The 57,671-nt window shown below is 44.9% G+C and carries 59 protein-coding genes, 1 tRNA gene, 1 pseudogene and 1 riboswitch (1 of these 62 running past the window's edge); of the genes and pseudogenes, 33 read left to right on the forward strand and 28 right to left on the reverse strand.

The annotated features are described in order from the left end of the window. Window positions 1-20: 20 nt before the first annotated feature. From AB4249_RS03160 to AB4249_RS03170, 3 genes and pseudogenes are all read right to left on the reverse strand, one after another. A pseudogene (locus AB4249_RS03160) lies at window positions 21-176 on the reverse strand (DUF3391 domain-containing protein); the annotation flags it as partial. An 83-nt stretch (window positions 177-259) separates the two neighbouring features. Continuing rightward, window positions 260-667, reverse strand: coding sequence for a VOC family protein (locus AB4249_RS03165; protein WP_102320265.1), 408 nt, complete (start codon window positions 665-667; stop codon window positions 260-262). A gap of 454 nt (window positions 668-1,121) precedes the next feature. After that, window positions 1,122-1,206: transfer RNA gene (locus AB4249_RS03170), tRNA-Leu, on the reverse strand. 194 nt (window positions 1,207-1,400) lie between these two features. Here AB4249_RS03170 and AB4249_RS03175 point away from each other — a divergent pair. Next, window positions 1,401-1,877: an RDD family protein gene (locus AB4249_RS03175; RefSeq protein WP_017058939.1), complete on the forward strand. Its 477-nt coding sequence runs from the start codon at window positions 1,401-1,403 to the stop codon at window positions 1,875-1,877. Window positions 1,878-1,941: 64 nt separating this feature from the next. Here the strand turns inward: AB4249_RS03175 and lptG are convergent, their stop codons facing one another. Continuing rightward, window positions 1,942-3,012, reverse strand: coding sequence for an LPS export ABC transporter permease LptG (lptG, locus tag AB4249_RS03180; RefSeq protein ID WP_017058938.1), 1,071 nt, complete (start codon window positions 3,010-3,012; stop codon window positions 1,942-1,944). Window positions 3,013-3,015: 3 nt separating this feature from the next. Then, on the reverse strand, window positions 3,016-4,116 hold the full coding sequence (lptF, locus tag AB4249_RS03185) for an LPS export ABC transporter permease LptF (RefSeq protein WP_017058937.1): 1,101 nt from the start codon (window positions 4,114-4,116) through the stop codon (window positions 3,016-3,018). A 192-nt stretch (window positions 4,117-4,308) separates the two neighbouring features. Here lptF and pepA point away from each other — a divergent pair, with 192 nt between their 5' ends. From pepA to AB4249_RS03210, 5 genes are all read left to right on the forward strand, one after another. Beyond that, on the forward strand, window positions 4,309-5,829 hold the full coding sequence (pepA, locus tag AB4249_RS03190; RefSeq protein ID WP_017058936.1) for a leucyl aminopeptidase: 1,521 nt from the start codon (window positions 4,309-4,311) through the stop codon (window positions 5,827-5,829). Window positions 5,830-5,928: 99 nt separating this feature from the next. Next, complete coding sequence (locus AB4249_RS03195; RefSeq protein ID WP_017066664.1) at window positions 5,929-6,378, forward strand: DNA polymerase III subunit chi; 450 nt, start codon at window positions 5,929-5,931, stop codon at window positions 6,376-6,378. Between the two features lie 102 nt (window positions 6,379-6,480). After that, complete coding sequence (locus AB4249_RS03200; protein ID WP_017063742.1) at window positions 6,481-9,354, forward strand: valine--tRNA ligase; 2,874 nt, start codon at window positions 6,481-6,483, stop codon at window positions 9,352-9,354. 228 nt (window positions 9,355-9,582) lie between these two features. Then, a complete protein-coding gene (locus AB4249_RS03205; protein WP_017058933.1) occupies window positions 9,583-9,987 on the forward strand; it encodes a DUF2061 domain-containing protein in 405 nt (134 codons plus the stop codon). A gap of 47 nt (window positions 9,988-10,034) precedes the next feature. Then, window positions 10,035-10,529 (forward strand): GNAT family N-acetyltransferase, encoded by a 495-nt coding sequence (locus tag AB4249_RS03210; protein WP_017066666.1) that lies wholly within the window; start codon window positions 10,035-10,037, stop codon window positions 10,527-10,529. A 49-nt stretch (window positions 10,530-10,578) separates the two neighbouring features. Here the strand turns inward: AB4249_RS03210 and AB4249_RS03215 are convergent, their stop codons facing one another. Both AB4249_RS03215 and rraB read right to left on the reverse strand, forming a co-directional pair. Further along, window positions 10,579-11,373: a glycosyl hydrolase 2 galactose-binding domain-containing protein gene (locus AB4249_RS03215; protein WP_017058931.1), complete on the reverse strand. Its 795-nt coding sequence runs from the start codon at window positions 11,371-11,373 to the stop codon at window positions 10,579-10,581. 125 nt (window positions 11,374-11,498) lie between these two features. Then, window positions 11,499-11,915 (reverse strand): ribonuclease E inhibitor RraB, encoded by a 417-nt coding sequence (gene rraB, locus AB4249_RS03220; RefSeq protein WP_017058930.1) that lies wholly within the window; start codon window positions 11,913-11,915, stop codon window positions 11,499-11,501. 576 nt (window positions 11,916-12,491) lie between these two features. Here rraB and arcA point away from each other — a divergent pair. The 5 genes from arcA to AB4249_RS03245 all read left to right on the forward strand — a co-directional run bounded on the left by arcA (window position 12,492) and on the right by AB4249_RS03245 (window position 17,091). Then, on the forward strand, window positions 12,492-13,712 hold the full coding sequence (gene arcA, locus AB4249_RS03225; RefSeq protein ID WP_017069412.1) for an arginine deiminase: 1,221 nt from the start codon (window positions 12,492-12,494) through the stop codon (window positions 13,710-13,712). A 157-nt stretch (window positions 13,713-13,869) separates the two neighbouring features. Further along, entirely contained in the window at window positions 13,870-14,874 is a 1,005-nt protein-coding gene (locus AB4249_RS03230) for an ornithine carbamoyltransferase (RefSeq protein WP_017063738.1), read from the forward strand. Between the two features lie 287 nt (window positions 14,875-15,161). Continuing rightward, window positions 15,162-16,091 (forward strand): aspartate carbamoyltransferase, encoded by a 930-nt coding sequence (pyrB, locus tag AB4249_RS03235; protein WP_012604860.1) that lies wholly within the window; start codon window positions 15,162-15,164, stop codon window positions 16,089-16,091. Window positions 16,092-16,103: 12 nt separating this feature from the next. Further along, window positions 16,104-16,565, forward strand: a complete 462-nt coding sequence (gene pyrI / locus AB4249_RS03240) for an aspartate carbamoyltransferase regulatory subunit (RefSeq protein ID WP_017058927.1) — start codon at window positions 16,104-16,106, stop codon at window positions 16,563-16,565. 136 nt (window positions 16,566-16,701) lie between these two features. After that, a complete protein-coding gene (locus AB4249_RS03245; protein WP_004735319.1) occupies window positions 16,702-17,091 on the forward strand; it encodes a RidA family protein in 390 nt (129 codons plus the stop codon). A 124-nt stretch (window positions 17,092-17,215) separates the two neighbouring features. On the opposite strand, the gene AB4249_RS03250 is transcribed toward AB4249_RS03245, so the two are convergent. The 8 genes from AB4249_RS03250 to mlaF form a co-directional block, all read right to left on the reverse strand. After that, window positions 17,216-17,941: a 1-acylglycerol-3-phosphate O-acyltransferase gene (locus AB4249_RS03250; RefSeq protein ID WP_017058926.1), complete on the reverse strand. Its 726-nt coding sequence runs from the start codon at window positions 17,939-17,941 to the stop codon at window positions 17,216-17,218. A 152-nt stretch (window positions 17,942-18,093) separates the two neighbouring features. Further along, window positions 18,094-19,359 (reverse strand): UDP-N-acetylglucosamine 1-carboxyvinyltransferase, encoded by a 1,266-nt coding sequence (murA, locus tag AB4249_RS03255; RefSeq protein WP_017058925.1) that lies wholly within the window; start codon window positions 19,357-19,359, stop codon window positions 18,094-18,096. An 8-nt stretch (window positions 19,360-19,367) separates the two neighbouring features. Continuing rightward, on the reverse strand, window positions 19,368-19,622 hold the full coding sequence (gene ibaG / locus AB4249_RS03260; RefSeq protein WP_017058924.1) for a BolA family iron metabolism protein IbaG: 255 nt from the start codon (window positions 19,620-19,622) through the stop codon (window positions 19,368-19,370). A gap of 13 nt (window positions 19,623-19,635) precedes the next feature. Further along, window positions 19,636-19,944 (reverse strand): lipid asymmetry maintenance protein MlaB, encoded by a 309-nt coding sequence (locus AB4249_RS03265; RefSeq protein WP_017058923.1) that lies wholly within the window; start codon window positions 19,942-19,944, stop codon window positions 19,636-19,638. Next, window positions 19,944-20,573, reverse strand: coding sequence for a phospholipid-binding protein MlaC (locus tag AB4249_RS03270; RefSeq protein WP_120459707.1), 630 nt, complete (start codon window positions 20,571-20,573; stop codon window positions 19,944-19,946). Before AB4249_RS03270 ends, AB4249_RS03265 begins: the two co-directional genes overlap by 1 nt. A 52-nt stretch (window positions 20,574-20,625) precedes the next feature. After that, on the reverse strand, window positions 20,626-21,117 hold the full coding sequence (mlaD, locus tag AB4249_RS03275) for an outer membrane lipid asymmetry maintenance protein MlaD (RefSeq protein ID WP_017058921.1): 492 nt from the start codon (window positions 21,115-21,117) through the stop codon (window positions 20,626-20,628). 2 nt (window positions 21,118-21,119) lie between these two features. Beyond that, entirely contained in the window at window positions 21,120-21,899 is a 780-nt protein-coding gene (mlaE, locus tag AB4249_RS03280) for a lipid asymmetry maintenance ABC transporter permease subunit MlaE (RefSeq protein WP_017058920.1), read from the reverse strand. 1 nt (window position 21,900) lies between these two features. Further along, complete coding sequence (mlaF, locus tag AB4249_RS03285; RefSeq protein ID WP_171733232.1) at window positions 21,901-22,695, reverse strand: phospholipid ABC transporter ATP-binding protein MlaF; 795 nt, start codon at window positions 22,693-22,695, stop codon at window positions 21,901-21,903. Between the two features lie 264 nt (window positions 22,696-22,959). Here mlaF and AB4249_RS03290 point away from each other — a divergent pair, with 264 nt between their 5' ends. The 12 genes from AB4249_RS03290 to mgtE all read left to right on the forward strand — a co-directional run bounded on the left by AB4249_RS03290 (window position 22,960) and on the right by mgtE (window position 32,232). Further along, a complete protein-coding gene (locus tag AB4249_RS03290) occupies window positions 22,960-23,925 on the forward strand; it encodes a calcium/sodium antiporter (RefSeq protein ID WP_017063737.1) in 966 nt (321 codons plus the stop codon). Window positions 23,926-23,959: 34 nt separating this feature from the next. Beyond that, complete coding sequence (kdsD, locus tag AB4249_RS03295; protein WP_017058917.1) at window positions 23,960-24,931, forward strand: arabinose-5-phosphate isomerase KdsD; 972 nt, start codon at window positions 23,960-23,962, stop codon at window positions 24,929-24,931. Further along, window positions 24,931-25,488, forward strand: coding sequence for a 3-deoxy-manno-octulosonate-8-phosphatase KdsC (gene kdsC / locus AB4249_RS03300; protein WP_017058916.1), 558 nt, complete (start codon window positions 24,931-24,933; stop codon window positions 25,486-25,488). Before kdsD ends, kdsC begins: the two co-directional genes overlap by 1 nt. Then, a complete protein-coding gene (gene lptC, locus AB4249_RS03305) occupies window positions 25,485-26,048 on the forward strand; it encodes an LPS export ABC transporter periplasmic protein LptC (protein WP_004735306.1) in 564 nt (187 codons plus the stop codon). The genes kdsC and lptC overlap by 4 nt, the downstream gene beginning before the upstream one ends. Continuing rightward, window positions 26,029-26,523: a lipopolysaccharide transport periplasmic protein LptA gene (gene lptA / locus AB4249_RS03310; RefSeq protein WP_017058914.1), complete on the forward strand. Its 495-nt coding sequence runs from the start codon at window positions 26,029-26,031 to the stop codon at window positions 26,521-26,523. Before lptC ends, lptA begins: the two co-directional genes overlap by 20 nt. A gap of 2 nt (window positions 26,524-26,525) precedes the next feature. Continuing rightward, a complete protein-coding gene (gene lptB, locus AB4249_RS03315) occupies window positions 26,526-27,251 on the forward strand; it encodes an LPS export ABC transporter ATP-binding protein (protein WP_004735304.1) in 726 nt (241 codons plus the stop codon). Window positions 27,252-27,305: 54 nt separating this feature from the next. After that, window positions 27,306-28,766, forward strand: a complete 1,461-nt coding sequence (locus AB4249_RS03320; protein ID WP_017058913.1) for an RNA polymerase factor sigma-54 — start codon at window positions 27,306-27,308, stop codon at window positions 28,764-28,766. A gap of 62 nt (window positions 28,767-28,828) precedes the next feature. Then, entirely contained in the window at window positions 28,829-29,116 is a 288-nt protein-coding gene (gene hpf / locus AB4249_RS03325; RefSeq protein WP_009847742.1) for a ribosome hibernation promoting factor, read from the forward strand. 1 nt (window position 29,117) lies between these two features. Then, the gene (gene ptsN / locus AB4249_RS03330; protein WP_004738707.1) at window positions 29,118-29,579 is read left to right on the forward strand and encodes a PTS IIA-like nitrogen regulatory protein PtsN; all 462 of its coding nucleotides are present in this window, start codon (window positions 29,118-29,120) and stop codon (window positions 29,577-29,579) included. Between the two features lies 1 nt (window position 29,580). Next, window positions 29,581-30,450 carry an RNase adapter RapZ gene (gene rapZ, locus AB4249_RS03335; protein WP_017063735.1) on the forward strand — a complete coding sequence of 290 codons (870 nt, stop codon included), beginning with the start codon at window positions 29,581-29,583 and terminating at the stop codon, window positions 30,448-30,450. 2 nt (window positions 30,451-30,452) lie between these two features. After that, window positions 30,453-30,728 carry an HPr family phosphocarrier protein gene (locus tag AB4249_RS03340; protein ID WP_017066670.1) on the forward strand — a complete coding sequence of 92 codons (276 nt, stop codon included), beginning with the start codon at window positions 30,453-30,455 and terminating at the stop codon, window positions 30,726-30,728. Window positions 30,729-30,876: 148 nt separating this feature from the next. After that, a complete protein-coding gene (mgtE, locus tag AB4249_RS03345; RefSeq protein WP_017058911.1) occupies window positions 30,877-32,232 on the forward strand; it encodes a magnesium transporter in 1,356 nt (451 codons plus the stop codon). Window positions 32,233-32,328: 96 nt separating this feature from the next. On the opposite strand, the gene pmbA is transcribed toward mgtE, so the two are convergent. Then, entirely contained in the window at window positions 32,329-33,672 is a 1,344-nt protein-coding gene (gene pmbA / locus AB4249_RS03350; RefSeq protein WP_017058910.1) for a metalloprotease PmbA, read from the reverse strand. A 118-nt stretch (window positions 33,673-33,790) separates the two neighbouring features. On the opposite strand from pmbA, the gene yjgA reads away from it, so the two are divergent. Then, window positions 33,791-34,315 carry a ribosome biogenesis factor YjgA gene (gene yjgA / locus AB4249_RS03355; protein WP_017058909.1) on the forward strand — a complete coding sequence of 175 codons (525 nt, stop codon included), beginning with the start codon at window positions 33,791-33,793 and terminating at the stop codon, window positions 34,313-34,315. A 108-nt stretch (window positions 34,316-34,423) separates the two neighbouring features. Here yjgA and thiQ read toward each other — a convergent pair whose 3' ends face one another. The 5 genes from thiQ to mpl all read right to left on the reverse strand — a co-directional run bounded on the left by thiQ (window position 34,424) and on the right by mpl (window position 40,063). Further along, entirely contained in the window at window positions 34,424-35,128 is a 705-nt protein-coding gene (gene thiQ / locus AB4249_RS03360; RefSeq protein WP_102333029.1) for a thiamine ABC transporter ATP-binding protein, read from the reverse strand. After that, window positions 35,128-36,741 (reverse strand): thiamine/thiamine pyrophosphate ABC transporter permease ThiP, encoded by a 1,614-nt coding sequence (thiP, locus tag AB4249_RS03365; RefSeq protein WP_372102318.1) that lies wholly within the window; start codon window positions 36,739-36,741, stop codon window positions 35,128-35,130. Before thiP ends, thiQ begins: the two co-directional genes overlap by 1 nt. 92 nt (window positions 36,742-36,833) lie before the next feature. Next, window positions 36,834-37,826, reverse strand: a complete 993-nt coding sequence (thiB, locus tag AB4249_RS03370) for a thiamine ABC transporter substrate binding subunit (RefSeq protein WP_017058906.1) — start codon at window positions 37,824-37,826, stop codon at window positions 36,834-36,836. 53 nt (window positions 37,827-37,879) lie between these two features. After that, window positions 37,880-37,999, reverse strand: a riboswitch (TPP riboswitch). A gap of 43 nt (window positions 38,000-38,042) precedes the next feature. After that, complete coding sequence (locus tag AB4249_RS03375) at window positions 38,043-38,666, reverse strand: flavin prenyltransferase UbiX (protein WP_016787846.1); 624 nt, start codon at window positions 38,664-38,666, stop codon at window positions 38,043-38,045. A 38-nt stretch (window positions 38,667-38,704) separates the two neighbouring features. Beyond that, on the reverse strand, window positions 38,705-40,063 hold the full coding sequence (mpl, locus tag AB4249_RS03380; protein WP_065584318.1) for a UDP-N-acetylmuramate:L-alanyl-gamma-D-glutamyl-meso-diaminopimelate ligase: 1,359 nt from the start codon (window positions 40,061-40,063) through the stop codon (window positions 38,705-38,707). A 270-nt stretch (window positions 40,064-40,333) separates the two neighbouring features. Here mpl and fbp point away from each other — a divergent pair, with 270 nt between their 5' ends. After that, on the forward strand, window positions 40,334-41,344 hold the full coding sequence (fbp, locus tag AB4249_RS03385) for a class 1 fructose-bisphosphatase (RefSeq protein WP_008220458.1): 1,011 nt from the start codon (window positions 40,334-40,336) through the stop codon (window positions 41,342-41,344). Between the two features lie 87 nt (window positions 41,345-41,431). Here fbp and AB4249_RS03390 read toward each other — a convergent pair whose 3' ends face one another. Genes AB4249_RS03390 through AB4249_RS03400 form a run of 3 tightly spaced genes read right to left on the reverse strand, consistent with a single transcriptional unit; the run spans window position 41,432 to window position 47,274 of the window. After that, entirely contained in the window at window positions 41,432-41,788 is a 357-nt protein-coding gene (locus AB4249_RS03390; protein WP_017069403.1) for a gamma-glutamylcyclotransferase, read from the reverse strand. Window positions 41,789-41,806: 18 nt separating this feature from the next. After that, on the reverse strand, window positions 41,807-45,565 hold the full coding sequence (locus tag AB4249_RS03395; RefSeq protein ID WP_102333027.1) for a translocation/assembly module TamB domain-containing protein: 3,759 nt from the start codon (window positions 45,563-45,565) through the stop codon (window positions 41,807-41,809). After that, entirely contained in the window at window positions 45,562-47,274 is a 1,713-nt protein-coding gene (locus tag AB4249_RS03400) for an autotransporter assembly complex family protein (RefSeq protein ID WP_017063725.1), read from the reverse strand. The genes AB4249_RS03395 and AB4249_RS03400 overlap by 4 nt, the downstream gene beginning before the upstream one ends. Window positions 47,275-47,469: 195 nt before the next feature. Here AB4249_RS03400 and msrA point away from each other — a divergent pair, with 195 nt between their 5' ends. Further along, window positions 47,470-48,099, forward strand: coding sequence for a peptide-methionine (S)-S-oxide reductase MsrA (gene msrA / locus AB4249_RS03405; RefSeq protein ID WP_017058899.1), 630 nt, complete (start codon window positions 47,470-47,472; stop codon window positions 48,097-48,099). A 110-nt stretch (window positions 48,100-48,209) separates the two neighbouring features. Here msrA and AB4249_RS03410 read toward each other — a convergent pair whose 3' ends face one another. Then, window positions 48,210-48,410, reverse strand: coding sequence for a DUF1107 family protein (locus AB4249_RS03410; protein WP_017058898.1), 201 nt, complete (start codon window positions 48,408-48,410; stop codon window positions 48,210-48,212). Window positions 48,411-48,663: 253 nt separating this feature from the next. Here AB4249_RS03410 and AB4249_RS03415 point away from each other — a divergent pair, with 253 nt between their 5' ends. From AB4249_RS03415 to AB4249_RS03445, 7 genes are all read left to right on the forward strand, one after another. Beyond that, window positions 48,664-49,215 (forward strand): YtfJ family protein, encoded by a 552-nt coding sequence (locus tag AB4249_RS03415; RefSeq protein ID WP_372102319.1) that lies wholly within the window; start codon window positions 48,664-48,666, stop codon window positions 49,213-49,215. A gap of 91 nt (window positions 49,216-49,306) precedes the next feature. Continuing rightward, window positions 49,307-49,597, forward strand: coding sequence for a DUF2607 family protein (locus AB4249_RS03420; RefSeq protein WP_372102320.1), 291 nt, complete (start codon window positions 49,307-49,309; stop codon window positions 49,595-49,597). Window positions 49,598-49,637: 40 nt separating this feature from the next. After that, a complete protein-coding gene (locus AB4249_RS03425; protein ID WP_136981963.1) occupies window positions 49,638-50,345 on the forward strand; it encodes a DUF2796 domain-containing protein in 708 nt (235 codons plus the stop codon). Window positions 50,346-50,486: 141 nt separating this feature from the next. Continuing rightward, window positions 50,487-51,203 carry an ABC transporter ATP-binding protein gene (locus AB4249_RS03430; RefSeq protein WP_017058894.1) on the forward strand — a complete coding sequence of 239 codons (717 nt, stop codon included), beginning with the start codon at window positions 50,487-50,489 and terminating at the stop codon, window positions 51,201-51,203. Next, the gene (locus AB4249_RS03435) at window positions 51,200-52,459 is read left to right on the forward strand and encodes an FtsX-like permease family protein (RefSeq protein WP_017067558.1); all 1,260 of its coding nucleotides are present in this window, start codon (window positions 51,200-51,202) and stop codon (window positions 52,457-52,459) included. The genes AB4249_RS03430 and AB4249_RS03435 overlap by 4 nt, the downstream gene beginning before the upstream one ends. A gap of 14 nt (window positions 52,460-52,473) precedes the next feature. Continuing rightward, the gene (locus tag AB4249_RS03440) at window positions 52,474-52,989 is read left to right on the forward strand and encodes a DUF3299 domain-containing protein (RefSeq protein WP_017058892.1); all 516 of its coding nucleotides are present in this window, start codon (window positions 52,474-52,476) and stop codon (window positions 52,987-52,989) included. Window positions 52,990-53,503: 514 nt separating this feature from the next. Continuing rightward, window positions 53,504-54,412, forward strand: a complete 909-nt coding sequence (locus AB4249_RS03445) for a TIGR03899 family protein (RefSeq protein WP_372102321.1) — start codon at window positions 53,504-53,506, stop codon at window positions 54,410-54,412. Between the two features lie 163 nt (window positions 54,413-54,575). Here AB4249_RS03445 and cysC read toward each other — a convergent pair whose 3' ends face one another. From cysC to cysN, 3 genes are all read right to left on the reverse strand, one after another. After that, entirely contained in the window at window positions 54,576-55,196 is a 621-nt protein-coding gene (gene cysC, locus AB4249_RS03450; protein WP_017067555.1) for an adenylyl-sulfate kinase, read from the reverse strand. 24 nt (window positions 55,197-55,220) lie between these two features. After that, window positions 55,221-56,945, reverse strand: coding sequence for an SLC13 family permease (locus AB4249_RS03455; protein ID WP_017067554.1), 1,725 nt, complete (start codon window positions 56,943-56,945; stop codon window positions 55,221-55,223). Window positions 56,946-57,010: 65 nt separating this feature from the next. Next, window positions 57,011-57,671 carry the 3' end of a sulfate adenylyltransferase subunit CysN gene (cysN, locus tag AB4249_RS03460; RefSeq protein WP_372102322.1) on the reverse strand. 770 nt of this gene lie beyond the right edge of the window, so 661 of the gene's 1,431 nt are visible here — the last part of the coding sequence; its start codon lies beyond the right edge, outside the window — the gene reads right to left on this strand; its stop codon occupies window positions 57,011-57,013.

Consider the following 57,671-nt stretch of genomic DNA (forward strand, 5'->3'; position numbering starts at 1 on the left):
GCTTAAGGTTCTGTCTATGAGACGTGCTTAATCCCAAGATGTCGAATTACTTTTACTTGAGCGTCATCTTTGATTTTAAAGCTGTTGAATAAAAATGGGTGTTCATTCCATTTTACGGGGAGTCGTATATGCAGACCGGGCTGAATGCGATCTACGGTAATCTTTATGCTGCCCATTTTTATATATAATATTGATGATTAATCTCTATTTATAATTCTAATAAAACCAAGCAGCAATTTCACTATCCAATTTCACAGGCTCAACTTAAAGAGTCGCAGTGCACCATCCAGCGTATACCGAATTTATCTTCTACTTTGCCAAATCGAGCCCCCCAAAAAGTATCTGCGAGTGGAGTCATTATCCGCCCTCCCTTCTTGAGCTTTTCAAAGATTTGCTCTTGAGTCGTCGTATCCTCAGTAACAAGGGAGAGTGCAAGATTGTTTCCTTCTAATTCTTTCGCTTTGACGCCATCTGACATCATAAGCTTCATACCGAATGCTTCAAACTCTGCGTGCATAACCCAATCAGGCTGAGCACCCTCTATTACCTGTGGTGCGTCACTAAATAGTTGTTTTGATAAAACTACACCACCAAAGCACTTGTGATAAAAGTCCAATGCTTCATTACAACGACCATCAAAAAATAAGTAAGGGGTTACTTTCAGCATATCTCTCTCCTTTATGATCTATCTTAAACATAGACAATAGATGTGAGAATTAAAGGTAACATTCTGATTTAAGATAATTAATTCATTGGCACATTAGATTACGAAGAGAAATGATGAAATTTAGGAATGAAACATCAAGATCTGACTGATTGAACAGGCATACCTGCCGCCACCGTGAAGGCAATGCTTCCTATACCCCAGATACAACAAAGCCCCGATTTTCATCTAGGCTTTGTCATTTAAATATGGTGCCGGTAGGTGACTTGACTGGGCTTGCATCCAAGCCGACACGCTGGATTTAAAATTCACAAACGCCCAAAGCGACCTTTTTATGTTTGGTACCGGTAGGCGGACTGATTGGACAGGCATTCCTGCCGCCACCGCGAAGGCAACGCTTCCTATATCCCAGATACAACAAAGCCCCGACTTTCGTCGAGGCTTTGTCATTTAAATATGGTACCGGTAGGCGGACTTGAACCGCCACGCCCGAAGGCAACGGATTTTGAATCCGTCGTGTATACCAATTTCACCATACCGGCATTATCTTGGGGCATTGCCCTTTCGATGTTTGGCATTATACGTATGCGAACTGATGTGGCAAGTATAAAAACTTGAATTCATGTGTGTTTGCCGATAATTTCGCCACTAAGTCATAAGCTGTGCGTCATGTCTCTTTTCAGGCTAAGCCTTAAACTATATTCTGACGCCTCAATTTTTAAAGAAGTAATAACACATGACATCAACAAACACTCTGCCACCAGCAGGAGTCATGCGCCGATTTGGTGCCTTGTTCTACGACGCTCTGATCGTAATCGCTATTGAAATGTTGGCGGCTGGCGTCATTGTCGCTCTACTGCACGCGCTCATGGCTCTCGGCATTTTTAACCACAGCGGTTATGCCGATGTTAGTGACTTCTTAACCAACCATCCGATTTGGAGCCCTGCATATACCTTTTACTTAGTCGCCGTTTGGGTATATTTCTTCGTGTTCTTCTGGACTAGAGCTGGTCAAACTCTCGGCATGAGAGCTTGGAAGCTGCGCGTTCAAAACAAAGATGGCTCAGCGATCACAGTAACTCAGGCGCTGATTCGTTTAGGTACTTCAGGTTTTGGACTGGCAAACCTATGTGTTCCATTCGATCCTGAAAAACGTGGCTTTCACGATATCTGGGCAAAGACCGAAGTCGTTGTGTTACCACAAGCACGATAATGTGATTTAAGTTAGCTCCAATCAAGATCAAAAAAGGAAGGCGTTATGCCTTCCTTTTTACTATTTACAGTTTCCGCCTCAAGAGCATGATGGCAATTCCAAGGAACACCACGCTCGGGGCTATTGCGCCAAAGGCGGGTGGTATTTGATAAACCAAACTCACTGGGCCAAAGAACTCACTGGATATATAGAAGGTAAAGCCAGCAATAACACCTGACAAAATCCTCGCACCCATGGTCACACTACGCAAAGGACCAAAGATAAACGACAGTGCCATCAACATCATAACCGCGATCGAAATTGGCTGGGTTATCTTTCTCCACAGCGCCAATTCATAGCGTGATGCATCTTGCTCTGACGCCTTCAGATAAGAAACATAATCATACAACCCACTTAACGATAGCTCTTCTGGTTTAACCGTTACTATCGCCAACTTATCTGGAGCTAATGACGTTTCCCAAGAGTAAGTCGGTAAACTTTCTTTAGTAATTTGAAGTTCGTTTTCAAAAGACGTGATCTCTACATCCTTCATCGTCCACACGTTGTCTCCAACGTAATCAACTTCGTCAGAATAAATAGCGGTTTTAAGTGCCTTGTTTTCATCAAAGCGCCACATGTTCATTCCATATAGCTTCTGGTCATCGATTTTGACAATGAAGATGAAGTCATTGGCATCACGAGCCCAGACACCACTTTGCGTCGAAATAATATTACCACCAGCAATCGAGATAGTTCTTAAATCACGAGCCATTTTCTGCGCTTGCGGTGCTCCCCATTGACCAAGCAATGTCACCACGATCATCAGTGGAATAGCTGTTTTAAGTACTGATAGGCCGATATCTAACTTAGAGAAACCAGCTGCCTGCATAACGACAAGCTCAGAACTTGCAGCAAGCATACCAAGCCCTATCAATGCGCCAAGCAATGCAGCCATTGGAAAGAACATTTCGATATCACGAGGGATACTCAATAAAACGAAATACAGCGCTTGTAATAGATCGTATGTACCACGGCCAACTTTTCTTAGCTGTTCTACATATTTGATGATCCCAGAGAGACCAACAAACGTCACCAATACCAGTGACGTCGTTGCGATGATGGTTCTGCCTATATATAAATCGAGAATCTTAAACACGGCTTAAGCCAACCTCTTATTCTTGAATTTTTCTTTCAAACGCCTTACTGGCACGCTATCCATAAAGTTGGCACCAATCGCGACAAATAACAATAACGCATTGATTGGCCACATGCCGATTACCGCAGGAATGCTCCCCTCTTCGATTGAAGACTTGGTTGCACTGATTGCTAAGAAATAGGTGAGATAAATCAGTATTGCTGGGCCGATTTTCGCAAAACGACCTTGTCGAGGATTTACCGCAGACAGTGGCACGACAAGCATGGTCAACAATGGAATACAAAGTACCAAAGAAATACGCCACTGCAACTCTGCTTTCGCACTATTATTTGAGTTACCAATCAGTTCAAGCGTAGGGATCGCTTCCCAGTCTCGACCTTTCTTCTCAACTTCACGCTGACCAATCAGGCCTTCGTATTCTTCAAAGTGCGTCACCCTGTAGTCGAGGCGAGTCGGAATGCCTTCATGACGAGTACCATCGTACATTACGATCACTTGGCGACCATCACTGAGCTCTTTTACATCACCTGACTTCGAGAACATCACACTTGGCAGTACAGAATCACGCGGACGCATTTGAGCTACGAACACGTTTTCTAACTTATTACCGTCGATATCATCAATAAACACGACAGAAGAGCCATCCGGCGTACCTTCAAACTTACCTTTTGGTAGCAAATCAACGCTGTTCTCTGCAGCTACTTCTTCATACATTTGTTCAACTTTGTCTTGTGACCAAGGAGATAACCAAAATGAGTTAAAGGCTGCAACAGATGCCGTAATTAAAGCGAGGTAAAGCGCAGATTGGATCAGGAATTTATTACCGATACCGGTGGCGTTCATGACCACTATTTCACTTTCAGCGTAAAGGCGGCCAAAAGTAAGCAAAATACCAATATAGATACTGAGTGGAAGCATCAATAGGCCCATCGCTGGCATATTTAAGCCAACAATCGACAATATAAGACTCGCAGGGATATCACCATCAGAGGCATCCGCTAAAACACTGATGAATTTTTGGCTGAGAAACACGAGAAAGAGAACAAAAAAGATCGCAAATTGGCTCTTGATTGTCTCGCGGATCAAATATCTAACAATAATCACGCTCAAATTACCTATACAAAACTTGTTTTTTTGATTGAATCACTATAATTTCCCGTTGAACCTTTTATTTTTTTAAATTTTTAGCTAAGTGTTAGCGTTCTTCTTTAAGGTTAGTTCCATTATAGGATCCAACAAGTAAGAACCCATTATCTAACATTTAGTTCGATTTGTCTTCAGGATGTAGGAGTACGCATGGAGTTCAGTGTAAAAAGTGGCAGCCCAGAGAAACAGCGCAGCGCATGTATCGTTGTCGGTGTATTCGAACCGCGCCGCCTTTCTCCAGTCGCCGAGCAATTAGATAAGATTAGCGATGGCTACATTAGTTCACTGCTTCGTCGCGGTGATCTAGAGGGTAAACCTGGCCAGATGCTACTACTGCATCAAGTACCTGGTGTACTTTCAGAACGTGTTCTACTGGTAGGCTGTGGTAAAGAACGTGAGCTAGGCGAGCGTCAATACAAAGAAATTATCCAAAAAACCATCAGTACACTAAACGAAACAGGTTCTATGGAAGCTGTATGTTTCCTTACAGAACTTCACGTTAAAGGTCGCGACACTTATTGGAAAGTTCGCCAAGCGGTAGAAGCGACTAAAGATGGTCTTTACACATTTGACCAATTCAAGAGCAACAAGCCAGAGACTCGTCGCCCACTACGTAAATTGGTATTCAATGTACCAACACGTCGCGAATTGAGCCTGGGTGAGAAAGCAATCTCTCACGGCCTTGCTATTGCTTCAGGTGTAAAAGCGTCTAAAGATCTAGGCAACATGCCACCAAACATCGCAAACCCTGCTTACCTTGCTTCTCAAGCTCGTCGTTTAGCCGACGATTACGAGACAGTGAAGACTAAGATCATTGGCGAAGAAGAGATGGAAAAACTGGGTATGACATCATACCTAGCAGTTGGCCGTGGCTCTAAAAATGAATCGATGATGTCTATCATGGAATACAAAGGCGCTCCGGATCCAGATGCGAAGCCGATTGTATTAGTAGGTAAAGGTCTGACTTTCGATTCAGGCGGTATCTCGCTTAAGCCTGGTGAAGGCATGGATGAGATGAAGTACGACATGTGTGGTGCGGCGTCTGTATTCGGTACAATGAAAGCACTGGCTAAGCTGAACCTGCCTATTAACGTGGTTGGTATCCTAGCCGGTTGTGAAAACATGCCGGGCAGCAATGCTTACCGTCCAGGTGATATCCTAACGACAATGTCAGGCCAAACGGTTGAAGTACTCAACACTGATGCTGAAGGTCGCTTGGTTCTATGTGATGCTCTAACTTACGTTGAGCGTTTTGAACCTGACTGTGTTGTCGATGTTGCTACGCTAACTGGCGCATGTGTTATCGCTCTAGGTCACCACATCAGTGGCGTTCTATCGAACCACAACCCACTTTCTCACGAACTTGTTAATGCTTCAGAGCAAGCAAGTGACCGTGCATGGCGTCTACCAATGGCAGACGAGTACCATGAGCAGCTAAACAGCCCATTCGCTGATATGGCGAACATCGGTGGCCGTCCTGGCGGCACAATCACTGCTGGTTGTTTCCTGTCTAAATTCACTAAGAAGTACCACTGGGCACACATCGACAGTGCTGGTACAGCTTGGAAGTCAGGCGCAGCGAAAGGCTCGACAGGTCGTCCTGTCTCAATGCTAGTCCAATTCTTATTGAACCGCAGCGGCCAAGAGACTGAAGAGCAATCTTCAAAATAATAAAAAGGGCCTACGGGCCCTTTTTTAATAAGCGCTATTTGTTAGACCCTGTTAACCAAGTAACATTGATATCCACGATTTTCAGTTCGAGTATTAAGTATGCAGACTGCTACATTTTACATTGTGCCTTCAGACAGCCCGCAAGCCAGCGAAGATGGTTTTGCTCACTATGTGCTGTTTCTTGCTCAGCACTTTGCAAAACAAGGCGCTAAACTTTATCTCAACTGTAATGACAAAGAGCATGCCGAGCGTATTGCTGAAGTTTTCTGGCAAGTCGAACCCTGTGATTTTATTGCGCACAACTTGGTTGGCGAAGGCCCGAAGTATTCAACCAACATCGAAATTGGCTATCAAGGCGTAAAACATAATTGGAATCGTCAGCTAGTAATTAATCTGGCCGATAATCATACAACCTTTGCGAACGCCTTTGCTCAGGTGATAGACTTCGTCCCTTGCGAAGAAAAAGCTAAGCAACTCGCTCGAGAAAGGTATAAAATTTACCGTCAAGCTAGATATCAGCTACAAACTATCGAGATTCAACATCCATAGTCAAACCTCATAGTTAAAGCTATCTTTGGATTTAGATTCAAGAAGCTTCACTTATGAAGTTTGACCACGATTAACCATTCACAGTATCCGTTTAAGAGCACTATGGAAAAGACATACAACCCAACATCAATCGAACAAGCTCTGTATAAGACTTGGGAAGAGAAAGGCTACTTTAAGCCACACGGTGACACATCAAAAGAAGCTTATAGCATCATGATCCCGCCACCGAACGTCACTGGCAGCCTACACATGGGTCACGCGTTCCAAGATACGATCATGGATACGCTTATCCGTGCTCAACGTATGAAAGGCAAAAACACGCTTTGGCAAGTGGGTACTGACCACGCTGGTATCGCAACTCAAATGGTTGTTGAGCGTAAGATTGCTGCCGAAGAAGGCAAAACAAAACACGACTACGGCCGTGAAGCTTTCATCGACAAGATCTGGGAATGGAAAGGCGAATCAGGTGGCACGATCACTCAACAACTTCGTCGTCTTGGTGCATCTGTAGATTGGGATCGTGAACGATTCACTATGGATGACGGCCTATCGGCTGCGACTCAAGAAGTGTTTGTTCGTCTATACGAAGAAGACCTAATCTACCGTGGTAAACGTCTAGTAAACTGGGATCCTAAACTGCACACTGCAATCTCGGATCTTGAAGTTGAAAACAAAGACAAAAAAGGTTTCATGTGGCACTTCCGCTACCCGCTAGCGAACGGTGTTAAAACGGCAGATGGTAAAGACTACATCGTTGTTGCGACTACTCGTCCTGAAACCATGCTTGGCGATACTGGTGTTGCTGTTAACCCAGAAGATCCTCGTTACAAAGATCTTATCGGCAAAGAAATCCTACTTCCTGTTGTAAACCGTCTTATCCCTATCGTAGGCGATGAGCACGCAGACATGGAAAAAGGCACGGGTTGTGTGAAGATCACTCCAGCTCATGACTTTAACGATTACGAAGTGGGTAAGCGCAACAACCTACCAATGATCAACATCCTAACGTTCAATGCTGATATCCGTGATGCTGCTGAAGTCTTCACGACTAACGGCGAAGAAAGCGATGTTTACTCAACAGGTATCCCTGCTAAGTACCAAGGTATGGAGCGTTTTGCTGCACGTAAAGCTATCGTTGCTGAATTCGATGAGCTTGGTCTTCTTGAAGAGATCAAAGATCACGACCTGACTGTCCCTTACGGCGACCGTGGTGGCGTGGTTATCGAACCAATGCTGACTGACCAATGGTACGTGCGCACAGCACCTCTTGCAGAACCTGCAGTTAAAGCGGTTGAAGATGGTCAAATCCAATTCGTACCTAAGCAGTACGAAAACATGTACTTCGCGTGGATGCGTGACGTGCAAGACTGGTGTATCTCTCGTCAACTTTGGTGGGGCCACCGTATCCCAGCATGGTACGACAACGATGGTAAAGTTTACGTAGGTCGCACTGAAGAAGAAGTTCGTGAAAAGAACAACCTAGCGCCTGTTGTTGTGCTTAAGCAAGACGACGACGTACTGGATACTTGGTTCTCTTCTGCACTTTGGACGTTCGGCACACAAGGCTGGCCTGAAGATACTGAAGCACTGAAAACATTCCACCCATCTGAAGTACTAGTATCTGGTTTTGATATTATCTTCTTCTGGGTTGCTCGTATGATCATGATGACCATGCACTTCGTGAAAGACGAAGATGGCAAGGCTCAAGTACCTTTCAAAACTGTTTACATGACAGGTCTTATCCGTGATGAAAACGGCGATAAGATGTCTAAGTCGAAAGGTAACGTACTTGACCCAATCGACATGATTGACGGCATCGGCCTTGAAGAGCTAGTAGAGAAGCGTTGTGGCAACATGATGCAACCTAAACTGGCTGCTAAGATCGAAAAGAACACACGTAAAACATTCGAAAACGGTATCGAACCCTACGGTACTGACGCACTGCGTTTCACTCTTGCTGCTATGGCTTCAACTGGCCGTGACATCAACTGGGACATGAAGCGTCTTGAAGGTTACCGTAACTTCTGTAACAAGCTATGGAACGCAAGCCGTTACGTACTGATGAACACAGAAGAGCACGACTGTGGCATGTCACTGTCTGTAGAAGACCGTGCAAACATGGAATTCTCTCTAGCCGATAAGTGGATTGAGTCTCAGTTTGAAGTTGCAGCGAAAGAGTTTAATGCTCACCTAGACAACTACCGTCTAGACATGGCAGCAAACACGCTTTACGAATTCATCTGGAACCAATTCTGTGACTGGTACTTAGAGCTAACTAAACCTGTTCTTTGGAAAGGTACTGAAGCTCAACAACAAGCGACTCGTTACACGCTTATCACGGTTCTTGAGAAGACTCTGCGTCTTGCTCACCCTGTTCTTCCTTACATCACTGAATCTATCTGGCAGAGCGTTAAGCCGCTAGTAGACGGCGTTGAAGGCGAGACAATCATGACTCAAGCGCTTCCTCAGTTTAATGAAGCTAACTTCAATGCTGAGATCGTTGACGACATCGAATGGGTTAAGACTTTCATCACTGCTATCCGTAACCTACGTGCGGAATACGACATTGCACCAAGCCAAGGCTTAGAAGTAATGATCAAGGTTGCTGATGAGAAAGATGCCGCTCGTATCGAAGCGAACAAGATCGTTCTTACTTCTCTAGCTAAGCTAGACGATATTAAAGTTCTAGCTGATGGTGAAGAGACTCCTGCTTGTGCAACTAAACTGGTTGGCAAATCTGAGTTGATGATCCCAATGGCGGGTCTTATCGACAAAGATGCAGAGCTTGCTCGTCTAGATAAAGAAGTCGCTAAGACTCACGGCGAGATTAAACGTATCGAAGGTAAGCTAGGTAACGAAGGTTTCGTTGCTAAAGCACCAGAAGCAGTTATCGCGAAAGAGCGTGAAAAGCTTGAAGGCTACAAGGAAACTCTTGTTAAGCTTGAAGAGCAAAAAGCGACAATCGCTGCGCTTTAAAACCGAGTGAACGAGAAGGCTTCAAACTTCTCGGTCTAAATAGAAAGGTTGGTCTTGGTGACCAGCCTTTTTTTATGTCCCTGATTCCAATATTCCAATGCTTCTCACTCTAGCCGCACTGATTGATAGGTTTCATCTATCAAATTAATCTCTACTTCCCATTATACTTAATGATAATAATTCTCAATAATAGACCTATCAAAACAACACAACGACTGAGTAATTATCATGAAAAAGACACTAACCTTTGCTGCATTACATTTTACTATCGCATTTAGTGTCGCTTATGTACTAACAGGCGACATCTTAATTGGTAGCTTAATCGCTATGATTGAGCCCTCTGTGAATACTGTTGCCTTCTATTTTCATGAAAAGGCGTGGGCTCAAGTTCCAGCTCTTAAAGCTCGCCAGTGGATGACCAAATTAAAAACAGCAAGCTTTGCTACCATCCACTTTAGTGTTGCCTTTACCGTTGTCTACTTGTTGACTGGAGATGCTTTCATAGGCGGCGTGATGGCTTTGCTAGAGCCAACTTTAAATACCGTTGCTTACTACTTCCACGAGAAAGTCTGGTTACGTAAATCAGGCGACCAAATGGCACAACAACAATTCTGTTTGCACCAACATGCTTAGTCACCATATATTGGGTCACATATTAGTGACCCTTTCATAGGCAGATCATGGAACAAATTGCTGAGTTCACCCTTAGACCCATTACACCGCAAGACAACCCAAGCATCGCACAAATCATTCGCCAAGTTTCGGCTGAGCATGGACTCACAGAAGATAAAGGTTATGGCGTAGCCGACCCAACACTCGATGATATGTACTCTGTCTATAGCCAAGCGAATGCAATGTACTGGGTTATCGAACACAACGGAAAGATCGTCGGAGGCGGTGGCTTTGCCCCTCTAGCAGGTAAACCCAATGTGTGTGAGCTACAAAAGATGTACTTCTTACCGCAAACTCGAGGGCATGGCCTAGCCAAGCGAATTGTCGCTTTGAGCTTAAAGCAAGCCAAGCAACTTGGGTATCAACACATGTATTTAGAAACGACGAAGTGCTTGGGTGCTGCGGTCAAACTCTATGAGAAGCTTGGGTTTGAGCATCTTGAGTCAGCTTGGGGAGAAACAGGCCACGACGCTTGTGAGGTTGTCATGGCCAAGTCGTTATAAGCAGAATGCGCCGCTATAGCGAAAGAAGATAACGCTAAAATATACGGAGTTAACGTAGAAAGTTACTGACGCAAGAAGTTGGGTTCAAGGCAACAAAAGAACTCTCTTCTTGCCCATCAAGTACCACTTCTAATGGGTATAGATACTTGGGGTTAGGATTCTCAATATCAAAAATGATAGGAGCTTCGACCTGGAACACGACGCCAGTATGTTCAGCGCGTACATCAATCGGCATCACGAGAGTCATACCATTAAACTTGATGGATGCCGATACTAACCCCGCCTTTAGCGTTTGATAGATAACATCCACTTTAAACTCACAGCCACCACCGTGGTGCCAGATCTGCTCTGTGACAACTTGCTCTAGCTTGACGTTTCGAACGAACTGCAGGTATGGCGCTTGCCAAATCCCGATGCGTGAATCAGATTTAGCGATAGCCTGTGAAGATACAGAGTCATCCATGTCTTCTTCAAGCAATAGGCTCTCCTCTTCTTCAAGGAAAAGGATCTCGAAACGGTTTCGGCCGGACTGCATATAAGGACGGATATCTTTACGGTATTCAGCTTGGCTACCATCACAATCAAAAACAGCCACACCATTAAGTCGAACTTCAGCAAAATAATCGACTCCAGCCATCACTAACTCAACAAATGGACACGCTAACATAGCGTCATCCACTTCGATGTCGTGCATCAGGTGCCACTCTTGCTCTGCAATTTGACTTTCACTCAAGCTATCAGGGAGCTTTGAGCTTAACGGAGCCGGAAAGGTGATGTCATCTTGTGGGATAGAGAGATCCGTCAGTGGCGAAATTTGCCAAAGACCATCGAGAAGCAACCGCATATCATTCCTTGAGCTAGATCAATTTTGACCGCATTATAATGAATGAATGCATATAAAGACATTTATTTTTCTGAGGGTAAAAAAATGCCAGCTCGAGGCTGGCATTTTATAAAATTGGGAAAGAATTACTCTTCGCCTTCATCATCTTCGTCTGGGTAGATAGCATCTTCACCTTCGTAGTAAGTGCCCCAACCGTCGTAGATAATGTCAAACTTCTCTGCAAGGTTTACAAGCTTCTCAACTTGCTCATCAATCGCTTCTGCATTCAGAGTACATTGCATCGTTGCATCACAACAAAGTAGCTTATTGCCATCTTCGTCTTCTGTCTCTTCAGCTTCAAGCACTTCAAAGCCCATTTTGAATGCTTCAACAACCGCTTTCTCAAGCACATCGAAATCTTCAGCAAATAGGTGATGCTCGATATCGTATAGAGCTTCAGGATCGCTACCATCTTCAATTAATGCTGTAATGATGTCGCGAGTCTCTTCCTTTTGAAATTCAATTAATTCCGCTACTGATAGATATTCATCTTCGTGAGACATGTGTCTGCTCCAGAGTGTTGACTATGAAAAGATCAAATTTGATTGCCACGAAATATGGCACGGATCGTCCAGAAAAGCCACCCAGATCAGGCCTAGAAAGGTAAGTTTATCGCGAGATCGCAGCGCCAATATCAATTCAAAAGTAAAATCAAAATCACAGAAACAAATTTTCAACATTTTATTAACTGCGCCGTATTTTAGCATTTCGTTTTTGTGGCCACTTTAGGGCTTATTGAATAAAACTTGCGTGATTAGTCACGTTAGGTGCATACGCTAAACCGCTTTTGGGGTGCATAAATCCTCAGCTTGTTATCAAAAAGTGCATAATAGTGAATAAAAAATCACGATTAATAAGCAAAATTCAATTCTAACAAGCCACGAATTGAGCATAGATCCTCAAAAACGTTGTTCCGTTCGATAGCCAGTTAGTTGGAATTTAATCTGTATAAACTTAAAAATCACAGGTTTTATGACCAATTATTACCCAAATACCTTGTATTAACTCAATCTACAAAACTTGCATATTACGGACAAGCTTGTCATAAATAGACGCTGGATTAATAGTAAGGATGCAAAATGAGTAAGCTGTACGTTGGCTCCGAAGTCGGTCAATTGAGACGAGTTCTCCTAAATAGACCTGAAAGAGCACTCACCCACCTCACCCCTTCAAACTGTCATGATCTTCTATTTGATGATGTACTTGCCGTTGAAGCCGCTGGTGAAGAACATGATGCCTTTGCAGAAACGCTGCGCAGCCAAGACGTAGAAGTACTACTGCTGCATGACCTGCTAGTAGAAACGCTTGCCGTATCTCAGGCTCGTGAGTGGTTGCTGAATACTCAAATCTCAGATTTCCGTTATGGGCCGACTTTCGCCCGTGACTTAAGAAACTACCTTGCTCAAATGGATAATGAGCATCTAGCAACGATCTTACTCGGTGGCTTGGCCTACTCTGAGCTTCCTATCAAATCATCATCGATGCTGCCTAAAATGCATCGACCACTCGATTTCGTTATCGAGCCACTGCCTAACCACCTATTTACGCGAGATACTTCTTGCTGGGTTTACGGTGGTGTATCGCTTAACCCAATGATGAAGCCTGCACGTCAACGTGAAACGAACCACCTGCGTGCTATCTACCGCTGGCACCCAGTGTTCGCAGGCCAAGATTTCATTAAGTACTTTGGTGACGAAGACCTTCACTACGACAACGCTAACATTGAAGGCGGTGACGTACTGGTTATCGGTAAAGGTGCGGTACTGGTTGGTATTTCAGAGCGTACGAAACCACAAGGTGTCGAAAACCTAGCGGCTAGCCTATTTAGATCAGGCCAAGCGAGCGAAGTGATTGCGATCGATCTACCAAAACACCGCTCTTGTATGCACCTTGATACGGTGATGACACACATGGATATCGACACGTTCTCTGTCTATCCAGAGATCGTGCGTAAAGACCTAGACACTTGGCGCTTAACGCCAAAAGAAAATGGCGAAATGCGTGTCGAGAAAGCTGAAAACTACCTGTCAGCGATTGAAGGCGCGCTAGGCCTTGATCAACTGAAGATCATCACAACCGGCGGTGATAACTACGAAGCTGAGCGTGAACAATGGAATGACGCAAACAACGTACTGACAGTGAAACCAGGTACCGTGATTGGTTATGAACGTAATGTTTACACCAATGAGAAATACGACAAAGCAGGTATCGAAGTTCTGACGATTCCGGGCAATGAGCTAGGTCGTGGCCGAGGTGGCGCTCGCTGTATGAGTTGCCCTATCGAAAGAGACGGTATCTAAGTCAAAGAGCTCAGTTAAACAGACTCAATAGTCTTATCTAGGCCAGTATTCATTTACTGGCCTTTTTTATCAAATTAATAAAATAAATATTCACAAATATAGCATTTTTATGTTTAACTAAGTTCTTCATTGATTCTATATACGCAAGGAGCGAGAGATGGCCTTTAATCTTCGCAATCGTAACTTTCTAAAACTTCTCGACTTTACTCCTAAAGAGATTCAGTTTTTACTCGACCTGTCTGCTGACCTAAAAAAAGCTAAGTATGCAGGCACTGAGCAGAAGAAACTCAACGGCAAAAACATTGCTTTGATCTTCGAGAAAGCATCAACTCGAACACGATGTGCGTTTGAAGTGGCCGCCTTTGATCAAGGTGCTCAAGTCTCTTACCTTGGCCCTTCTGGTTCTCAGATTGGTCAAAAAGAATCAATGAAAGATACGGCGCGTGTATTGGGACGCATGTACGATGGCATCGAGTATCGTGGCTTTGGTCAGAGTATCGTTGAAGACTTAGGCGCTTATGCGGGCGTGCCGGTTTGGAATGGCTTAACCGATGAGTTCCACCCTACTCAGATCTTGGCTGATTTCCTCACTATGCTTGAGCATGGCCGCGGGAAGCATCTACACCAAATCAGCTTTGCTTATCTAGGCGATGCACGCAATAACATGGGTAACTCTCTGTTAGTCGGAGCCGCGAAGATGGGCATGGATATTCGCCTTGTCGCGCCAAAAGCCTTTTGGCCAGAAGAGCAGCTTGTTGAAGAGTGCCAAACCATTGCGCAAAACACTGGCGCAAAAATCACGTTAACTGAAGACGTTGCTGAAGGCGTGAAAGGTTGTGATTACCTATACACCGATGTTTGGGTTTCGATGGGCGAAGCCCCTGAAGCTTGGGACGAACGTGTGGCGGTAATGAAACCATACCAAGTGAATATGGATGTCATTAAGCTAACTGGTAACCCTCAAGTGAAGTTCATGCACTGCCTACCCGCTTTCCACAACAATGAAACTGTGATTGGTCAGCAAGTCTCTGACAAGTATGGAATGAACGGCTTGGAAGTGACTGACGAAGTGTTTGAATCTGACTACTCGATTGTATTTGATGAAGCTGAAAATCGCATGCACACCATCAAGGCGGTGATGGTCGCGACGCTTGGCCAATAGACAATAATGAAAGTAAACAAAAGCTTGATGTAATCGCTTGCGCTCACAAATTGAAAGCGTATAATTCTCGGCAATTTGTCTGAGAGTAGTGAAAATGACGCCAAGCAATGTTATGATAAAACATAATGATATTGTGAAAACACATAGTAATATTGTGAAAACACCAAATATTGCTCGTAAGCTAAGATGCTTACCAGGCCGTCTATTCTGCTTTTCAGCACTTTTTTAAAGCCTCCCATTATGGGGGGCTTTTTTATGGCCAATACATTATTGTGGGGAAGAAGATCATGGCGAATTCGCTCTATCAAAAGCACATCATCTCAATTCCAGAGCTTTCTCGTGAAGAGCTAGAATTAATTGTTCAAACGGCAGGTCAGCTAAAGGCTGAGCCAAACCCAGAACTCATCAAGAACAAAGTTGTTGCCAGCTGCTTCTTCGAACCTTCTACGCGAACTCGTCTCTCTTTTGAAACTGCGATTCAACGCATCGGTGGTGATGTGATTGGTTTCGACAGTGGTGGTAACACTTCTTTGGCAAAGAAAGGCGAAACGCTAGCGGACTCGGTACAGGTTATCTCTTCATACGTTGACGCTTACGTGATGCGTCACCCTCAAGAAGGCGCAGCGCGTCTGGCTTCTGAGTTCTCAAACGGTGTACCTGTTATTAACGCAGGTGACGGCGCAAACCAACACCCAACACAAACGTTACTAGACCTATTCTCTATCGCTGAGACACAAGGCCGCCTCGACAACCTAAACGTTGCATTCGTTGGTGACCTTAAGTACGGCCGTACGGTTCACTCATTGACTCAAGCACTAGCGAAGTTCGACAACATCTGTTTCTACTTCGTGGCTCCAGAAGCTCTAGCGATGCCAGACTACATTTGCGAAGAGCTTGATGAAGCGGGCATCAAGTACCAACTATTGACGGACATGGAAGATGTGATTCCTGAGCTCGATGTCTTGTACATGACTCGAGTTCAAAAAGAGCGCTTCGATGAGTCAGAATACGCGCACATAAAATCCGCATACATCCTGACCGCTTCGATGCTGGAAAATGCACGCGATAACCTGAAGGTTCTGCACCCTCTTCCTCGCGTTGATGAAATTACTGTCGATGTCGATAAAACACCTTACGCTTACTACTTCCAGCAAGCAGAGAATGGTGTTTACGCCCGTGAAGCATTGCTAGCCCTTGTTCTTAACGAAACGCTGTAGAGGAGAGATATAATGTCTAAAGAGACTCAATTAAAAGTTGAAGCAATCAGAAACGGTACTGTTATCGACCATATCCCAGCCAATATCGGGATCAAGGTTCTAAAACTGTTCGACATGCACAATTCTCATCAGCGCGTGACGATTGGCCTGAATCTACCGTCTTCTGCACTAGGCGGAAAAGACCTGCTCAAGATTGAGAATGTGTTTATCACAGAAGAACAGGCGAGCAAGCTGGCACTTTATGCGCCTCACGCAACAGTGAATCAAATCGAAGATTACGAAGTGGTTAAGAAACTACCACTAGAACTTCCTGAGCAAATCAACGATGTGTTCGAGTGTCCAAACACCAACTGTATTACTCACAATGAACCGGTTGAAAGTAGCTTTAAGATCTTTGAAAAGAAAGAAGATATTCGATTGAAGTGTAAGTATTGCGAAAAAGTCTTCTCTCGCGAGATCGTAACAGAAAGATAACGTCATACGGCAAAGCAGACCGAATGTAAAAACTATCAAATACCTCGCCTGTGCGGGGTATTTTGCGCTTTACCTATCCAAAGTTTGAAGGCACACTGAAAATTGATTTTTATCTAATAACTGATGGAATAAACCAATGACTAAAGTACTTCACACAGAATCTGCTCCAGCTGCAATCGGCCCATACGTACAAGGCGTTGACCTTGGCAACATGGTACTGACTTCTGGTCAAATCCCAGTAAATCCAGCAACTGGTGAAGTATCTGCTGATATCGCAGAGCAAGCTCGCCAATCTCTAGACAACGTTCAAGCGGTTGTTGAAGCTTCAGGCCTGACTGTAAAAGACATCGTAAAACTAACGGTATTCGTTAAAGACCTAAACGACTTCGGCACAGTAAACGAGGTTTACGGCAAATTCTTCGATGAGCACGGCGTTGCAAACTACCCTGCACGTTCATGTGTTGAAGTAGCTCGTCTACCAAAAGATGTAGGTATCGAGATCGAAGCTATTGCGGTTCGCAAATAGCTTTTAATCTCTAGATTAAACACCTTCGGATAAACGACTTAGCGTAATGCTGAGTGTTTATTAGATACAAAAAAGGTTGCCCCGTTGGCAACCTTTTTTATTGTTCATCGTTTCGCTTAGATAATTACTTTTTATTAAGCTCAACCACTTCTTTGTCTAACTCTTCAAGTTTCGCAGCCATCTGCTCACGAGCTAGGTTAGCCAGTTCACGAACATTAGACTTGTCGTAGCCTTCAGTGCTGATTGGTGGCAGCATTTCAACAATCACGTGACCATTGTTCCAACGGTTTAGCTTCACGCCACCGGTTGAGCTACACACGATAGGGATGATAGGCAAGCCAGCACCAATCGCAGCATGGAATGCACCTGTTTTGAATGGCAGCAGACCACGGCCACGAGAACGAGTGCCTTCAGGGAACATCCAAACTGAAACATCGCTCTCTTTTAGACTCGTCACGACCTGATCAATCGTACCTACCGCTTTGCTACGGTTAGCACGGTCAATTAGGATGTTACCCGTCAACCAGTAAAGCTGACCAAATAGAGGCATCCACACTAGGCTTTTCTTACCAACAGTTACCACTTTTGGCGTTACCGCTGATGAAATCGTGAATAGATCCCAGCTGTTTTGGTGGTTCGCCACATAAACATGTTGGCCGCGAGAGTAGGCATCTTCTGGGATGCGAAGCTCTAACTTCATGCCGAAGATCTTCGACATGCGACCGAAATAACGGCCAAAGGTAAATACGTGTTTCGGGTTGCGTGGACTTAATAGGCAGTAACCACAACCAAATACAAACATAAGAATCGCAAATATCGCCACTGCGAAAATACGTAATATTGCTATCATTTTGTTCCTCACCGACCGCCAAGTTGATTCATCTATTCGCGCAAAAATGAGCAATAGATTTACTCGCGGTAAATACAACTATAAAAAAGCCGAAACCAAGGTTCCGACTTTTATGTTTTCATCTTACTGATTCATGAATCCACTAACCTAGGTTAGTTCGACTCACTAAATCGTGTAATGTTTGCGCCTAAGGCTGACAATTTATCTTCAATCTTATCGTAGCCACGATCGATGTGATAAATACGGTCAACGATGGTTTCACCTTGAGCAATACAGCCAGCAATAACAAGGCTCGCAGATGCGCGAAGGTCCGTTGCCATTACTTGAGCGCCGCTCAGTTTTTCCGTTTCACCACAGATAGCCGTGTTACCTTCGATTTCCGCTTTTGCACCCATTCGCTGTAACTCAGGAATGTGCATAAAACGGTTTTCAAAGATAGTCTCAGTGATAACACCACTGCCCTTCGCCATCATGTTAAGCAGAGTAAACTGTGCTTGCATGTCGGTTGGGAAACCAGGGTGAGGTGCCGTTACGATTTTCACCGCTTTCAGTTCACGACCCGTCATATCAAGACTGATCCAGTCTTCGCCCGTTTCAACCTTCGCACCCGCTTCTTCAAGCTTCGCTAAGGCAGCTTCAAGAAGATGAGCGTTGGTGTTGCGACAAACCACTTTACCGCCAGAAACAGCAGCAGCAACCAGGAAAGTACCTGTTTCAATACGGTCAGCAACCACAGAGTGTTGGCCACCACCAAGACGTTCAACGCCTTCGATAGTAATCGTATCTGTACCTGCGCCAGAAATTTTAGCACCCAGTTTGTTTAGGAAGTCAGCCGTATCAACAATCTCAGGCTCACGCGCTGAGTTATCGAGTACTGTTGTTCCTTCCGCTAGCGTTGCTGCACACATGATAGTAATGGTGGCACCCACACTTACTTTATCCATCACGATGTGCGCGCCTTTCAGACGGCCATCAACACTTGCTTTCACATAGCCATCTTCCAACTTAATGGTCGCACCTAGTTGCTCTAGGCCGTGGATATGCAGATCAACAGGTCGAGCACCAATTGCACAACCGCCTGGAAGTGACACTTGGCCTTCACCAAAACGAGCGACTAGAGGACCTAAAGCCCAGATAGAAGCACGCATTGTTTTCACTAAATCGTAAGGCGCACAAAATTCATTAATTTCGCTGCCATCAACATGAACACTACCATTACGCGATACTTTTGCGCCTAAACGCTTAAGCAGTTCCATCGTAGTATCGATGTCACGTAGGTGAGGAACGTTACTTACTTCCACTGGCTCTTCAGCAAGAATTGAAGCAAATAAGATAGGTAGCGCTGCATTTTTTGCGCCTGAGATCGTCACTTCACCGCTTAGCGGCTTATCCGATCCAATAACTCGAAACTTTTCCATCATAAACCTTAAAGTGACATCAGTTTCTTATCACGTTCCCACTCTTCCGGCGTGAAAGCCTTAATAGAAAGAGCATGGATGTCATTGCGTTGAATGTATTCCATTAGTGGGCCGTAGATTAGTTGCTGCTTCTTAACTCGATTCATGCCGTCAAAACATGGATCAACCGCAACAACTTCGTAATGACTGCCTTCCCCTTTCACGAAAATTTCCTGAAGGTTCAGTGCTTCTGCTAATAATTCTTGTACTTTTGTGCTGTCCACAAATAGCTCCTGCCTAATTTTTTATGTGTTCTGCCATCATTGGCTGGATATTGCTCAATTGGAACAACGTTCGTAATTGTTCTGGCACGAAACTGAGCATTATATGACAGTTTTGATTTTTTGCATGCTCTAATAAGTGAATTAGCATCACCATTCCTGCTGAATCGACTCGATTTATATGGCTAAGGTCAATTTCAACGCTCGATTCCGTCGTTTGCCACTTTTCCAATATACGCCAGATTGCAGGGACACTGTCTCGGTCTAAATCACCGAACAGTTGATACTCTTTAGAGCTTAGTGCTTGCCATTGAGAATGGCTCATTATTTGTTACTCTCAAAACGAATCGGTTGTGCGGCTAATTTCTCTAGTTCGTCTGCAACTTGTAAGATGCCTTCTTGACGAATCTTAGTATTCCACTCCGATTGCTTGCTCGACAACAAGCTAATACCTTCGGCAACCATATCAAATGCTTTCCACTCGCCAGATTTCTTGTCTTTGCGAAGCTTAAATTCAAGCTTAATGTTTGGTCGCGGCGTATCGATGATGTCGACCTTGATACTGGTAATGCGGCTATCCGCTTTGATTTTTGGTTCTGGACCAAATTCAATCGTCTGATCTGTGTATTGAGTCAGCACTTGGGCATAAGAAGAAACAAGGTATTTACGGAATGAATCGATAAACACGCCCACGTCTTTTCTATCCGCGCCTTTCAAGTTTGGTCCAAGTAACTTAAGAGCTGCATATTGTGCATTCACATAAGGCATCAACTCTTCTTCCACGATGACCTTCAATAACTCTGGATCTTGGTGGATGTTGTCTTGTTCACTTTTCAAACGCTCAAATGCCACTTCGGCAACTTGAGTCATCATCTGGTAAGGCTGAGTACGGTCAATCGATTCTGCAGCAAAGGCTTGGGTAGAAATAAGCAACGCCATTGCCGCCATAAACATTGATTTCAAGTAACCAATAGCTTTTAAATAACTAATAGTTTTCAACATTATCTTATTCCTTAGCTTCGCTGTCATTAGAACCACCAACGCTATACAGCACTTGGCCAATCAAATCTTCTAGTACCAATGCTGACTTAGTGTCTTCAATTGAATCACCATCGACCAACATCTCTTCATCATCAAAAATGAAGCCTGGGACCAGACTAATGTACTGCTCACCAATTAAGCCAGATGTTAAAATTTGAGCACTAGAGGTATCTGGAAATTGTGAGTACTTCCCGTCAATAGACAGTTCAACGACAGGAAGGTAGCTCTCGGTATCAAGCTCAATGCTTTTAACTCGTCCAACAACGACGCCACCCACTTTCACTGGAGAACGAACTTTTAGGCTGCCAATGTTGTCAAAGGTCGCTTTTAGATTGTAAGTATGGTTCGAACCTATGCCTTTTACGTCAGCGACTTGAAAGATCATGATTAAGATTGCGCAAATTCCGGCAATAACAAAGGTGCCGACCCATAATTCTAATTTTCGAGTTTGTTGCATGATTAATTCCCAAACATCAATGCGGTAAGAACAAAATCTAGCCCTAGTACCGCTAGAGAAGAGTGCACTACAGTGCGTGTGGTTGCCTGACTGATACCTTCTGAAGTCGGTACTGCGTCATAACCATTGAAAAGTGCGATCCAAGTTACGGTGATAGCGAAGACCATACATTTGATCATGCTGTTACCAATATCTCGGCCAAGTTCTACTGAAGACTGCATCGCAGACCAGAAACTGCCGTGATCAATGCCTTTCCAATCAACACCAACCAGTTGACCGCCCCAAATACCTACCGCCATAAAAATCATAGCAAGCAATGGCATTGAAATAAGCCCGGCCCAAAGACGTGGTGCAATAATGCGTTTAAGAGGGTCAACGGCCATCATCTCAAGGCTTGAGATCTGCTCTGTTGCCTTCATTAACCCAATCTCTGCCGTGAGTGCTGAACCGGCTCGACCTGCAAATAATAACGCAGTCACCACAGGCCCCAACTCACGCAACAGTGAAAGCGCGACCATTTGACCAAGGTTTCCCTCAGCGCCGTAGTCAATTAACACGACATAGCCCTGCAGGCTGAGCACCATGCCGATAAACAGACCCGAAACTAAAATAATAGCCAATGACTGAACGCCAACGCTATAAAGTTGTTTTACTAATAAGGGGAAGTTTTTTAGTCGCGGGATGCCAAACAAAGCCCCAAATAACATCAGGCTTGCTCGACCAAATGACTCACAGCTCGCAAGTGTACGCTTACCGACACCCGCAATAGTTTTAACAATCATATTAAAACAAATCCTTTTCTAAGCTCTTCGCAGGGAATCTAAATGGTACTGGACCATCGGCTTCGCCTTGCAAAAATTGCTGCACTCTCGGATCGCTATTGTTGTACAACTCATCAGGTGTTCCAGCGGCAATAATCTTGCTATCTGCCATGAGGTAAACCCAATCAGCAATACTCATCACCTCTGGCACATCGTGAGAAACAACAATCGAGGTTAAGCCCAAGGCTTGATTGAGATTTCGTATCAATTCAACCAATACGCCCATGGTGATGGGATCTTGGCCAACAAACGGCTCATCGTACATGATAAGTTCTGGATCCAGTGCGATTGCGCGCGCCAGTGCGGCACGCCTAGCCATTCCGCCAGACAACTCACTCGGCATCAATTGCGCAGCACCACGTAATCCTACCGCTTCAAGCTTAAGTAATACGATGGTACGAATGAATTTTTCATTAAGTTCAGTGTGCTCTCGCAGCGGAAACGCCACATTATCAAAGACATTGAGATCCGTAAAAAGCGCACCCGATTGAAATAGCATGCTCATTTTCTTACGTGCTTGATACAGCTTTCGACGTGATAATGCAGGGACATTGTCGCCATCAAACCAAATTTCGCCTTCATCTGGCGGCAGTTGCCCACCAATCAAACGCAGTAAAGTCGTTTTGCCAATCCCAGACGGCCCCATGATTGCGGTTATCTTGCCTTGAGGCACCTCTAAACTGATGTCATCAAAGATAACGCGCTCACCACGTGAGAAGCTGAGGTTCTTAACTTTCACAAGCTCAGTGTTCAACATATTTTTGTTGTTTCCTTGCTTTAAAAAACGCCAATTATGGCTGCAATAATAATGAGTCTACTTTAGAATTAAAAGCACTGTTCAATTAATTCATATTAAACAGGAATCTATGCAGGGATTTGAAAGCATTAGGAAATTATCTATTGATCTCTCTTTCTTGCCTGCTAACTGGTAATTAATTTGCCGAGTGACTTCCCTTTTATCTAGCAACAGGTCAAAATTAGCGGTTAATTCTCCGTTTTTATTAATTTTTTAGGAATCATCATGCTTGAAGCGATTGCGTTTCTTATTATCGGTCTAGGTTTTTTGGTGTGGAGTGCAGATAAGCTGGTTTACGGTGCCGCTGCTCTTGCTCGCAACTTCGGTATTTCACCACTAGTTATCGGTATGACGATCTTAGCAATGGGGTCTTCGGCTCCTGAAATGATGGTTTCTGCGACAGCAGCCCTTGATGGCAAAACAGATACAGCTGTAGGCAACGTACTGGGCTCTAACATCGCCAACATCGCGCTGATTTTAGGTATTACAGCCCTTATCAAGCCGTTATCGATTAGCTCAGGCGTGATTCGTCGTGAACTACCATTAATGATCGGTGTCACTCTGCTAGCGGGCGCCCTATTGTGGGATAACCATTTAGGCTTCTATGAAGGCGTGTTGTTGTTTGTTCTTTTTGCCGCGTTTTTGTTTGCTATGTTGCAAATCAGCCGCAGCGAGAAAAAGAACGGCGATGCTTTCCTTGATGAGCAAGAATCAGAGATCCCTGAAGGCGTAAGTAACCCTAAGGCTGCAATGTGGGTCGTGATTGGTCTAATCGTCCTACCTTTAGCTGCTGATATGCTGGTAGATAACGCTGTGATCATCGCGAAGTTCTTCGGCATGAGCGACCTTGTCATTGGTTTAACCATCATTGCTGTTGGTACTAGCCTTCCTGAACTTGCAGCATCACTAGCCGGCGTTATGAAGGGTGAAGATGATATGGCTGTAGGTAATATCATTGGTTCAAACGTATTCAACATCCTTGCTGTTATGGGTATCCCGGGCATCCTAAACCCTTCGATCTTGAGCGAGTTCGCTATGGGTCGTGACTTCTGGGTAATGCTAGGCGTATCGCTACTACTTGTTGTGATGGCACTAGGAAAATCTCGTAGTGTGAATCGTATTGAAGGCGGCGTGTTAATTGTGACGTTCGTGGCCTACCAAAGTTACCTATTAATGAACATGTCGGCTTAATTGTTGATTTAACTTCCCGTACTTGGAGTATTTGATGTCTCAGCCATTTGATTACCGCAGCGTTGCAAAACAAGTTTTGGAAACCGAAGTTGCAGGTCTCACTCAATTAGACCAATATTTTAATGATGATTTTTGTAAAGCTTGCGACCTTATCCTGAACAACAAAGGCAAAGTCGTTGTGATGGGCATGGGTAAATCAGGCCACATTGGCAACAAAATCGCAGCAACATTGGCAAGTACCGGGACATCGGCTTTCTTTGTTCACCCAGGCGAAGCGGCGCATGGCGACTTAGGCATGATCGAACCTGGTGATATTGTGATTGCAATATCCAACTCCGGCGAATCGGGAGAAATCCTCAGCCTATTTCCTGTGTTAAAGCGTCTGAGCATCAAGATCATCAGCATGACAGGCAAGCCAGCATCAAACATGGCAACCCTGTCTGATATCCATTTACAAATTTCAGTACCGGAAGAAGCTTGTCCGCTGGGCTTAGCACCAACAACAAGCACCACGGCGACTTTGGTCATGGGTGATGCATTAGCCGTTGCACTTTTGCAGGCTCGAGGCTTCACCGCTCAAGACTTTGCCCTGTCTCATCCTGGTGGCGCTTTAGGTCGTCAGTTGCTGTTGAAGCTCGACGACATCATGCACACAGGCGATTCACTTCCTGTTGTAGCACCCGACGCACTAGTAAGAGACGCTCTACTAGAGATATCTCAGAAAGGCTTAGGCATGACAGCAATCGTTGGTGAAGATGGCCAAATGGCCGGTATTTTTACCGATGGTGATTTACGCCGTATCTTAGACAAACGCGTTGATATCCATAACACGCAGATCGGTGATGTGATGACGCTAAACCCGACGGTAGCCGAGCCAAACATGCTCGCGGTTGAGGGCTTAAACTTGATGCAAGCGAAGAGCATCAATGGCCTGATGTTATGCCAAGAAGGTAAATTAGTCGGAGCGTTAAACATGCATGACTTACTGAAAGCAGGAGTAATGTAATGACACAGACAGTCGAAACTCTATACGGCACTGTTAATTCAGATGTATTTGCAATTGCAAAAGAGATCAAACTGCTGATTTGCGATGTCGATGGTGTCTTCTCTGATGGTCGCATCTACATGGGCAACAACGGTGAAGAGCTGAAAACCTTCCACACTCGTGACGGTTACGGTATCAAATCACTGATGAACGCAGGCATTGAAATCGCGATCATCACGGGTCGCAAATCTCAAATTGTTGAGAATCGTATGACCGCTCTAGGCATTAAGCTGATTTATCAAGGTCAAGACGATAAAGTTAAGGCATACCAAGATATTTGCGATAAGCTTTCTGTAAACCCTGAAAATACAGGTTACATCGGAGACGATCTGATTGACTGGCCTGTAATGGAAAAAGTTGGCTTGAAGGTCTGTGTGGCAGATGGGCACCCGCTACTTGCAAAGCGTGCAAACTACGTGACAACCATTAACGGTGGTCATGGCGCGGTACGTGAAGTCTGTGACCTTATTTTACAAGCAAGAAATGAACTCGACGTGCATAAAGGTTTAAGCATATGAGTTTTACTCGTATTATCTATTTAATACTCATATTTATTGCCTCTTGGTCGACCTATTACTTGTACGACAAAGAGCAAACATCAACGATACAAGTGGCTCCAAATTTGGAGCTGCCCGCGTTTAGTGGCAAAAGCCTGAACAACATTAGCTACGACGAAAGCGGTATTCGCAGCTATCAGGTTGAATCGACGTATTTAGAACACTACTCAGTAGTTGGCGATACGCACTTTCAAAACCCAGTTCTTTCGGTATTCCGTGAAGGGCACACGATTGAATGGCAAGTCACCGCTGATCGCGCGATTATGGATGAGAATCAAGTTGTCACGTTTTATGACAACGTCGTGGCAAAGAACCTGTTGCCAGAAGCCAGCTTCGATACAATGACCACAGATAAAATGGTTGTTGAGCTGCCTAGCCGAGATTTTTATTCAGAGACTCCGGTCCATATGATCGGTACATTTTTTGAAACTGAGGGACAAGCAATGAAAGGTAACTTCGGTACCAACAATGCAACCCTCTTTAATTCTGTTCAAGGTAGATATGAAACTCTTACACCTTAGTTTATTCGCTTTGACCCTTGCGGCACCTAATGTCTATGCTCTGTCTTCGGATAGTGAGCAACCTGTCTACATTGACTCAGACAGCCAGCAATTGGATATGAAAAGTAACCAAGTGACTTTCCTTGGTGATGTGAACCTTAAACAAGGCAGCATCAATATCAATGCCGATAAGGTTATTGTTACTCGTAACGCCGTAAACGGTGAGATTGAAGAAATTCAAGGCTTCGGTAAGCCAGCAACCTTCTCTCAGCTTACTGACGACGGTAAGACACTCTACGGTGAAGCTGACGACCTGCACTACCAGCTTGTTGCCGACCGACTGATCATGACTAAGAATGCGATGTTATCTCAAGATGGCAGCATCATTCGCGGTTCTAAGATCACTTACCAGATCGGTTCTCAGAAATTAGTCGCTGACAGTGGTGAAAACAAACGAGTGTCAACGGTTTTACAACCAACGGAAGTGAATAAGTAACGATGGCTGTTCTTAAAGCAAAAAACCTAGCGAAAACCTACAGTAAACGTAAGGTTGTTACCGATGTAAGCTTACAGGTAGAGTCAGGCCAGATCGTCGGTCTGCTTGGGCCTAACGGTGCAGGTAAAACCACATCTTTCTATATGATTGTTGGTTTGGTGGCGCGTGATGAAGGTACCATCAGCATTGATGACCGAGACATCAGTATCTTACCAATGCACAGCCGCTCTCGTCTTGGTATCGGTTACCTGCCTCAAGAAGCATCGATTTTCCGTAAGTTGTCCGTAGAGAACAACATCATGGCGGTTTTACAAACCCGTGATGAAATGACCAACGAACAACGCCAAGATAAGCTGGAAGACCTGCTAGAAGAGTTCCACATCCAACATATCCGCACCAGCAATGGTATGGCTCTGTCGGGTGGTGAGCGTCGTCGTGTAGAGATTGCTCGTGCACTAGCAGCAAACCCGCAGTTCATTCTATTGGATGAACCATTCGCCGGTGTTGACCCGATCTCAGTAATCGATATCAAAAAAATCATTGTTCACCTGCGTGATCGCGGCTTGGGCGTTTTGATTACCGACCACAACGTTCGTGAAACATTAGACGTGTGTGAAAAAGCTTACATCGTAAGCCAAGGACACCTGATCGCTGAGGGTACTCCTGAAGATGTTCTCAATAACGAACAAGTTAAACAAGTTTATCTAGGCGAACAATTCCGTCTATGATTATATAGAGAGTATCGAGAGTTCTAAGAATAATAACTAGGTAAGTCACACTGAATGAAACCCTCATTACAACTTAAGCTAGGCCAACAGTTAGCAATGACTCCTCAATTGCAGCAAGCGATTCGTTTGTTGCAATTGTCTACTTTAGATTTGCAGCAAGAGATTCAAGAAGCACTTGAATCTAACCCACTACTCGATGTCGAAGAAGGCAATGAAGATACGCCAACATCGGAAGAAAAACCTAGCAGTGACGAAAAAGAAACTGTTGAAGCCACAGAGCAAGACTTACCTGATAGCTCAGACTTAATCGAAAAATCAGAGATTGGCAACGAACTAGAAATCGACACAACTTGGGAAGACGTCTACAGCGCGAACACCGGTAACACGGGTATTGCGATTGATGACGACATGCCGGTTTATCAAGGCGAAACCACTCAAAGCCTGCACGATTACCTACTTTGGCAACTCGACTTAACGCCATTCACTGACACCGACCGAAGCATCGCTTTTGCATTAATCGATGCCATCGACGACTACGGCTACCTCACTGTAACTTGTGAAGACATCCTTGAAAACTTCGACAATGAAGAGATCGAGCTTGATGAAATTGAAGCGGTACGTAAACGAATTCAGCAGTTTGATCCGCTAGGTGTCGGTTCAGTCAACCTGCAAGATTGCTTGTTACTGCAACTGGCAACCTTTCCCCAAGATACGCCTTGGCTTAACGAAGCTAAGTTAGTACTTACTAGCCATATCGACCAACTCGGCAATCGCGATTACAAACTGGTTATCAAAGAGACCAAGTTGAAAGAAGCAGAACTACGTGAAGTTTTGCAACTGATTCAACAGCTGGACCCTCGTCCTGGCAGTAAGATTACTCCGGATGAAACTGAGTATGTGGTTCCAGATGTATCTGTCTTCAAAGACCTTGGCAAATGGTTAGTGACCATTAACCCTGATAGCGTGCCTAAGTTGAAAGTGAATCAGCAGTACGCTGATCTGGGCAGTAAAGGCAACAGCGCCGACAATCAATACATCCGCTCAAATTTGCAAGAAGCAAAGTGGTTAATTAAAAGCCTAGAGAGCCGAAATGAGACGCTACTCAAAGTTGCGCGATGCATTGTTGAACATCAGCGTGATTTCTTCGAACATGGCGAAGAAGCGATGAAGCCAATGGTTCTTAATGATGTTGCGTTAGCTGTTGATATGCACGAATCCACGATCTCTCGTGTGACGACTCAAAAATTCATGCATACGCCACGTGGCATCTTCGAGCTCAAATACTTTTTCTCAAGCCATGTCAGCACTGACAATGGCGGTGAATGTTCATCTACAGCAATTCGCGCACTCATCAAGAAGCTTGTCGCAGCGGAAAATACCGCGAAGCCTCTAAGTGATAGTAAGATTGCTGCTTTACTGGCTGACCAAGGAATTCAGGTAGCTAGACGTACCATAGCGAAATACCGTGAGTCTCTGGGCATTGCCCCATCGAGTCAGCGTAAACGCCTGCTATAAGCTCATTTAGTCGCTAGTTACTTAGCAACTATGATCAGGCAACCAACTGAAAAGGAAAGTCTATGCAAATCAATATTCAAGGCCATCACGTTGATCTTACCGATTCAATGCAAGACTATGTTCACACCAAATTCGACAAACTTGAGCGCTTCTTTGATCATATCAATAGCGTTCAGGTTGTTTTAAAAGTTGAGAAAATCAATCAAATCGCAGAAGCTACCCTGCATATAAATCAGGGGGAAATCCATGCGACAGCAACAGATGAAAGCATGTATGCCGCGATTGATTCATTGGTTGATAAACTCGTCCGCCAACTCAACAAGCACAAAGAAAAGCTAAGTAGTCACTAACATGCAATTAAGCGAAGTACTTTCATTGGACTGCACCAAAAGTGCAGTCCAATGCACAAGCAAAAAAAGAGCCCTTGAGCTCATCAGCCAGATAGCAGCTGAGAGCTGCGGTCAAGATTCAACAGAGCTATTTGAGTGTATGTTGAGCCGTGAGAAGATGGGCAGTACCGGTATTGGTAATGGTATCGCGATTCCCCATGCTCGTATGAATGTCAGTGATAAAGCGATAGCTGTATTACTGCAATGCCAAGATCCTATCGAATTTGATGCGATTGATAATCGTCCTGTCGACCTACTATTTGCCCTGCTTGTTCCTAGCGAACAATGCAAAGAGCATCTAAAAACCCTTTCTTGTATGGCAGAACGACTAAACGACAAGCAGACTCTTAAACAGCTGCGTAATGCTCAGAGCGATCAAGAGCTTTACGACATCATGATTCAAGTGCCAACTTGCGAGCAATAACATGCGATTAATCGTGGTTAGTGGCCAATCAGGGGCCGGTAAAAGTGTTGCGTTACGAGTCCTAGAAGACTTGGGGTATTACTGTGTCGATAATCTACCAGTAAACCTGCTCAACAACTTTGTCGAATCGGTACGCGAAAGCAACCAAAACGTTGCGGTAAGTATTGATATACGTAACCTACCGAAAGAGCCTCAGTTAGTCACCGACACGCTCGAGCAACTCGAGTCAGCTACAAACATCGATGTTGATGTATTGTTCCTCGATGCCAGCAAGCAGACACTCCTTAAGCGCTACAGCGAAACCCGCAGAATCCACCCTTTATCAATTGGCCAAGAAAAGCTCTCTCTTGAGCAAGCGATTGATTTAGAGAAGACACTTCTGACACCTCTCGCAGAGCACGCCAGCATTGTGATCGACAGCAGTGACTGCAACCTCTACGAATTGAGTGAAAAGGTTCGATTTAAAGTTGAAGGCAAAGAGAAGCAAGAGCTGATCATCGTCTTTCAATCTTTCGGTTTTAAGTATGGCTTGCCAAGTGATGCCGACTACGTGTTTGATGTTCGCTTTTTGCCGAACCCTCACTGGGAACCTGCACTACGACCACTAACCGGGCTAGATGCACCAATTCACTCCTTTCTAGAAGAACACTCAGAAGTTCTGGAACTCAAGCAACAGATCCAAGGCTTTGTTGAACAGTGGTTACCAATGTTAGAGAAGAACAATCGCAGTTACCTAACGGTCGCGATTGGCTGTACTGGCGGCAAACACCGCTCGGTTTATCTAACCCAGAAAATTGGTGAGTACTTTGAGCAACTTGGCCATCAAGTTCAAATCAGACACGCCTCCCTAGAGAAGCACCAACAGGGCTAACCATGGAATTAACTCGAACTGTACTGATCCAAAATCGCTTGGGTCTTCACGCTAGAGCAGCCGTAAAGTTGGTTGAGCTTGCACAAAGCTTTGATGCAACCATCACTATCCATAGCGAAGAAGATAAAACAGCAACAGCAGACAGCGTAATGGGGTTACTTATGCTGGAATCAGCGCAAGGGCAACATATTACGATTCAAGCTGCAGGTACCGATTCACAGCAAGCACTGGATGCCGTCTGTCATCTCATTGAAGACAAGTTTGATGAGGGTGAGTAGCGAAAACGCTTCACTCACAACGCCTAAGACTCAAACAACGAACCAACCAATATTAAATCTTAGTTCTATCTAAGTTTATGATTTAAATAAGCCCCAGAATTAAGTTACTATTCCAACCATTGTTAGAATAATGAGATAGGAGGAAAATATGGCAGAGCAATTAGAATTCGACCAAGCTCACCAAACCCTCCAAGAAGTCAGCGAAGCCCTAGAAAACGGCCGATTTGTTCACGTACGCCGACAACTTCAGGACATGGAGCCTGAAGATATTGCACACCTTTTAGAAGCCTCCCCTCGCAAAAGTCGTGACGTACTCTGGCAACTCACCGATCCTGAAGACTACGGTGAAATTCTTGATGAACTAAACGAAGACGTCAAAGATGCTCTTGTGTCGAAAATGGCACCTGAGACCTTGGCAGAAGCAACCGAAGGTATGGAAACCGATGACGTCGCGTACGTACTTCGAAGCCTACCCGACGATGTTTCTCGCGAAGTCCTTTCTCAAATGGACTCCGTCGATCGTGCATTAGTTGAAACTGCCCTGTCGTACCCTGAAGATTCAGCGGGTGCGATCATGAACACCGACGTAATCACGATTCGTGGTGATGTCGATGTTGACGTTGTATTGCGCTACATGCGTATGCGTGGCGAACTGCCGGATGCAACTGATGCTCTGTATGTTATTGATGAAGAAGAACGTCTTATCGGTAACCTATCACTTACCACGCTAGTAACGACTCAACCTGATGTCCCTGTTTCAGAAGTGATGGATGATGCCGACGAAGCGATCGCGGTAGAAACCAGTGCGTCAGATATCGCGAGCCTGTTTGAACGTCGTAACTGGGTTTCTGCGCCTGTCATCGATAGTAACCAGCACCTTGTTGGTCGTATCACCATCGATGACGTGGTTGATGTTATCCGTGAAGATGCCGAACACTCAATGATGAGTATGGCGGGTATGGACGATGACGAAGATACCTTCGCACCGGTCGTAAAATCTGCTCGTCGTCGTAGTGTGTGGCTTGGTGCTAACGTACTCGCAGCACTGGCGGCAGCATCTGTATCAAACATGTTTGAAGCAACGCTCGATCAAATGGCAGCGATTGCGGTTCTGATGACTATCGTGCCTTCGATGGGGGGTGTTGCGGGTAACCAAACCGTTGCTCTGGTGATTCGTGGTTTGGCACTCGGTCATATCGGTGACAGTAACAAACGCGAACTGCTACTCAAAGAGGCAGCCATCGGCTTCCTAAACGGCGTTCTATGGGCCGTTATCATTGGTGGTATCGTGGTGGCTTGGAAAGGTAACTGGATACTGGGAGGCATCATCTCAGCGGCGATGATGACCAACTTGATTGTCGCAGGTATTGCTGGTGTAACTATCCCAGTGATGTTGAAGAAGATGAATATCGATCCAGCCCTTGCTGGCGGTATGGCACTGACCACAGTAACCGATGTTATTGGCCTATCGGTGTTCCTAGGCTTAGCGACCATACTGATCTAGTTAGCATAAGCAGTTAGCCAATTTTTGGCGAAATACAGAAAACAAAAAGGGAGCCACGGCTCCCTTTTTTAATTCATCAGATTCACTTTAATTGAATTACTCACCCGCGACTTTCATCGACTCAAGCAGGATAGAACCCGTTTGAATTTGCGAACGTGTTTCTACGTCGTTACCCACAGCAACAATCTGAGTAAACATGTCTTTTAGGTTACCTGCGATTGTTACTTCTGATACTGGGTATTGGATCTCTCCGTTTTCAACCCAGAAACCTGCAGCGCCACGTGAATAATCACCCGTTACGGTGTTTACGCCTTGGCCCATCACTTCAGTGACTAGGAAGCCAGTACCCAACTCTTTTAGCATCTGCTCAAAGTTTTGACCGGTCGATTTAACGAACCAGTTATGAATACCACCAGCATGACCGGTTGGCGTCATATCCATCTTACGTGCGGCATAGCTCGTTAGTAGGTAAGTTGCTAGCACACCGTCAGTGATGATTTCACGATCTTGAGTGAACACACCTTCGCTATCGAATGGGCTTGAAGCCAAACCACGCAAGATATGTGGTCGCTCAGAAATGTTAAACCAGTCAGGTAGGATTTTCTGACCGAGATGATCCAATAGGAATGACGACTTGCGGTAAAGGTTACCGCCACTGATCGCCATAACAAGGTGACCAATCAAGCCAGTTGCCACATCATTAGCGAACATAATTGGGTACTGGCCTGTTGGTAGCTTTTTCGCATCCAAACGGCTAATGGTCTTTTCTGCAGCTTCTTGACCTACACGCTCAGGCGTCCACAGCTCGTCACGGTGACGTGCAACGGTGTAGCTGTAGTCACGTTCCATTTCACCGTTAGCGCCTTGCCCAATCACGCAGCAGCTCGTGCTATGGCGACTTGAAGCGTAGCTTGCTAGTAAGCCATGGCTGTTACCATAAACCTTAACGCCATAGTGGCTATCGTAGCTTGCGCCATCACTCTGTTTGATCTTGTCGCTATAAGCTAACGCTTGCTTCTCAGCAGCAATCGCAATCTCAGCGGCATAGTCAGGGTTTGGTTCATCAGGGTGAAAAAGATCCAAGTCTGGAATTTCTTTTACCATGTATTCTTTTGCTGCAGGACCTGCAAATGGGTCTTCAGACGTGTACTGAGCGATATCAAGCGCAGCCGCGACTGTTTGAGCAATAGCCTTTTCACTCAGATCAGATGTAGATGCGCTGCCTTTTTTCTGGCCGCGATAAACAGTAATACCTAGCGCACCATCACTATTAAATTCAACGTTTTCCACTTCACACATACGTGTTGAAACACTTAAACCCGTTGACTTAGTAATAGCGACCTCAGCTGCGTCTGCACTCACTGATGCCATATCCAACGCTTTAGCTACTGCGGCTTCTAGCTCAACTCTTTGCTGGGCGACTTGCTGTTTTACATCCATATCTATTCTAATTTTTTAGGTCAATATTACGTAGGATAACAAGAATTTCGCTTTCTCCCCAAGATTCTTGCTAAAATAGGCAATATATTCGTTTGAGATAGTGACATAGGCAGAAAAGATGGCTCGCAAAAACCAAAAAGCCCCATGGGAACCAGAAGAAGAAATCATCTGGGTAAGTAAGACAGAAATGAAAACCGACATGGATGCCCTGCAAAAGCTGGGAGAAGAGCTTGTTGGTCTAAAGCCTTCTGTATTAGACAAATTTCCGCTGTCTGAAGATTTGGCACAAGCGATTAAAGATGCACAACGCTTTAAAAATGAAGCGAAGCGTCGTCAACTTCAATACATTGGTAAAGTAATGCGCAATGTCGATCCTGAGCCAATTCAAGCGGCTTTGGATAAAGTACGTAACAAACACTCACAAGCAACAGCTGAGCTACACAAGCTTGAGCAACTGCGTGATCGTGTTGTTGCTGAAGGTGATGCGGCTATTTCAGAAGTAATGGAAATGTACCCTGAAGCAGACCGTCAGCGTCTTCGTCAGCTAGCTCGCCAAGCTAACAAAGAGAAATCAGCGAACAAGCCTGCAAAGTCTTCTCGTGAGATCTTCCAAATCTTAAAAGAGCTAAAGCTAGAAGACTAATCGTTATCTCGCTTTACTCATAGAGTGAATAAAAGACCTAGCGCATGCTAGGTCTTTTTGTTTTCTACGTACTCAATATCAGAGAGATTAAACAAAAGTGATGAGTCGTCACTCACCCGCTTTAACAAATGAGCTTAATTCTACCTGTGGATGATCCGCCGTCAGTGCCTCTATCGAGTCTTCAACCAACACCTGACCTAGCGCCACAAACACAAACTTATTCGCGATACTGCGTGCGTCACCTAAATGGTGAGTCACCATCAAGACCGTAATATTTCGCTCTGCCGCTAATCGCTTCACTAAGCTAAGCATCTCTTCGCGAAGCAAAGGGTCAAGCGCAGAGAAAGGTTCATCAAGCAGCCAAATGTCATGTGGCTGAACAAAACAACGCGCTAACGCGACACGCTGGCGTTGACCACCGGATAAGTGCTCAGGCAATCTATCCAAATACTCTGCAACACCTACTTGTGCGGCTGCTTGCTCAACTTTGAGCTTTTGGGTTGCCGTAAGCTTTAATCCCGGGTGCAGACCTAAACCAATATTTTCACGTACCGTGAGATGGGCAAACAGGTTGTGCTCTTGAAACAACATCGCCAACGGACGCTGATGTGCTTCTTTACCAATAAGCGACTGCCCAGCCACTGATATCTCACCCGATGTAGGCTCGATGAAACCAGCAACTAGCGCCAACAGTGTAGATTTACCCGCACCACTCGGCCCCATAAGCGCAACAATATCGCCCTGCTCAGCTTGAAAATCAAAGCTAAACAACTCTCTGTGATAATGGTAATCCACATCTTTCATCACTAACATCATCGGTTCCTTAATTCTTTAGCATCGAGCTTAGATCTTCGAGTAAATAAGAATTCTATTAAGCTAAAACTGCCGACACTCAGTAACAGTAAGCTCACAGAAACTACCGCCGCCGCTTCCATTTGATAGCTGCCTAACAATTGGAATAGGTACAAAGGCAGAGTTCTAAAATCTTGGCTACCAAACAAAGCAATCGCGCTTAAGTCACCCATCGCCAACATAAAGCTAATCGAGAAGGCTTGCGCCATCGGCTTACGCAATGCTCGCCACTCCACTAACCTAAAACGCGTGAAACCTGTCATACCCAAGCTTGCACACACATACTGGTACTGCTGAGACAAATGCAGCATAGGTTGAGCTAGGGTTTTAATTACGTAAGGCAGCGCCATTAAGCTGTTGACGGCAATCACGATAAAGAAAGCTAAACTGAATACATCGGTGAATGAACGCAGTAATAAGAAGATACCCGTACTGATCACCAGCCCCGGAGTCACCAAGATAATAGTGCCAATCAGCTCGATTTTATCGGCTCGAAAATTCTTGTTCTGTAAACGCCATGCTCGGCTAGTCAGTAGTATGGCGATACCAATACTAACCGCGATAACACTTGCTAATGACGCGACTTTAACCGAGGTCATTAACGCCGCCCAAAACGGCTCGCTGCTGAGTACGGTTAATGCCTGCGAGTTAATTCCACTGACGATAACCATAGCTAATGGCGGCAATACCAGCATTGAGACTATGATGATCCAAAAGCTATCCCAAGCTTTTGACCACCAGCTGTCCTTAACCAAATATTTCTCTTCCGACAGCTGACTGGCCGTCACTGAAATAGGCTTCGATAGGCGTTGAATGCTCACCGCTAGCACACCACACAGCAGCATTTGCCATATCGCGAGCAAGGCACCAGCTTGAAGGTCAAAGTCGAATTTAATCGCCTGATAAATAGCGAGCTCGATAGTGGTTGATTTAGGTCCACCGCCTAGCGCCATCACGGTAGCAAAGCTGGTAAAACACAACATGAAGATTAAGCCACACACATGTGGTAATTGCTGTCTTAAGCGAGGCCATTCAACCCATCTGAATTTGTTCCAATGACTCATACCCAAGTGAGCACAAAGCTTGTGTTGCTCGGCAGGCACGGTATCTAACGCTTGCAGAAGTAAGCGACTGGCATAAGGCAAGTTGAAGAAAACGTGCGCCAGCAAAATACCATTCAATCCGTATATGGAAAATGGCAATTCAATATCGAAGTTCGCCAAAAACTTAGCTAACCAACCACTATTGCCATAGATCGCAAGTAAGCCAAATACACCCACTAACACTGGCAGGACTAAGGTCGACGCGAACAGCCTTAACAACAAAGCGCGTCCAAAAAATTGTCTACGACACAGCGCATGAGCAATAGGTATAGCAAAGCCAACACTCAGCACCGTTGAGAGTGTCGCCTGATAAAAACTGAATTTCGTTACATGCCAATAGTAGGGATCGGACCATACTTGGCTGATATCAAGAGAAGGGGCATTGCTAAGCAATGCCCCAACTGCTGAAACCACGAAGGCGGTAATGAGTATCGCAACCCAAATCCCAACCTTAGGTGTTTTCTTTATCATAGATTGATTTTTTACCGTAAATGGTTCGCTCAGTTAACATCGAACAAACCTTTAAATACAGAAAGTTAGAAAGCTAATTTTTTAAAAGCAAATTAAAAAGTAAGTGCACTCTGCCATTCACGAATCCATGGCTTACGCTTAGCTGCAATTTCTTCGGGCGTAAAGCTTAGCGCTTTCTGAGGAACCGTAAGTTGCTCGAACCCTTTTGGAAGCTCAATATCGGTCACTGGGTACATCCAGTTGCCTGTTGGCATCGCCGATTGGAATTCATCACTTAGGATAAACGCCATAAACTCATCAGCAAGCTTTTCGTTCTTGCTGCCTTTAACCTTAGCGGCCACTTCCACTTGAGTGTAATGCCCTTCTTCGAAGCTTGCTGCTGCATACTTAGAATCGCTTTCAGCAATAATGTGGTAAGCCGGAGACGTTGTATAAGACAAGACTAAATCCGACTCGCCTTCTAGGAACATAGAGTAAGCTTCAGACCAGCCTTTGGTTACAGTCACTGTTTTCTGAGCAAGCTTCTTCCATGCTGCTGTCGCTTCATCACCGTATACTGATTTCATCCAAAGCATCATGCCTTGGCCTGGTGTTGATGTACGTGGATCTTGGTAGATGACCTTAAGATCATCACGCTGCTCAACCAGTTCTTTCAAGCTCTTCGGCGGGTTTTCCAGTTTCTCTTTATTGTAAACAAAAGCAAAGTAGCCAAAGTCATAGGGTACAAAAGTGCTGTCGTTCCAACCATTAGGAAGCGTTACCGATGACGTATCAACATTATGCTCAGCCAATAAGCCCGTCGCTTTCGCTTCAGCCATCAGGTTGTTGTCGAGACCTAGCAAGATATCGGCTTTGCTGTTGCCGCCCTCAAGACGTAAACGGTTCAGAATAGACACGCCATCTTCTAGAGCGACAAAATTCACATCACAACCACACTTCTCTTCGAATGCTTTTTCAACGGCAGGACGAGGGCCCCAATCCGCAGCAAAAGAGTCATAGGTGTATACAGTCAAAGTGTTGTCTGCAGCAAAGGCAGAAAAAGAAATAGCTGTAGTAACAGCAAGGGTAGTTAATGTGAATTTCACTGGACGCTCTCCATGGTCTGAGCGGCACAGGTTTGAGGGAGGAGAACGGTAGAGGTTGTTCCTAACTCAATTCCTACGCCAGCATTATCTGGTTCAGGTTTACGGGTCCCAAGCACCTGCTTGATCTCAGCTCGCATTCATTATTTGAATGGTTCGCTCCCCGATGAGTGTTCAGAATTGTAATTTGATTTTTAACAATAAGCTATCAAGTTTGGATCAATTACGTTGATCGTAACCCCAACGTGGCACTAAACCTTGTTCGATACCAAGGTGATCTAGAATACGCGCCACCATAAAGTCGACCAGATCTTCAATTGACTTGGGTTGATGATAAAAACCCGGAGCTGCAGGCATGATCGTTACGCCCATGGTCGAAAGTTTGTGCATGTTCTCGAGATGAAGCGTCGAAAATGGCGTCTCGCGAACCACCAACAACAATTGGCCTCGCTCTTTCATGACTACGTCTGCTGCTCGCTCAATCAGGTTATCTGATAGACCATGAGCAATCGAAGCCAAGCTTCCCGCTGAACATGGACAAACGACCATCTGTTTAGGTGCTGCTGAACCAGAGGCAACCGGCGAGAACCAATCATCTTTGCCACACACCACCAGCTTTTCAGGGTCGCAGCCAAGATGTTTAACCAAAGCTTGTTTCGCCGCATCTGGCCCAGCAGGTAACTTAAGTTCATGCTCGGTCGCCAATACCACTCGCGCTGCCGATGAAATCAGCAAGTAGACCTGATAATCGGCTGCCAAAAGGCATTCAAGTAAACGCAGGCCATAAGGCGCACCGGATGCGCCAGTGAAAGCAAGGGTTATCGCTTTATCGTGTTTTGTCATGTTCTCAATTACTTCAAATTATAAGGTCGTGGATGCCGTTAGCCTTTGAGTGCCAATCCATCCAACAGTTTTTGATGAATGCCACCAAAGCCACCATTACTCATTACCAAAATTTGGTCGCCAGCTTGTGCCTCTGAGACAATTTTAGCAACGAATGCATCCATGTCATCACTCACGTGTGCCGGTTGGTGACAAGCGTCTGCAACATCTTGAACTGACCAATCAATGTTATCCGGTTGGAATAAGTAGGTAGAATCCGCCTGCTTCAACGAATCAGCCAGTATTTCTTTGTGCACACCACGTTTCATGGTGGCAGAACGAGGCTCTAAAACGGCAATGATTTTCTTAGTGTCGACCTTATTACGTAATCCCCCGAGCGTAAGTTCAATCGCCGTTGGATGATGAGCAAAATCGTCATAAACAGACACACCTGCCACCTCGCCTTTAAACTCCAAACGGCGCTTAGTATTAATAAAGGTAGCTAGTGATTCACAAGCAAGGTCAGGTGTCACGCCCACATGACGTGCAGCTGCAATCGCCATCAAAGCATTATTTACGTTGTGGTCGCCCACTAAATCCCAATTTACGGTTCCAACACATTCATTTTGGAAGTAAACCTCAAATTGAGAGCCATCTTTGACCAGTTTCTTGGCATCCCAGTCGCCTTGCTCGCCACTCGATTCAGTTTCACTCCAGCAACCGCGAGCTAGAACATCTTCAATAGCGCTGTCTTGCTTAGGTGAGAAAATGCGACCATTGCTTGGCACAGTACGCACCAAATGATGAAATTGTCGCTTAATCGCTTCAAGATCGTCAAAGATGTCCGCATGATCGAACTCTAGGTTATTCATCACTAAGGTTCTTGGGTGGTAATGAACGAACTTAGATCGTTTATCGAAAAAAGCACTGTCGTATTCGTCGGCTTCTACCACGAAGAACATGCTTTCACCAAGGCGAGCAGAGATACCAAAGTTACCCAACACTCCGCCAACTAAGAAGCCCGGTGCATAGCCACAGTCTTCCAAGATCCAAGCCAACATACTGGAAGTTGTGGTTTTACCGTGAGTACCGGACACCGCAAGAACCCAGCGGTCATGCAATAAGAACTCTTGCAGCCATTGTGGACCAGAGGTGTATCTAAGGTTGTTATCCAAGACATACTCAACACATGGGTTACCACGGCTCATCGCATTACCGATAACCACCAGGTCAGGCCTAGGCTCTAGTTGGCTTGGGTCGAACCCTTCAATAATTTCAATCCCTTGCGACTCCAACAAGGTGCTCATTGGTGGGTAAACATTCGCGTCACTACCCGTAACCTTGTGACCTAATTGACGAGCCAATACCGCAGCACCACCCATGAAGGTGCCACAAATTCCTAAGATATGAATATGCATAAATTGCTTCCAAACGCTTGGCTAAATAAACAATGCCTAATTAAAACGGCTTGCACTCATTATCATTAAATGGCGATTAAAAGCGAGCGGCAATGCAAAACAAATTGAGTCGACATAGTAAGTGAGATCTGTGTCGCTTAGTTCATTACCATTAAAAAGATCTAACCTTTAGAATTTAGGTAAGCGTCTAGATGAATAAAGCCCACTCAAGAGGCCGAATCTACAGTGCTCAAATCCCCCCTAATATTGAGAGAAGTTTAAGGAAATAACATGTCTGAGATGCGCACCCTTGGTGAGTTCATTGTTGAGAAACAGAGTGACTTCCCCCATGCAAGCGGTGATCTATCATCCCTTTTGTCGTCTATTCGACTTGCTGCAAAAATTGTTAACCGTGAGATCAACAAGGCTGGCCTAGTCGACATCACTGGCGCTGTTGGTACAGACAACGTTCAAGGTGAAGAGCAGCAGAAGCTAGACCTTTATGCGAACGACAAATTTAAAGCGGCTCTAGAAGCTCGTGACCAAGTTTGTGGTGTTGCAAGTGAAGAAGAAGACGAAGCGGTTGCCTTCAATAAAGAGCTCAACAAAAACGCAAAATACGTCGTGTTGATGGACCCACTTGATGGTTCATCAAATATCGATGTAAATGTATCGGTTGGTACGATTTTCTCTATCTACCGCCGTGTCTCTCCAATCGGAACACCACCGACTCAAGAAGACTTCCTGCAACCAGGTCACAAACAGGTAGCTGCCGGCTACGTAATTTACGGTTCTTCAACCATGCTGGTTTACACAACTGGTGCTGGCGTAAATGGTTTCACCTACGATCCATCTCTGGGTACTTTCTGTCTATCTCATGAAAACATGATGATTCCAGACGAAGGCAAGATCTACTCGATCAACGAAGGTAACTACATCCGCTTCCCAACCGGTGTTAAGAAGTACATCAAATACTGTCAGGAAAGCGAGCCAAGCGATAACCGCCCTTACACGTCACGTTACATTGGTTCTCTTGTGTCTGATTTCCACCGTAACTTGCTAAAAGGCGGCATCTACTTATACCCAAGTACAGAGAGCCACCCTCAAGGTAAATTGCGTTTGCTTTATGAATGCAACCCTATTGCTTTCCTTATGGAGCAAGCTGGCGGTATTGCATCAGACGGTGCACAGCGTATCATGGATATCAAACCAACTGAGCTACACCAACGTGTGCCTTTCTTCGTTGGTTCAACAAAAATGGTACGTAAAGTAGAAGAGTTTCTTGAGCTGAACCCTGAGTAACCCTCTCATTTCATTCTCAAACTAACGCTATTAAAAAGCCAGCACCTCAGTGCTGGCTTTTTGTTGTCTCGTAAGGTGATTAACTAGTTAGGAATCATTGTTCCGCTGACACCAGTTACCCGAAAGTATTTCTTTATTAGCTGTTAGATCAAGCTGATACAAATATACCCATGCTAATCCAAATATAGTCTCTATTTGCTCGCGACGATACTCAACAGGAACATCTTCTAGCCGATCGAGCGACTCTAAAATTTCGTCGTTAATGATATAGACCTCACCAGCGACACTTTTCTTTCCCAAAATCATCGCCGGATAGGCACCTAAATCAAAAAGTGCGTATTCCTTAGGTGTATCAAACTGCCCTAATAAATCGCAGCCCTGCAAATAATGGTGATTGGACTGACCTTGCCTCAAGGTTCCATAGACAAAAACAAGATGCTGCATATGCCCTCCCATACGGCTCTACTCGAACTCAAATTGATAGAGAAGATCCACAGCACTGTCTAGGCCAGAAACAGCTTCAACATAGAGATCCTGCATCAATCTATAACGAACGGTAAACTCACCTAACGAGTTAAAGATACCCACACCATACTTCACCTGTAAGCCAGGCAGGATGTAACCACTTACCGTCACTTGAGAGTCATCGCCAGAGCCTGCAGTATCCAGTTGCAAGTCCTTTACACCAAAGGCTTCACCGATTTCACCAACAACCTTACCACTCTTCGCTAAACTCAAACCGATTAAAGTCGTTGTCATCGAACCGCTCGACTCACCGTCGATATCTTGGCCACGCAAAATATAAGACAGTGCGTTCGCTTGTGGCATCGCTGGGTCAGAATAAATCTCGATGGTAGGCTCTGTCGCAGGGCCAGTCACTCGAATACCAGCGGTCACGTCATCCTGAGTATTATCAGGATTACGAATCGCGTTGATGGCTACGTATGGCTGATCCGGTGGTCCATTCATTAGGATCTTACCCTCTTCGATCAAGAGGTCTTGCCCGAATGATTGATAAGTACCATCGACGATGTTCACTTCACCTGTAATAAATGGACCTTGGTCTTTTTGAGCCACGTTGAGCTTACCGACCAAATCACCTTCAAGACCGAAGGCAGACAGTTTAAAGTCATCACCAATGGAGATATTAATATTCGTCATCACATTGAATGGAATCGTATCTTCGTTTTCTGGCTCTAGATCTTTATTCAAAATAACCTGATCAGAAGAGACGCCAACCGCTGACGGTGGTAAATCTTCAACAACAATTCGTCCCCATGGTAATGCAATATCACCGGTGATTTTCGCCAGATCTGGTGTGACATCAATAGTCATATCAGGTACGACCTTCACCTTAACCATCGGTGGGATATCAACCATCAACTCATCAGCGAAAACTCTAACGTTCGAATGCCATGCTTTAAGATCTTGCCAATCTCCGGTTCCTTCAATATCAAGGTGACCATCAGGTGTTTCGACATTCGCATCCAGTTTTGCACTATAACCATCAAAGTCGAGGTCGATGCGGCCATCTTTCACATCAACAGGCGTAACATCACCTTTGACTTGAATACCATCAACAGAGAATTGACCAAAGACTTGAGGGTGCATCAGAGAGCCTTTAACTTGAAGATCACTCTCAAGGTCGGCTTTCAATAAGCTGTATTCACCTAGAATTGGTTGTAAGAAATCAAGATGGAACGTGGTCAGCTTAATTGCCGCATCGACCATTTTGTCTTCGGCAAGAATATCCGGTAACGACACCGTGCCAGACAGGTCACCATTGTCGGAAACATCCAACTTAAAATCGGCATCCAGTTTGTTGTCTTTCAGTTGGGCATTCAATGCAACGCTTTCCCAACCCAGTGTGATTGGCTCACCCACTTGTTGAACAACCTGACCTTTCGGCATATCAACGCTTACCGTGACTTCAGGCTCATCTTGTTCAGACCACTTTGCATGAGCAGTCGCATTGACTAAGCCCTGTAATTGCGTCTCTTTAGGCACAAAGGCTTTAATCTGCTCGAAATCGAATTGATTGATGGCTACCTTGGCCTCACCCGATTTTCCGACACGAACGTCTTCATCCAAACACACGCTCGAACCCGATTGTTTCCAACAGTGCGCTTGAACATCGGCAAACTGTTTATCAACATCCGCATTTATCGCGACAGGTTGATCTAACACCCAAGGACCTTGCTGAGTGGTGATTTTGACTCTGTCTAACGATCCATACCAAATAAGAGAAGGCTTTTGAATCAACTCTCCGGAAATAGCTAAGCTTGTAGACACGATGTCGGATATCACATCAAGTGTCACTGTGTGTTTCTTCTCACCACCACTCACCGTGAGATCAATGCTTTTTACGCTCTGATCTTGATAGGTTAGGTTGTTAGCTTTTAATTCAAGATCAGCTTGAGCTTCAGGCAATGGCAGAGGAACCACAGAACCATTAAGCGACAAGGATTCTAGTGTTGCTTCGTTATTCCAATCTACCTTATCCACATTTAGAGCGAGATCGACTTCAGGCTTTTTCGTTGGACCACTGAGCTGGATGTTACCAATCACTTTACCTTTCAAATCAGGGACGCTTTTTACAAGCTCAGGGAAGTGAATCTCAACACCCATGTCCCATTTCTTATCAAGCTCACCCTGAGCCTTAATCGAGTTAACACCGTGAGCTAAGCTCAAACCACTGGTTTTCAGTTTTGGTTCACCGCTCGCGCTGCGATCCGACGCTGACAACTGACCTTCGATATCCAGAGGGTATTCTCGCAAGATCCCTTCAATATCCAATTTAGGCAGTTCAATCGCCCAACCGCCCGCTTCCGTCAACTCACCTGAGGTGACGATGTTTCCACTAATGTTGCCCTCAGCTTCTGGCCACTGCAGACCCGGTTGAATATCTTTGAGTGTCACGTCAGCTTGCCAGTTAACGAGACTCTTCCAGTTCGCTTTAACGACACCGTTAAGCTCACCGCCTAGCGTGTTGAGCTTTAGACGCTCGAGAACAATTTGTTCCGTCGTGCCTTTACCCTGTAGATCGATGGCTAATTCAGGGATTTCCTTACCATCGGCTTCACCTTTAAGAAGAACATTAAAACCATCTAGTGAGCCATCAGCTTTAAATTGCTCAATTGTCGCTTGGTAATCGCTTTTTCCGGTAAGGGGCCACTGTGCTTGTCCGCCCTCTAAAAGAAGGTCAAATGGCAGAGTCGGTTCTAAGGGTTGAATATCCCCAGACAACTTTGCCTCAATCAGCTCAGAAAATTGGGAGTCTAGGTTTAGCTTAGCCACGCTGCCTTGTGCTTTCAGAGACAACTTCTGCCCAACAAGGTCGGTTTCTTTCACCAACGCATCCAAAGAAAGTTCTAGCGGGTAACCGCCCTTGAGCTCAACCTTCGTGGTTAGATTGGCGCTTGCTTGTGGCATATCGAGTTCGAGAGTTGAAACATCAACCGTGTGTTTGCCCGCGCGAGCTTCTAGCCCAAGGTGGTTAACAACGATTGGTGTTTCTTGTTCTAAGGTGAAACGGTTGAGGTCAAAACGCTCCAACACAACCTGCAGAGGAATCCAGACTTCCGGCAATTCGATAGCCGTTTTAACGGCAGCTTTTGGCTCAACCTTTTCTGCTTGCGGTTCTTCTGTCGACTCCGCGAGTTTAACCTTAAGATCATTGAATAAGGTTGGCGATACAGTTAGCTTTTCGCCCTGCATACTCAAAGCCGTAGAGAACAAGCTCCATTCAATTTCATGCCCTAAGATATTCAACTTGATATCAGACAAAGCGATACGGTTGATTACGATTGGCAACGGTGTTTTTACCGATGTTACGGGCGGAGTAGGTTCTGTTTCTTCTGTAGAGGCCGGAGGCAGTTCAGTAAATGCGAAGTCCAATCCTTGAATCGCTAAACGATCGACACACAACTTAGGGTCGAGCAGACAGCGAGGATTAATCGCCAAGTTCAGCTTTTGAACTTTGGTGTCTATATGCAGGCTGTCATCTTTAAACTGAACATTATTAAGCGTAAAGCTCGGGAACAGAGCCCCTTTAGTGCTTTCCACTTTAAGCTGTGGCAACGCTTTTTCAGCGCCCCACAACACAGTGTTCAACCCTGGATTGGTGAACAAAACAAAACCTAGCAAGGCTATCAACAACAGCAAAATAGACGTCAATGAGATCGACGTCCACTTGATGTACTTGCCCATCACTTTGATCATAATTCTGGCCCTAAACTAAAGTGTAACTGGAACTCATCACCTTTTTCTGCATCTAGACCCCAAGCAAAATCTAAACTCACTGGACCAACAGGTGACGCCCAACGAACACCGACGCCGGTGCCGTGTTTCCATTCGGGTTTGTCATTAAATGCATCACCAATGTCGTAGAATGCTGCGCCCCACCAGTTTCCAACCAAGCGGTATTGGTATTCAAACGAGCTGGTTGCAATGAATTTGGCACCCGTTAGTGCGCCACTTTCATCTCGAGGAGAGATCGACTCATAACCATAACCACGAATGCTATTGTCACCACCAGCAAAGAATCTTAGGGAGGGAGATAGCTTATCAAACTCGTCGGCAAAGTTGCCGCCAAATTGAAGTCGAGTTAAGCCTCGGTGATTGTCGCCAATGCTTCGAATCCAAGCGGTTTGACCTTGAAAACGAACAACCTTAGTTTCAGATAACAAGGTATCATCACCCGCTTCAACCATAATGGTTTGTTTATCGCCCCACATCGGCATCGAACCGCCTCGCGTTCGAGTGCGTGAGAAAGAGATACCCGGCAGCACAAATTGCGCTAAATCATCCTGCAAACCTTGCTCATAGTTTTCGACCAAGTATCGAATGAAGACCGTGCGTTGCCAACCGTTATCCAGTCGCCAATATCTTTCTAGCGCTAAGTTTGACTCCAAACTCTTGGTATCACGATTATCCAAGTTTTTCATACCGTACTTAACTTGATAGTAGTCGTTCAGCACGTCATCCAGAGGGATTTTATAGGTAGCGGTAATCGTCTGTTCAGGTTTAGAAATCGACAGGCTGCTATTGAAGCTATGGCCTTGTTCATTAACCCAAGGTTTTTTCCACTTCAGAGTGCCTTTTACGCCAAGGTCGGTTGAGACACCGATACCCGTTTCGATTTGGTTACGAGCTTGCGGAGCAAGGCTAACCTTCATCGGGATCTCTCGGCCTTCGCCTAACTGGCTTAAATCTGGTTCAACAAATACCGAGGAGAACCAATCCGTATTGGACAGGTTTTGGTTGTACTCACCGACTTTGGTGATTGAGTAAGGTTCGCCATCCTCAAATGGTTTAAGTGACTGCACCTTATCTTCTTCTATCTGGCTACCAGTAACCTGAGTAGTACCAAAGTGATAGCGGATACCACTGTTATAATGAAGACGAACATAAGCGCGGTTCAATTCAGGAGCGACTTCTAGCTTACTAAGATCATAAGCACCATCGAAGTAGCCTTTCGCTAAGCCAAGGTTGCGGATCGACGATTTCAAAGAGTCATAATTACCATGATTCAGAGTCGAACCTTTAGACAAGCTACTCTTCGCTATCAAGGCTAAAAAGTCTGGGTCATCCTTGGCTTCACCAGTTAGAACGATATCTGAAGTATAAATAACAACAGGCTCTCCCGGCTCAACCGTAACGGTCATTTCGGTATCATCTTCGGAGTGAGTAAATGTGATTTTAGGGTGGTAGTAGCCTAACGCATTCAGGGCTTCTTTAATCATAGATTCCAAGCGGGATTGGAATCTTAGTGAAACCGAATACTCTTCTTCAGGGATCGCACTCAGATAAGCATCAACATTATCCTCAAGCGCTCCATCTAGCCCTTTGATTTCAAGGGAAACGTCAGCAAAAGCGAGCGTCGATGACAATAGAGTGCCAATCAGAACTGGTAAAGTTTTTCTTATCATGTTTAATTGGTGAAGAAGTTATCAATACGTTAATAAGTGAAAAGAAATAATACCGCTAAATAGGCATTGAGTCTGTAATAAATCCTGGAATAACACGGTCTAATTTAAAGACTTATTCAATATTGACCAACAGTTAATATGAACCCACGTTAAATAAAAGCCAGCGCGGTAAACGTATGCGAAAAGGAATATAACATGCTAAACAAACAACAACTGGTTTCTGCAGCAACCGCACTACCGGGAAATGCTGACCCAATTCGAATCACTGAGCGCCATTTCGTCAATCAAACCGACCTGCTCGATGCACCCACGGGCTCTCAACAAGAAGTCCTGTTTGGTATGGGGTGCTTCTGGGGAGCTGAGCGTTTGTTTTGGCAATTGGATGGCGTTATTTCAACATCCGTTGGTTACGCTGGCGGATACACAGTTAATCCCACTTATGAACAAGTATGTACTGGGCAAACCGGCCATACCGAGGTCGTTCGTGTCATATTTGATAGTGAACAAACCTCTCTAGCTCGAATACTTGAAACCTTTTGGGAGCGTCATGACCCAACTCAAGGGATGCGCCAAGGCAACGATTTAGGGACTCAGTACCGTTCTGCGATTTACACCTTCAGTGAAGAACAACAATCTATCGCTGAGCACTCTAAACGTGAATATCAACGAGCAATGACTGAATCTTTAGGCAACGAGATCACGACGGAAGTTCTGCCTGCTGGAAAATATTTTTTCGCAGAAACCTACCACCAACAATACCTAGCTAAAAATCCGAATGGGTATTGCGGGTTGGGCGGTACGGGTGTGTGCTTCCCTCCGCAATAATGTGCGTTAGGCATACAAGCTAGAACAACATCCATTAAAAAAAGGGCTTCCATCAGGAAGCCCTTTTCATTGTTAATCTATTCGGTGCAAGACAAATCGATAAAGCTCAGTTACACCGGCAACGCTGCAATGGTGCCGTTAACTTCTTTAAAAATAGTGAGCTTTTGTTTGTCTGAAACTTCAGGAAGTAGCACCTTGCCTTGGTCGAAGCGAAACTCTCCAACACCTTCAATAGCAAATTGGCCTTTGAACAGGACTTTAACGAAACGCGCCACCTGACGTGGACGGTAAGTAGAAAATTTTCTTAACATAATACAACCTCAATTCCATTTGAGTACTACAGTCACATACCTGAACAGCGTCGCTGTTCAAAGCACATTTAATCGCTAATTCCTTTAGCAAACAGCAAGATAATCTATTGTTCATCTTGATATTGATGCATTATACCTTTTGGTAACAAGCCTGCAACTTCTTTCTACGTCGTACGATAAAAAAGTTAAAGAGGCATTTTTCAAATTTCATATTATACTTCCTGTGCAAACCAATAAGCGGAACAAAAATATAATGAAAAACAAAACTCTACTGGCTTTTCTAGCCGCAGCCTCTCCACTCTTCGCCAATGCTCACAACCTATCAGTAGGCGCTACCCTGCCTGCCGTCGATGTGAGTAACTATGGTGAGATTGTTCTAAACGACGGAAATACTGGATATCAAGCTTGGGCAACCAATGATCTTCTAGGTAAAGTTCGCGTCGTTCAAGCTATCGCTGGCCGCAGCAGCTCTAAAGAGCTCAACGCACCACTGATGGCAGCCATTACCGCATCGAAATTCTCAGAAGACAGCTACCAAACCACCACTATCATCAACCAAGATGATGCGTTTTGGGGTACTGGGTCTTTTGTTAAGTCCTCTGCCGAAAGCAGCAAAGAAGAATTTCCATGGTCTTCTATGGTCCTAGATGAAGACGGCGCCGTTGCGTCAACATGGGCTCTAAAAGAAGAAAGCTCAGCGATTATCGTTCAAGACAAGCAAGGTAAAATCTTGTTTGTAAAAGAAGGTGCATTAAACGAATCAGAAGTCACTCAAGTCATTGAGTTGATTAAAGCGAGCCTTTAATAAGATATTCGCGTCTTTTTCGAGACCTAACCAAAGGATATTGTTATATTATAACAGTATCCTTTTTTTAATTCTGTGGTTAATCATCCTGATGTGGCAAAACACACACAACAATGTGAAACGCAAAACAGGCTTCTTGCTTGGGCTTATGCTCATGTTAAGCGTGTTAGCCGCAACACACATTGTGGATATCGCACCAGAGCACCACACTTCACACCATTGTGAGCTGTTTTCGCTTAATCAGTTCATCACAGCGCACTCACTACCACAGATTCCAGAGTTCCATTCGGAATTTACTGTCGCTATTACAGAGTCAGTAACTTCACTACAGCGGCTATATTTCGCTTATTTGGCACGCTCACCTCCTGTAAATATCGCTTAATTACCACTACTTTTTAATTAACCTTTATTCAGGAAAAAACATGAAACCTACTTTTTTAGCCGTTGTTATCGGCATGACTGTCTCTACAAATGCTCTAGCTAACGAAGAATTCCGCTCTCATGATGCACACGTACATGGCCAAGTTGAAGTAAACATCGCGCAAGATGGGCAAGAATTGCTTGTTGAAGTAACAGCTCCAGGCGCAGATGTGGTTGGGTTTGAACATGCTCCAAAAACTGCAGAACAGAAGAAAGTGTTTGAACAGGCTATCGCACAATTAAACAAGCCAGAAGAGCTGTTTAGTTTTAACAATGCGAGTTGTACTCTGAAGTTCAAGTCAGTAGCAAACACCTTAGAAGGCGGTCATGACGACCATGAAGGCCATGACCATGCGGAACACGGTTATGGCGACCACAAAGACCATGATCACGCTGAACACGATCATGACGACCACAAAGACCATGACCACGCTGAACACGATCATGATGACCACAAAGACCATGACCACGCTGAGCACGATCATGATGACCACGAAGGTCACGACCACCACGATCACTCAGAAGGTGGCCACGGTGAGTTCACTGTTGAGTACCACTATGAATGTTCAGATGTTGCTAAGCTAGACACAGTTAGCACTCAGTGGTTCTCTAAGTTCAGCAACACTGAAAAAATGACGGTGAACCTACTAACAGACACAGCTCAAGTACAAGAAGTGCTTAACGCAGAGCGTATTAGTTTCCGATTCTAATCACTCCTAGATCGGATTAAACGTAAAATAAACAGCCAGGTAAGTCATCGCTTACTTGGCTGTTCAAATCGGTGTGTTCCTGGGAATTTATGTTTCAAATTACTGTCCAGTAGATACACCGCTTTAATTATTGGAGCTAGCATGTCTTCTGACAGTTCATCACTTGTGGTCAAACTCGAAAATATCAGCTTTCGTTGGAAGCCTGAATTACCACCAACGCTAGAGATCCCCTCTCTTCACATCCAAGCCCAAGAGCACCTTTTTATTAAAGGGCCAAGTGGTTGTGGAAAATCAACTTTGTTAGGGCTACTGACCGGAATCAACCAAGCTGAGCAAGGAGAAGTCTCTATCCTTGATCAAGACCTCACTCAGCTTACACCTCGTCAAAGAGATAAATTCAGAGCCGATCATATTGGTTATATTTTCCAACAATTTAACCTGCTTCCTTATCTATCAGTTATCGATAACGTGACGCTTCCTTGCCAGTTTTCACAGATTCGTAAACAGCAAGTCGCTGAAAGCCAGAAAAGCTTACAAGAGACGGCTCGAGAGTTGTTACTCCGATTAAAGCTACCTCAAGCTTTAATGGACAAGCCCGTTACCGAGTTGAGCATCGGTCAACAACAACGTGTTGCTGCCGCTCGTGCTTTGATCGGCCAACCCAAAATCATTATTGCCGACGAGCCAACCTCGGCTTTGGATCATGACAACCGAGAAGCTTTTATCGAACTGTTGTTAGAACAAGCCAACCAGGCAGGTTCTACTCTTATCTTTGTTAGCCATGATCCAACACTAGAAAAGTTGTTCACTCGAACCATAGATTTAAAAACCGTTAACCAAGCTAAGGTTGTCGTATGAAAGTAATTACTCACTTAGCCTTAAAAAGCGTACTCAACCGTAAAGCCACAGCCATTCTAACTATTCTCACTGTGGCTGTATCCGTCATTCTATTACTCGGTGTGGAACGTGTAAGAACCGAAGCTAAGAGCAGCTTCGCCAATACGATTTCAGGTACTGACCTTATCGTCGGTGGCCGCTCTGGTCAGGTAAACCTGCTGCTTTATTCCGTATTTAGAATCGGTAATGCAACCAACAACATCGACTGGAAAAGCTATGAAGAATTTAGCCAGCACAACGCAGTAAAGTGGGCGATACCAATATCATTGGGCGATTCACACAAAGGCTTCCGTGTGATGGGTACAAATCATAGTTACTTTGAAAACTATCGCTATGGAAGTAAGCAATTACTTACTTTCCAACAAGGTAAAGAGTTTAATCAGCTATTTGACGTAGTGATTGGTGCCGACGTCGCGAAGAAGCTAGATTACAAAATAGGTGATCAAATCATTCTTGCGCACGGTATCAGTGATGTTGCGTTTAGCCGTCACGATAATCTGCCCTTCAAGATTGTGGGAATACTCGCGCCAACAGGAACACCAGTAGACAAAACCGTACACGTATCGCTAGAGGCAATCGAAGCAATTCATGTTGGCTGGGAATCAGGTGCCAACCTCGGGCACACACCGAATGCTGAAGCGCTAAAGCAACGTGACTTCCAACCGAAGCAGATTACCGCGATGATGGTTGGCCTTAAATCGAAGATCCAAACCTTCGCACTGCAACGAGAAATCAATAACTACCGCCAAGAACCTTTAAGCGCCATTATGCCGGGCATTGCGCTTCACGAATTGTGGGGAATGATGGCTGTAGCAGAACAAGCACTACTGATTGTTTCAGGGTTTGTTGTCGTCGCCGGTTTATTGGGCATGCTCAGTAGCCTACTCACTAGCTTGCAAGAAAGGCGCCGAGAGATGGCCATCCTACGTGCGATGGGCGCAAGACCTCGTCATGTGTTTGGTTTACTGATCAGTGAAGCCAGTGCGCTAACCTTCCTTGGCATTACATTAGGTGTTGCAGTATTGTTTGCGCTGATTGCAGTGGTTGCTCCTATTGTGCAACAAAGTTATGGTATCAACATATCGATATCCGCAATCACACCGCATGAGTGGAAACTGCTTATGCTGGTACAAGTTGCTGGAATCATTATCGGCTTTATTCCCGCTTTCAGGGCTTACCGCCAGTCATTGTCTGATGGCATGACGATTCGAATCTAAAATAGGAACCTACGATGCAACGCAAATTCCTACTGATACTTGGGCTACTTCTGTTCCCATTTATCAGTACAGCTCACGCTGAAACCACTCAGAATGACGAATCGGTATTAACACTTGAATGGATTGATTTGATTCCAGAATCAGAACGTGCTCAGCTAGATTCATTTGGTATGCCGATGGTTGACCACAATAGTATGGACAAACCTCAACAATCGACACTTGGTGCTGTTCGCCCAGAGCTGAATGGCAGCACAGTGAAGATTCCTGGCTTTGTGATTCCATTGGAAGGTGATGAGAATATGATCACTGAGTTTCTGCTGGTACCGTACTTTGGCGCATGTATCCACGTGCCACCGCCGCCACCGAACCAAATCATCTACGTGAAGTTCCCGAAAGGTGCACCAATACAGCAGTTATGGGATGTGATCTATTTGGTCGGAACGCTGAAAACTGAGTCAATCAGCCATGACTTAGCGCAAACCGGTTATCTTATTGAAGGTACTGCGATTGAAGAGTATGACGACATGTAGTCATTAGAAGGGTGGCTCAAGGATGAGCTGCCGTCACTGAACGAGTGTGATCATTCAATAACAGTTTAATAACGATAATTTTCTTCTGAATTACGCGATGTAATTAGATAAGTAAGCTAGAACAGCGACATAAATCGCGAGTAATAACCCTATACTAAGCTGTTTCTTCAGCTTGTTATCATTGACTTGATTCATAACTCCTCCTTGAGAATTACAACAAATTTAACATTTTATTATCATTAACAAAAGTAAAATTTTGTTGAAACCTTCAACTATGCTCGCAAAATCTAGCCACCAATAAGATAAAGAGTTACATTTTAGACAGTTATACCAATCACAATAAGTAAGTGTTCAGAAATAGCGTAGGAAAAAGCCTTGAGAACAAGGCGGAGCTTTTTGATAAGTAGTTATTCTACAATCAAAAATTGTAGCTCAGTTATCAAGCGTTTTAACAAGCTAGGCTGAGCAATTATTTACTACGATTGGTTTTGAGTCGTCTCCTAACGGTACTCTTATGTCAGAAACCAAACAGCCAGTGATCATTGAGCATGCTAGCGATACACAGCAAAAGCATGAGAAAAAGCCTCATATTGCCGACAGTGCCAGCAGAATGCTGCACATCGCACAAAGCTTCGGCCTCGATTCCTTAATTAGTCATAGTGCCAAGCCAAAGGATAAAGCTGAGAGTACGCTTATCGAACGGGCACTATTGCGAGAGAAAAAACGTAGAGAGCTTCGCCAAAAGAACCTAGAACAGATTCTAAAGTTGGCGCACTCTTCATGTAAGGATGAAGCGGCTGGAGACCCGGATCAGGACTGGTTATACCGTTTCTTCGACATGGCACAAGAGATCCACAATACATCGATGCAGAGGCTATGGGCTCAAGTACTGAAACGAGAAGTCACCAACCCAGGCTCGACGTCGATGAAGGCACTGCAAATCTTAAAAGACATGACACCAAAAGAAGCGTTAACCCTACAAAGGGCAGCATCACTGGGTTGTAGCTTTGGTAGCGATAACAGCAGAAAGCTCTTACTCGGCTTTAAATCTCATGCTGGGCTATTCAACTTTGGCAAAAGGGACACCACCAACACCATCAACCTTGGTGGGCACAACCTGCCCTACTCCAGCTTGCTCCACTTGATAGAGCTCGGGATTATTCTGGGCACAGAATTAGAATCCGGAGAGATTGATTTCGATCCAGCCCTGCACCTAACCTATCAAGGTAAGAGCATGTCACTGGCACCATTATCAAAAGGCGTGAAGCTGGTTTACTACCGATTCAGCCCTACAGGCAATGAGCTTTGTACCTTGCTCGGTAACAAGCCAAACACGCAGTATTACGATCAACTGATTGCACTATTGAGCCAGAAATTCACAGTACAGACAGAAGTGAAAAGCAGCGTAAATTACACCGTCTAGACACTCGACGGAGCTAAAATAGACGGTGTAAAAAGTGAAGTATAGAGAGGAATAAAGAGAATCTAGAGGATAGGTTTCTTGTCTCGGTAAACTAAGGCTGCACTATTTATCGGTCGTGAATAAACAGATAAACAGCTGAGTAGCCTTAGTCATACCAACGATCTCAGTTGGCTAAGATATTTCGCTTCTCCAACGCATCAATACACAGTTCGACCAATTCATCGAGTGTCTTCTCACCTGCAGGTAGATCAATCTCAGGGTTCTGAGGCGCTTCGTACACTGAACTAATACCTGTAAAGTTCGGGATCTCTCCGGCACGTGCTTTCTTATACAGACCTTTAGGGTCACGCTGTTCGCAAACCTCTAATGGAGTATTGACGAACACCTCAAGAAACTCACCTTCCGGCAATAAATCTCTCACGAGTTGCCTTTCAGCTTGATGCGGAGAAATAAAGGCTGACAACACGATCAAGCCTGCATCTGCCATCAATTTAGCAAGCTCACCAATACGACGGATGTTCTCTCGACGATCTTGCTCAGAGAAGCCAAGGTCGCTACATAAGCCATGACGCACATTGTCACCATCCAATAAATAAGTATGGTAACCAAGCTGTGCCAAACGATTTTCTAATGCTCCAGCGACTGTCGATTTACCAGAACCAGACAACCCCGTGAACCAGAGCACGGCTGGCTTTTGTGATTTCAGATCCGCGCGAAATGTTTTATCAATCGAGTGTTGATGCCACACAACATTCTCATCTTTGGGTTTGAGTACTGCGGTCATAATTAGTCCTTTAAATAAACAGCATTAAAATGGGAAAAAATAAGGAATTAGGGTCAGCACCAAGCCCGAATATACAATCGAGATTGGAATGCCGATACGCAGATAATCCGTTAAATGGTAATTACCTACGCTATAAACAAGTAAGTTGGTTTGGTAGCCGTATGGAGAGATAAAACTGGCACTGGCACCAAACAGTACCGCCATGATGAACGGCATAGGGTCAACGCCATAACCTACTGCCATACTGTAGCCAATCGGAAATGAGAGTGCTGCAGCCGCATTATTGGTCACCAGCTCTGTCAAAACCAAAGTCATAAAGTAGGTAGCAACTAACGCACCGAATACGCCCCAGCCATTAAACGCCTCCATAAACATCAGCCCCATCCGCTCAGATAAACCCGATGAAATCATCAGTTGAGCAATAGAAAGTGCAGAGCCCACGATCACCACAATATCGACTGGGAAACGGCGGCGGAGCTCACCCAGTTGCACCACGCCAAATGCCACCAGCAACAGTAGAAAACCAGCTAAGCCTTTGATAATAGGTACTGCATCGATAAGGGCTAAACCAATCACGCTAGCAAAGCCGAGCAACACGAACGTCGATTTGTCGGCATCAAGCTTGGCACTCGAATCTAAGTCATTCATCAACACAAACTCTTTGTTGTGTTGTTGGCGCTGTTCTTCAAAGCGTTTACCTGGAACCAAAATCAAGGTATCACCAGCGGTCAATGTGATATTCCCTAGCCCACCTTCTAGGCGTTCATGGCCACGACGAATAGCAACCACAACCGCATCGAAACGGTCTCTAAACTGGCTAGTTTTCAGGGTTTTGTTACAAAAACTTGCTGATGAACTCACCACCACTTCAACAAAGCTCTGACCATTCAAATGATGCTGACCAAACAGAGTCAGTCCTTGAATTTCTTGCAGTGTCGCCACGCTCTCAACATCACCACAAAACAGCAATCGGTCACGAGCTTGAAGAATAAAATCAGGGTCAATCGACGCGGTGGTTTTACCGTCTCGAATCACTTCGGCTAAGAACAGTTTTCTAAGAGCTCTAAGATTATTTTCACTGACGCTACGGCCAACTAATGGAGAACCTGGCTCAACTCGCGCCTCGAGAAAGTAAGGCAGATCATCTTGAGAACCATCATCGTAGCTGGGTAGAAAATAGCTAAGAGGAATAAGGATCAATACCCCACCGACCAAAACCGCTAAACCGATCAAGGTAGGTGTGAAAAAGTTTAAGCTCGGTAAACCTGCATCTTCAACAAAACTATTGATGATCAAATTGGTAGAGGTGCCGATCAATGTCAGGGTGCCACCTAAGATGGCAGCGTATGACAAAGGGATAAGTAACTTAGACGGCGCGTGCTGTTGATTACGTTTGATCGCCCCGATCAAAGAAACAACCACCGCGGTGTTATTAGTAAAAGAAGAAAGTAACGCTGTAGAAATACCCAACTTCGCAACCACGGTACCTAGCCTACCTTCAGAGATATTGCGGCTAACCCAGCTGATTAAGCGAGTTTTCTCCAACGCACTTGATGCGAGGATCAGAAGAATTAAAGTCAGTAACGAGGAGTTAGTGAAGTTATTAGCCAAGCTCGACAAGTCGATCATGCCAGCCATAAAAGCAATAAACGCCGCGCCAGCAAAGATAAAGCTTGGCTTAATACGGGTAACGAGCAGGCAAGTAATGATGCCGAGCAAAATCGCTAATACAAATCCTTGTTGCCACATATACCCGTCCTTTATGGCGGAAACGATCGGTTTCCGCCTGATTCAATAAGCTGTTACTTGGTCGTTTATGACTTCAGTAGTTGGCTTAGATCTTTGGCATCCCAATGAGGGAAATGTTTGCGAACCAATGCGTTGAACTCAAGTTCAAATGCAGAGAAGTTACCGACTTGCTGTTCAACAGAGTCCAAACGGTCTCGAATCAAACCCGCGCCAACCGTCACGTTGGTTAGTCGGTCGATAACGATGAAGCCACCGGTATCGGCACTTTCACGGTATTTATCCAGCGCGACAGTCTCGTTCAGTGACCATTCACACAAGCCAATGCCATTCAATGGCAACTCATCGACAGCGTGAGTCGATAGGTTGTTGATGTCGTATTGGTGACGAACCGTTTCAACCTGACCAACGGTTTTCTTGCCTGCGATCTTGATGTCGTAAGCTTTGCCCGGTTGCAATGGTTGCTCTGTCATCCACACGATGTCAGCCAATACGTGGTTAGTGGATTCAATCTGCGCGTTTTCTAGCACAATCAAATCACCACGACTGATATCAATCTCATCTTCAAGAGTCAGCGTTACTGCCAAGCCCGCTTGCGCAGACTCCAAATCACCATCAAAAGTTACAATGCGTGCAACCTTAGAGGTTTTACCCGACGGCAGCGCCTTGATTTCATCACCGACACTGACACGGCCAGAGGCAACGGTGCCAGCAAAACCGCGGAAGTCT

The organism is Vibrio sp. 10N.261.55.F4, from assembly GCF_041470465.1.
Taxonomy (GTDB): Bacteria; Pseudomonadota; Gammaproteobacteria; order Enterobacterales; family Vibrionaceae; genus Vibrio; species Vibrio crassostreae_C.

Bases quoted from the DNA above. Each gene is read 5' to 3' on its own strand.
- AB4249_RS03435 (WP_017067558.1), top strand. From the start codon at position 51,200: ATGAAAGTAATTACTCACTTAGCCTTAAAAAGCGTACTCAACCGTAAA.
- arcA (WP_017069412.1), top strand. From the start codon at position 12,492: ATGAGTAAGCTGTACGTTGGCTCCGAAGTCGGTCAATTGAGACGAGTT.
- lptC (WP_004735306.1), top strand. From the start codon at position 25,485: ATGAGTTTTACTCGTATTATCTATTTAATACTCATATTTATTGCCTCT.
- AB4249_RS03210 (WP_017066666.1), top strand. From the start codon at position 10,035: ATGGAACAAATTGCTGAGTTCACCCTTAGACCCATTACACCGCAAGAC.
- lptB (WP_004735304.1), top strand. From the start codon at position 26,526: ATGGCTGTTCTTAAAGCAAAAAACCTAGCGAAAACCTACAGTAAACGT.
- AB4249_RS03410 (WP_017058898.1), bottom strand. From the start codon at position 48,410: ATGTTAAGAAAATTTTCTACTTACCGTCCACGTCAGGTGGCGCGTTTC.
- kdsD (WP_017058917.1), top strand. From the start codon at position 23,960: ATGTCTCAGCCATTTGATTACCGCAGCGTTGCAAAACAAGTTTTGGAA.
- AB4249_RS03195 (WP_017066664.1), top strand. From the start codon at position 5,929: ATGCAGACTGCTACATTTTACATTGTGCCTTCAGACAGCCCGCAAGCC.
- mlaD (WP_017058921.1), bottom strand. From the start codon at position 21,117: ATGCAACAAACTCGAAAATTAGAATTATGGGTCGGCACCTTTGTTATT.
- pmbA (WP_017058910.1), bottom strand. From the start codon at position 33,672: ATGGATGTAAAACAGCAAGTCGCCCAGCAAAGAGTTGAGCTAGAAGCC.
- AB4249_RS03400 (WP_017063725.1), bottom strand. From the start codon at position 47,274: ATGATAAGAAAAACTTTACCAGTTCTGATTGGCACTCTATTGTCATCG.
- AB4249_RS03250 (WP_017058926.1), bottom strand. From the start codon at position 17,941: ATGATAGCAATATTACGTATTTTCGCAGTGGCGATATTTGCGATTCTT.
- thiP (WP_372102318.1), bottom strand. From the start codon at position 36,741: ATGATAAAGAAAACACCTAAGGTTGGGATTTGGGTTGCGATACTCATT.
- mpl (WP_065584318.1), bottom strand. From the start codon at position 40,063: ATGCATATTCATATCTTAGGAATTTGTGGCACCTTCATGGGTGGTGCT.
- AB4249_RS03415 (WP_372102319.1), top strand. From the start codon at position 48,664: ATGAAAAACAAAACTCTACTGGCTTTTCTAGCCGCAGCCTCTCCACTC.
- lptA (WP_017058914.1), top strand. From the start codon at position 26,029: ATGAAACTCTTACACCTTAGTTTATTCGCTTTGACCCTTGCGGCACCT.
- AB4249_RS03420 (WP_372102320.1), top strand. From the start codon at position 49,307: ATGTGGCAAAACACACACAACAATGTGAAACGCAAAACAGGCTTCTTG.
- AB4249_RS03270 (WP_120459707.1), bottom strand. From the start codon at position 20,573: ATGTTTATGGCGGCAATGGCGTTGCTTATTTCTACCCAAGCCTTTGCT.
- hpf (WP_009847742.1), top strand. From the start codon at position 28,829: ATGCAAATCAATATTCAAGGCCATCACGTTGATCTTACCGATTCAATG.
- AB4249_RS03175 (WP_017058939.1), top strand. From the start codon at position 1,401: ATGACATCAACAAACACTCTGCCACCAGCAGGAGTCATGCGCCGATTT.
- mlaF (WP_171733232.1), bottom strand. From the start codon at position 22,695: ATGTTGAACACTGAGCTTGTGAAAGTTAAGAACCTCAGCTTCTCACGT.
- AB4249_RS03395 (WP_102333027.1), bottom strand. From the start codon at position 45,565: ATGATCAAAGTGATGGGCAAGTACATCAAGTGGACGTCGATCTCATTG.
- AB4249_RS03205 (WP_017058933.1), top strand. From the start codon at position 9,583: ATGAAAAAGACACTAACCTTTGCTGCATTACATTTTACTATCGCATTT.
- AB4249_RS03290 (WP_017063737.1), top strand. From the start codon at position 22,960: ATGCTTGAAGCGATTGCGTTTCTTATTATCGGTCTAGGTTTTTTGGTG.
- AB4249_RS03320 (WP_017058913.1), top strand. From the start codon at position 27,306: ATGAAACCCTCATTACAACTTAAGCTAGGCCAACAGTTAGCAATGACT.
- AB4249_RS03215 (WP_017058931.1), bottom strand. From the start codon at position 11,373: ATGCGGTTGCTTCTCGATGGTCTTTGGCAAATTTCGCCACTGACGGAT.
- AB4249_RS03265 (WP_017058923.1), bottom strand. From the start codon at position 19,944: ATGAGCCATTCTCAATGGCAAGCACTAAGCTCTAAAGAGTATCAACTG.
- kdsC (WP_017058916.1), top strand. From the start codon at position 24,931: ATGACACAGACAGTCGAAACTCTATACGGCACTGTTAATTCAGATGTA.
- AB4249_RS03165 (WP_102320265.1), bottom strand. From the start codon at position 667: ATGCTGAAAGTAACCCCTTACTTATTTTTTGATGGTCGTTGTAATGAA.
- AB4249_RS03340 (WP_017066670.1), top strand. From the start codon at position 30,453: ATGGAATTAACTCGAACTGTACTGATCCAAAATCGCTTGGGTCTTCAC.
- pyrI (WP_017058927.1), top strand. From the start codon at position 16,104: ATGTCTAAAGAGACTCAATTAAAAGTTGAAGCAATCAGAAACGGTACT.
- AB4249_RS03430 (WP_017058894.1), top strand. From the start codon at position 50,487: ATGTCTTCTGACAGTTCATCACTTGTGGTCAAACTCGAAAATATCAGC.
- yjgA (WP_017058909.1), top strand. From the start codon at position 33,791: ATGGCTCGCAAAAACCAAAAAGCCCCATGGGAACCAGAAGAAGAAATC.
- AB4249_RS03200 (WP_017063742.1), top strand. From the start codon at position 6,481: ATGGAAAAGACATACAACCCAACATCAATCGAACAAGCTCTGTATAAG.
- AB4249_RS03425 (WP_136981963.1), top strand. From the start codon at position 49,638: ATGAAACCTACTTTTTTAGCCGTTGTTATCGGCATGACTGTCTCTACA.
- AB4249_RS03230 (WP_017063738.1), top strand. From the start codon at position 13,870: ATGGCCTTTAATCTTCGCAATCGTAACTTTCTAAAACTTCTCGACTTT.
- AB4249_RS03440 (WP_017058892.1), top strand. From the start codon at position 52,474: ATGCAACGCAAATTCCTACTGATACTTGGGCTACTTCTGTTCCCATTT.
- AB4249_RS03455 (WP_017067554.1), bottom strand. From the start codon at position 56,945: ATGTGGCAACAAGGATTTGTATTAGCGATTTTGCTCGGCATCATTACT.
- cysC (WP_017067555.1), bottom strand. From the start codon at position 55,196: ATGACCGCAGTACTCAAACCCAAAGATGAGAATGTTGTGTGGCATCAA.
- pepA (WP_017058936.1), top strand. From the start codon at position 4,309: ATGGAGTTCAGTGTAAAAAGTGGCAGCCCAGAGAAACAGCGCAGCGCA.
- rraB (WP_017058930.1), bottom strand. From the start codon at position 11,915: ATGTCTCACGAAGATGAATATCTATCAGTAGCGGAATTAATTGAATTT.
- pyrB (WP_012604860.1), top strand. From the start codon at position 15,162: ATGGCGAATTCGCTCTATCAAAAGCACATCATCTCAATTCCAGAGCTT.
- AB4249_RS03445 (WP_372102321.1), top strand. From the start codon at position 53,504: ATGTCAGAAACCAAACAGCCAGTGATCATTGAGCATGCTAGCGATACA.
- AB4249_RS03375 (WP_016787846.1), bottom strand. From the start codon at position 38,666: ATGACAAAACACGATAAAGCGATAACCCTTGCTTTCACTGGCGCATCC.
- mgtE (WP_017058911.1), top strand. From the start codon at position 30,877: ATGGCAGAGCAATTAGAATTCGACCAAGCTCACCAAACCCTCCAAGAA.
- fbp (WP_008220458.1), top strand. From the start codon at position 40,334: ATGTCTGAGATGCGCACCCTTGGTGAGTTCATTGTTGAGAAACAGAGT.
- ptsN (WP_004738707.1), top strand. From the start codon at position 29,118: ATGCAATTAAGCGAAGTACTTTCATTGGACTGCACCAAAAGTGCAGTC.
- rapZ (WP_017063735.1), top strand. From the start codon at position 29,581: ATGCGATTAATCGTGGTTAGTGGCCAATCAGGGGCCGGTAAAAGTGTT.
- AB4249_RS03245 (WP_004735319.1), top strand. From the start codon at position 16,702: ATGACTAAAGTACTTCACACAGAATCTGCTCCAGCTGCAATCGGCCCA.
- msrA (WP_017058899.1), top strand. From the start codon at position 47,470: ATGCTAAACAAACAACAACTGGTTTCTGCAGCAACCGCACTACCGGGA.
- murA (WP_017058925.1), bottom strand. From the start codon at position 19,359: ATGGAAAAGTTTCGAGTTATTGGATCGGATAAGCCGCTAAGCGGTGAA.
- thiQ (WP_102333029.1), bottom strand. From the start codon at position 35,128: ATGTTAGTGATGAAAGATGTGGATTACCATTATCACAGAGAGTTGTTT.
- mlaE (WP_017058920.1), bottom strand. From the start codon at position 21,899: ATGATTGTTAAAACTATTGCGGGTGTCGGTAAGCGTACACTTGCGAGC.
- AB4249_RS03390 (WP_017069403.1), bottom strand. From the start codon at position 41,788: ATGCAGCATCTTGTTTTTGTCTATGGAACCTTGAGGCAAGGTCAGTCC.